42 protein-coding genes (2 of these 42 only partly in view) are annotated in these 57,671 nt (G+C 50.9%); 6 read left to right on the top strand and 36 right to left on the bottom strand.

The window, feature by feature from the left end; all coding sequences use genetic code 11:
* The 3 genes from I8J30_RS13045 to I8J30_RS33980 all read right to left on the bottom strand — a co-directional run.
* Nucleotides 1-1,850: the 5' portion of a bifunctional aldolase/short-chain dehydrogenase gene (locus tag I8J30_RS13045; RefSeq protein ID WP_210655285.1), read on the bottom strand. Its footprint begins 220 nt before the window's first position; 1,850 of the gene's 2,070 nt are visible here — the first part of the coding sequence; its start codon is at nt 1,848-1,850; the stop codon falls past the left edge of the window.
* 351 nt (nt 1,851-2,201) lie between these two features.
* The gene (locus I8J30_RS13040) at nt 2,202-2,378 is read right to left on the bottom strand and encodes a hypothetical protein (RefSeq protein ID WP_210655287.1); all 177 of its coding nucleotides are present in this window, start codon (nt 2,376-2,378) and stop codon (nt 2,202-2,204) included.
* Between the two features lie 169 nt (nt 2,379-2,547).
* Nucleotides 2,548-3,414 carry a zinc-binding dehydrogenase gene (locus I8J30_RS33980; RefSeq protein ID WP_338044810.1) on the bottom strand — a complete coding sequence of 289 codons (867 nt, stop codon included), beginning with the start codon at nt 3,412-3,414 and terminating at the stop codon, nt 2,548-2,550.
* Nucleotides 3,415-3,562: 148 nt separating this feature from the next.
* On the opposite strand from I8J30_RS33980, the gene I8J30_RS13030 reads away from it, so the two are divergent.
* Entirely contained in the window at nt 3,563-5,674 is a 2,112-nt protein-coding gene (locus I8J30_RS13030) for a Sip1-related alpha-galactosidase (protein ID WP_210655290.1), read from the top strand.
* Nucleotides 5,675-6,681: 1,007 nt separating this feature from the next.
* Here I8J30_RS13030 and I8J30_RS13025 read toward each other — a convergent pair.
* The 11 genes from I8J30_RS13025 to I8J30_RS12975 form a co-directional block, all read right to left on the bottom strand.
* Nucleotides 6,682-7,449, bottom strand: a complete 768-nt coding sequence (locus I8J30_RS13025) for an alpha/beta hydrolase (protein ID WP_210655292.1) — start codon at nt 7,447-7,449, stop codon at nt 6,682-6,684.
* 44 nt (nt 7,450-7,493) lie between these two features.
* A complete protein-coding gene (locus I8J30_RS13020) occupies nt 7,494-8,324 on the bottom strand; it encodes a ChbG/HpnK family deacetylase (protein WP_210655294.1) in 831 nt (276 codons plus the stop codon).
* A gap of 25 nt (nt 8,325-8,349) precedes the next feature.
* The gene (locus tag I8J30_RS13015; RefSeq protein WP_210655296.1) at nt 8,350-9,234 is read right to left on the bottom strand and encodes a carbohydrate ABC transporter permease; all 885 of its coding nucleotides are present in this window, start codon (nt 9,232-9,234) and stop codon (nt 8,350-8,352) included.
* A gap of 24 nt (nt 9,235-9,258) precedes the next feature.
* Nucleotides 9,259-10,158, bottom strand: a complete 900-nt coding sequence (locus I8J30_RS13010) for an ABC transporter permease (protein WP_091214048.1) — start codon at nt 10,156-10,158, stop codon at nt 9,259-9,261.
* Between the two features lie 88 nt (nt 10,159-10,246).
* Nucleotides 10,247-11,959 (bottom strand): extracellular solute-binding protein, encoded by a 1,713-nt coding sequence (locus tag I8J30_RS13005; RefSeq protein WP_210655298.1) that lies wholly within the window; start codon nt 11,957-11,959, stop codon nt 10,247-10,249.
* Nucleotides 11,960-12,135: 176 nt separating this feature from the next.
* Complete coding sequence (locus I8J30_RS13000; RefSeq protein WP_210655300.1) at nt 12,136-13,521, bottom strand: response regulator; 1,386 nt, start codon at nt 13,519-13,521, stop codon at nt 12,136-12,138.
* Nucleotides 13,514-15,277 carry a sensor histidine kinase gene (locus tag I8J30_RS12995; protein ID WP_210655302.1) on the bottom strand — a complete coding sequence of 588 codons (1,764 nt, stop codon included), beginning with the start codon at nt 15,275-15,277 and terminating at the stop codon, nt 13,514-13,516. The genes I8J30_RS13000 and I8J30_RS12995 overlap by 8 nt, the downstream gene beginning before the upstream one ends.
* A gap of 231 nt (nt 15,278-15,508) precedes the next feature.
* On the bottom strand, nt 15,509-16,468 hold the full coding sequence (locus I8J30_RS12990; protein ID WP_210655304.1) for a DMT family transporter: 960 nt from the start codon (nt 16,466-16,468) through the stop codon (nt 15,509-15,511).
* A gap of 102 nt (nt 16,469-16,570) precedes the next feature.
* Nucleotides 16,571-17,038, bottom strand: coding sequence for a GNAT family N-acetyltransferase (locus I8J30_RS12985; RefSeq protein WP_210655306.1), 468 nt, complete (start codon nt 17,036-17,038; stop codon nt 16,571-16,573).
* Nucleotides 17,035-18,567 (bottom strand): MDR family MFS transporter, encoded by a 1,533-nt coding sequence (locus tag I8J30_RS12980; protein WP_240547755.1) that lies wholly within the window; start codon nt 18,565-18,567, stop codon nt 17,035-17,037. The genes I8J30_RS12985 and I8J30_RS12980 overlap by 4 nt, the downstream gene beginning before the upstream one ends.
* Nucleotides 18,568-18,724: 157 nt before the next feature.
* The gene (locus I8J30_RS12975) at nt 18,725-19,555 is read right to left on the bottom strand and encodes a phytanoyl-CoA dioxygenase family protein (protein ID WP_210655308.1); all 831 of its coding nucleotides are present in this window, start codon (nt 19,553-19,555) and stop codon (nt 18,725-18,727) included.
* Between the two features lie 147 nt (nt 19,556-19,702).
* Between I8J30_RS12975 and I8J30_RS12970 the strand changes: the two genes are divergently transcribed.
* The 3 genes from I8J30_RS12970 (at nt 19,703) to I8J30_RS12960 (ending at nt 23,086) form a co-directional block, all read left to right on the top strand.
* The gene (locus I8J30_RS12970; RefSeq protein WP_210655310.1) at nt 19,703-20,575 is read left to right on the top strand and encodes a helix-turn-helix transcriptional regulator; all 873 of its coding nucleotides are present in this window, start codon (nt 19,703-19,705) and stop codon (nt 20,573-20,575) included.
* A gap of 129 nt (nt 20,576-20,704) precedes the next feature.
* A complete protein-coding gene (locus I8J30_RS12965) occupies nt 20,705-21,955 on the top strand; it encodes an MFS transporter (protein WP_210655311.1) in 1,251 nt (416 codons plus the stop codon).
* A gap of 963 nt (nt 21,956-22,918) precedes the next feature.
* Entirely contained in the window at nt 22,919-23,086 is a 168-nt protein-coding gene (locus I8J30_RS12960) for a hypothetical protein (RefSeq protein WP_210655313.1), read from the top strand.
* Nucleotides 23,087-23,110: 24 nt separating this feature from the next.
* On the opposite strand, the gene I8J30_RS12955 is transcribed toward I8J30_RS12960, so the two are convergent.
* From I8J30_RS12955 to I8J30_RS12945, 3 genes are all read right to left on the bottom strand, one after another.
* Nucleotides 23,111-26,200, bottom strand: coding sequence for an efflux RND transporter permease subunit (locus I8J30_RS12955; protein ID WP_210655314.1), 3,090 nt, complete (start codon nt 26,198-26,200; stop codon nt 23,111-23,113).
* Between the two features lie 81 nt (nt 26,201-26,281).
* Nucleotides 26,282-27,691 (bottom strand): sensor histidine kinase, encoded by a 1,410-nt coding sequence (locus tag I8J30_RS12950; protein ID WP_240547756.1) that lies wholly within the window; start codon nt 27,689-27,691, stop codon nt 26,282-26,284.
* A complete protein-coding gene (locus tag I8J30_RS12945; protein WP_210655316.1) occupies nt 27,684-28,367 on the bottom strand; it encodes a response regulator transcription factor in 684 nt (227 codons plus the stop codon). Before I8J30_RS12945 ends, I8J30_RS12950 begins: the two co-directional genes overlap by 8 nt.
* 126 nt (nt 28,368-28,493) lie before the next feature.
* Between I8J30_RS12945 and I8J30_RS12940 the strand changes: the two genes are divergently transcribed.
* Nucleotides 28,494-29,132, top strand: a complete 639-nt coding sequence (locus I8J30_RS12940) for a phosphatase PAP2 family protein (RefSeq protein WP_210655318.1) — start codon at nt 28,494-28,496, stop codon at nt 29,130-29,132.
* A 66-nt stretch (nt 29,133-29,198) separates the two neighbouring features.
* On the opposite strand, the gene I8J30_RS12935 is transcribed toward I8J30_RS12940, so the two are convergent.
* Nucleotides 29,199-30,671: a DHA2 family efflux MFS transporter permease subunit gene (locus I8J30_RS12935; RefSeq protein ID WP_210655320.1), complete on the bottom strand. Its 1,473-nt coding sequence runs from the start codon at nt 30,669-30,671 to the stop codon at nt 29,199-29,201.
* A gap of 140 nt (nt 30,672-30,811) precedes the next feature.
* On the opposite strand from I8J30_RS12935, the gene I8J30_RS12930 reads away from it, so the two are divergent.
* Nucleotides 30,812-31,705, top strand: coding sequence for a TetR/AcrR family transcriptional regulator (locus I8J30_RS12930; RefSeq protein ID WP_210655322.1), 894 nt, complete (start codon nt 30,812-30,814; stop codon nt 31,703-31,705).
* Nucleotides 31,706-31,726: 21 nt separating this feature from the next.
* On the opposite strand, the gene I8J30_RS12925 is transcribed toward I8J30_RS12930, so the two are convergent.
* The 18 genes from I8J30_RS12925 to I8J30_RS12840 all read right to left on the bottom strand — a co-directional run.
* Entirely contained in the window at nt 31,727-32,692 is a 966-nt protein-coding gene (locus I8J30_RS12925) for a D-2-hydroxyacid dehydrogenase (protein ID WP_210655324.1), read from the bottom strand.
* 87 nt (nt 32,693-32,779) lie between these two features.
* Nucleotides 32,780-33,847 (bottom strand): Gfo/Idh/MocA family protein, encoded by a 1,068-nt coding sequence (locus I8J30_RS12920; protein WP_210655325.1) that lies wholly within the window; start codon nt 33,845-33,847, stop codon nt 32,780-32,782.
* Between the two features lie 72 nt (nt 33,848-33,919).
* Nucleotides 33,920-35,839, bottom strand: coding sequence for a type 2 periplasmic-binding domain-containing protein (locus I8J30_RS12915; RefSeq protein WP_210655327.1), 1,920 nt, complete (start codon nt 35,837-35,839; stop codon nt 33,920-33,922).
* Between the two features lie 58 nt (nt 35,840-35,897).
* The gene (locus I8J30_RS12910) at nt 35,898-36,821 is read right to left on the bottom strand and encodes a carbohydrate ABC transporter permease (protein ID WP_091214004.1); all 924 of its coding nucleotides are present in this window, start codon (nt 36,819-36,821) and stop codon (nt 35,898-35,900) included.
* 22 nt (nt 36,822-36,843) lie between these two features.
* On the bottom strand, nt 36,844-37,800 hold the full coding sequence (locus I8J30_RS12905) for an ABC transporter permease (RefSeq protein WP_091214000.1): 957 nt from the start codon (nt 37,798-37,800) through the stop codon (nt 36,844-36,846).
* 441 nt (nt 37,801-38,241) lie between these two features.
* Complete coding sequence (locus I8J30_RS12900) at nt 38,242-40,653, bottom strand: beta-galactosidase (protein WP_210655329.1); 2,412 nt, start codon at nt 40,651-40,653, stop codon at nt 38,242-38,244.
* A 56-nt stretch (nt 40,654-40,709) separates the two neighbouring features.
* Nucleotides 40,710-41,840 carry a Gfo/Idh/MocA family protein gene (locus I8J30_RS12895; protein ID WP_210655331.1) on the bottom strand — a complete coding sequence of 377 codons (1,131 nt, stop codon included), beginning with the start codon at nt 41,838-41,840 and terminating at the stop codon, nt 40,710-40,712.
* Nucleotides 41,837-42,622 (bottom strand): sugar phosphate isomerase/epimerase family protein, encoded by a 786-nt coding sequence (locus I8J30_RS12890; RefSeq protein ID WP_210655333.1) that lies wholly within the window; start codon nt 42,620-42,622, stop codon nt 41,837-41,839. The genes I8J30_RS12895 and I8J30_RS12890 overlap by 4 nt, the downstream gene beginning before the upstream one ends.
* Nucleotides 42,623-42,648: 26 nt before the next feature.
* A complete protein-coding gene (locus I8J30_RS12885; protein ID WP_210655335.1) occupies nt 42,649-43,878 on the bottom strand; it encodes a glucoamylase family protein in 1,230 nt (409 codons plus the stop codon).
* A 135-nt stretch (nt 43,879-44,013) separates the two neighbouring features.
* On the bottom strand, nt 44,014-45,081 hold the full coding sequence (locus tag I8J30_RS12880) for a Gfo/Idh/MocA family protein (RefSeq protein WP_210655337.1): 1,068 nt from the start codon (nt 45,079-45,081) through the stop codon (nt 44,014-44,016).
* Nucleotides 45,082-45,120: 39 nt separating this feature from the next.
* The gene (locus I8J30_RS12875) at nt 45,121-46,095 is read right to left on the bottom strand and encodes a carbohydrate ABC transporter permease (RefSeq protein WP_210655339.1); all 975 of its coding nucleotides are present in this window, start codon (nt 46,093-46,095) and stop codon (nt 45,121-45,123) included.
* A complete protein-coding gene (locus I8J30_RS12870) occupies nt 46,095-46,970 on the bottom strand; it encodes a carbohydrate ABC transporter permease (protein ID WP_338044811.1) in 876 nt (291 codons plus the stop codon). Before I8J30_RS12870 ends, I8J30_RS12875 begins: the two co-directional genes overlap by 1 nt.
* 7 nt (nt 46,971-46,977) lie before the next feature.
* On the bottom strand, nt 46,978-49,284 hold the full coding sequence (locus I8J30_RS12865) for a DUF5696 domain-containing protein (protein ID WP_210655343.1): 2,307 nt from the start codon (nt 49,282-49,284) through the stop codon (nt 46,978-46,980).
* Nucleotides 49,274-51,334, bottom strand: coding sequence for a YIP1 family protein (locus I8J30_RS12860; RefSeq protein WP_210655345.1), 2,061 nt, complete (start codon nt 51,332-51,334; stop codon nt 49,274-49,276). Before I8J30_RS12860 ends, I8J30_RS12865 begins: the two co-directional genes overlap by 11 nt.
* Nucleotides 51,335-51,345: 11 nt before the next feature.
* On the bottom strand, nt 51,346-52,227 hold the full coding sequence (locus I8J30_RS12855) for a carbohydrate ABC transporter permease (RefSeq protein WP_091213980.1): 882 nt from the start codon (nt 52,225-52,227) through the stop codon (nt 51,346-51,348).
* A gap of 41 nt (nt 52,228-52,268) precedes the next feature.
* Complete coding sequence (locus I8J30_RS12850) at nt 52,269-53,174, bottom strand: carbohydrate ABC transporter permease (protein ID WP_210655347.1); 906 nt, start codon at nt 53,172-53,174, stop codon at nt 52,269-52,271.
* Nucleotides 53,171-56,296 carry an extracellular solute-binding protein gene (locus tag I8J30_RS12845; protein WP_210655349.1) on the bottom strand — a complete coding sequence of 1,042 codons (3,126 nt, stop codon included), beginning with the start codon at nt 56,294-56,296 and terminating at the stop codon, nt 53,171-53,173. Before I8J30_RS12845 ends, I8J30_RS12850 begins: the two co-directional genes overlap by 4 nt.
* Nucleotides 56,297-56,362: 66 nt before the next feature.
* Nucleotides 56,363-57,671 carry the 3' portion of an extracellular solute-binding protein gene (locus tag I8J30_RS12840; RefSeq protein WP_210655351.1) on the bottom strand. 134 nt of this gene lie beyond the right edge of the window, so only the last 1,309 of its 1,443 coding nucleotides appear in the window; its start codon lies beyond the right edge, outside the window — the gene reads right to left on this strand; the stop codon is at nt 56,363-56,365.

The raw sequence follows: 57,671 nt of genomic DNA, 5'->3' as shown, positions 1-57,671 counted from the left end.
GTGGAGCCTTGCAGAATCGCATCCGGCAAAATCGTATTGCAGCGAATGCCGAACTCTCCGCCTTCTGCCGCCACGCAGCGTGCCAAGTGAGCCTCCAATGCTTTTGCCGAGCTGTAAGCCGATGCGCTCTTGCCCGCATACACGGAGTTTTTGGAACCGATGAAGACCATGTTGCCGCCGATCGCTTGCTCTTTCATCAGCTTGAACGCTTCACGTGCGACCAGGAAGTAACCTGTGCCAAGCACGTTCATGTTCAGGTTCCATTCTTTCAAGGATGTTTGGTCAAACGGGCTCGAGGTTGCTAGACCCGCGTTGTTCACGATGATGTCGATGCCGCCGTACGTGATGGCAGTTTCCGCGATAGCCGCCATAACCGCTTCTTCGCTTGTCACGTCCATCTTCACGGCAGCCGCACGGCCTTCGCCGTACTTCCCATTAATTTCGCCGGCTACCCGCTCCGCACCTTCCAAATTCAGGTCGGCAAGCACTACATGCGCGCCTTCGGAAACGAGGCGGCGAGCCGTTTCGCTGCCGATACCGCCGGCACCGCCGGTAATGAACGCGACTTTGCGGGAGAATTCCGCTTCTGCAGGAGCAAGCGACAGTTTGTACAGCTCAAGCGGCCAGTACTCGACGTTGTAGGATTCATTCTCGCTCAGGGAGACGAAGTCGCCTAGCGCTGTTGCGCCGCGCATAACGGCAATGGCACGGTGGTAAAGTGCGCCGCTTACTTTTGAGTTGGACCAGCTTTTGCCTGTATTAATCATGCCGATTCCCGGAATTAGAATAACGCGCGGCGCCGCTTCGAACATCACGTCGCCTTCGTTCTTATTCCGTTCGAAATAGGCTTCATATTGTTTCTTATACGCAGCGATGCTTTCTTTAAGAATCGCTTTCAAGCCATCGATGTCTGCCGGGTTAGGCGTCCAATCGATGAACAGTGGCACAACCTTCGTGTGAACGAGGTGGTCCGGGCAAGCTGCGCCGACTTGGGACAGCTCAGGGGATTTCGCGCCGCCTACGAATGCCAGCACGTCGTCTGCATCGTCGAAGGTCAAAATCATTTTCTTCGCATCGCTGACTGCGCCGCGAATCGTTGGCATCACTTGTGCAGCGATGCTTCTGCGCACATCGGCTTCAAGCGCTGCGTGTTTCACGCCGCCGAACAGCTTCGCTTCGTTGACGCTAGCTTCAATGAAGTCTTCCGCTTCTGTGATGATTTTGATCGTTTGCGCGTATGCTTCTTCGGACGTTTCGCCCCAAGTGACGAGACCGTGTTTCTCCATAAGCACGAGCTCTGCTTTCGGATTCGAGAGCACGCCTTGCGCAATCATTTTGGATAGGGTGAAGCCCGGGCGTACATAAGGGACCCATACGAAACGATCGCCGAAAATTTCTTTCGCCAGCTCTCTGCCGTTATCCGCGCAGCACAGGCTGATGATGGAATCCGGATGCGTGTGATCCACGTGTTTGAACGGAAGGAAGGCATGCAGCAGCGTTTCGATCGAAGCGCGCGGGTGCTTGCTGTCGATCATGCAGTGTGCCAGGTAACCAACCATTTCCTCATCGGACATTTCATCGCGCTCGAACAGCGGACGAATATCCTCCATGCGCAAACCCGTGAAATTGCCCGCTTTCATCGTAGCAAGGTCAGAGCCGCTTCCTTTCACATACATCACTTCAATGTCACGACCGCGGAAATCCTGTACCGTCGTCTTGCTGGACGTGTTGCCGCCGCCCCAGTTGCATACCCGGCGATCCGTGCCGATGATGTTCGAACGATAAACCAGCTGCGCAAGTCCGCCTTGCAGCTCCGATGCTTTCTCTTGCTCCCACAAACTTTGTACCATTGTGAATACCTCCGAATGAGTTTGATATATGATGTTGAGATCAGTGTAACATGTTTGTTTGTTTTTGAATACAGAAAATCAAACAAAAACAAAAATACCCGAAAACAGCAGCGAAGATGCTTCTTCGCTGCTTTTTCCGGGTTATTTATTGGATTGAATATAGCCCACCAGGTAGATCCCTAGGTACTCTACATGCGCTAAATTCGCCGAATTCGCTCCCATGTAGACCCCCTGGTACCCTTCTTTCGCTCAACTTGCCGATTTCGCACTCATGTAGATCCCCTAGTGCTCTTCTTTCACTCGATTCGCCGAATTCGCTCCCATGTAGATCCCCTGGTACCCTTCTTTCGCTCAACTTGCCGATTTCGCACTCATGTAGATCCCCTGGTGCTCTTCTTTCACTCGATTCGCCGAATTCGCTCCCATGTAGATCCCCTGGTGCTCTTCTTTCGCTAATTTCGCCGAATTCGCTCCCATGTAGATCCCCTGGTACCCTTCTTTCGCTAATTTCGCCGAATTCGCTCCCATGTAGATCCCTTGGTACCTTTCTTTCACTCAACTTGCCGATTTGCTATTCAAGCCAAAGAGTGGCTCCCAGAGCAACTCTTTGTCGGAAAGTAAGCTAGTTTTACGAAAGAGTAGCCCCCAGGGCAACTCTTGCAAGTTAGTTGGCGAATCAAGCGCCTAGATAAATCACTTACACCTCATCAAACATCAAAATAATCTTATTAAACGCATTCGGTTTCGTTTTGGTCTCATGGAAGGCATGGGCGATGTCCCGGAACGGCATCGTCGCCGTGATGAACGCATCAGCCAGCTCGCGATTGCGGCTGAGGAAATCGATAATGAACGGAAATTGATCCACGCTGTTCCGGCTGCCGCGGATTTCGACTTCCTTCTTCGTAAACAGGATGCCGGGAAAACTCACATCGTCAGAGGTCAGCCCCACGATCACAACATGGCCGCCTGCGCTGACCAGATGAATCGTCTGCTCCATCGTGCGCTTGAGACCGGCCACCTCGATGACGGCATTGGAATATTCCCCGCCGGTCAATTCCTTCACGCGCTGCACAGGATCCGCTTCCAGCGGATTGATCAAGACGTCCGCACCGAATTGCTTCGCGGTCAGCAGCCGCTCCGGCACGACATCGACGGCGAACACGCGCACAGCATACAGCTGCTTCAGCAGAATCAGAATCGTCAGCCCGATCGGGCCCATGCCAAGAATCGTGACGGTCATGCCATCCTTCACACCAGCCTGCTTGACCGCCTGTGCGCCAATCGTGAACGGCTCGCACAACGCGCCGATGCGGTATTCCATCTCATCCGGCATCGGATGAATGCACCGCTCCGGCACCGCTACATAGTCGGCAAACCCGCCTTGCCCGCCAAAGGAGCCGACGAATTTCATATCGATGCAGCAGTTGTACTTCCCGCTTAGGCATGGATAGCAGCTGCCGCACGGAATCGCCGGTTCAATGATGACGCGGTCACCGGGCTTCGCACCGGACACCACGCCTTCGCCTACTTCCTCAACCACGCCGGACAGCTCATGTCCGTATATTTCCCATGCAACTACAGACGATTTTCCACCTTTGCAAGACCTATTTCCCTCCTGCCATGCGGCGCATTTCCGTTATGATTACAGGTGTACTCTGCTTGCTTGTTTGTTTGCTGCAGGGCACGATTGAAGCGGCAAAGGGGAATAACAGATGAATCCACAGCGATTATTTAACCGATATGGACTTACAGTGACTTACGAAAATGGCGATACGCCTGTTTATGAAACAGCAGGTTGGGTGCAAGGCGATGGCGGTGTGGACGAAACGGGCAGTTACGAAACGTACTTGCTGCCTTTCCGGGACGCGGAGGAAACAAGCCGGCTGACGCTCGAGCTTCGTTGTTACGAGCACACCGTAAGTGCTTATATGTCGGTGCAATTAAAACAGGATGTCTTCGGCGTGACGCATTCATTGGCAGCGGATGCCGGCATACTGCTGTCGGTCGGCGAGCCTGTCGGCAGCTTGGAAGGCATACTCGCCCACTATAATGCGTACAAATGGTGGTGGACCCGACCTTATATGGCGAAGAGCACTGCAGCTCTCCCTGAGAAAACGCAGGCGCTGCTCTGGAAAGCGGGCGGCCGCTACACGCAGCTGTTCCCGCAATGCTCGAATGTGTTCAAAACGACGATGCGCGGTGACGGCGAAGGACTGCAGTTTGTTATTTCTCCGCTGCTTCGCGGTGTAAGGACGGGCCGTGAGCTGCTGTTTGTTCTTCATGAAGGTGACAACGCTTATGAGGTTGTCGAGAAAGCCGCTGAAGCGGTATTCCTGGCTCGGCAAGAGCCGGTTCGGCTTCGGGAGTCGAAGCGTTACCCAGAGGTTTTCGACTATTTGGGCTGGTGCACATGGGATGCGTTCTATCATGATGTTTCGCAGAAGGGCATTGAGGAGAAAGCGGAGGAGCTGCGTACTAAACAGGTTCCGGTCAAATGGGTGATGATTGACGACGGCTGGTCTCCGGTGCGCGAGAAAGCTCTTGTGTCGTTCCAGGAAGATCGCTCGAAGTTCCCGGATGGTCTTGCCGGTACGGTAAGCAAGCTCAAGAACGACTTCGGCGTCAACTGGGTCGGCGTCTGGCATGCGTTCACGGGTTATTGGCATGGCGTTGATCCGGAGGGCGAAATCGCTATTAAACATCGCGACCTGCTGCAGACCGACACTGCCGGTCGTTTGGTTCCGAGCACGGATGCGAAGATCGGCTTCGGTTTCTGGAAGCAATGGCATAGCTGGTTGTCCGCGCAAGGCATCGACATGCTGAAGGTGGACAGCCAGAGCTCCGTGATCGAATTTGTCAAAGGCCAACAGCCTCTTGGACAAGCGGCGAAGGGATTGCATGAGGCGCTTGAAGCTTCGGCATCGCTATATTTTGATGGCCGCTTGATCAACTGCATGGGCATGGCGCAGGAAAATGTGTGGAGCCGCGTTAACTCTGCAATTTCACGTAACAGCGACGACTTCTATCCCGCGAAGCCGGAATGGTTCCGCGAGCATGCGCTGCAGAACGCCTACAATTCGTTCTATCACAGCACGCTGTATTGGGGCGATTGGGATATTTGGTGGACGTCCCACGCGGATCGTACGGATCATGCCGTTCTCCGCGCGATTAGCGGCGGCCCCGTTTATGTTAGCGATAAAGTCGGCGAGACCGATGCTGAAGTACTGCGCCCGCTTATTCTGTCCGATGGCCGCATTCTTCGTGCCGACAAGCCGGGCGTACCGACAGAGGACGTACTGCTGGTGAACCCCGTCGAAACCGCGGTGCCGCTCAAAATCATGAGCCGCTCCGGCGACAGCGGACTGCTCGCATGTTTCCACATTCATGCGGATGCTGCGCCGATTGATGGCGAGTTCCGCTTGACGGACATCGCTGGGATGGAGGCTGCCGACGAGTATGCTGTCTATTCGCACTTCGGCCGCAGCGCCTCCTTGCTTGGCGAGACCGTGGCGGCGTATGGCTTCACGGTCGAACGCGGCAAACCGCAGCTGTTCACGGCCGCCCCTTACCGTAACGGCTTTGCAAGCTTCGGCTTAATCGACAAGTACGTGTCGGCGGCTACCGTCAAATGGATGCTCGCTCAACCGGACCGCGCAACTGTGCTATTGCATGAAGGCGGCGTGTACGGTTTCGCGTCGAAGACCGCGCCGGTATCCGCAACCGTGAACGGACAAGCTGTCGAAGTCCGCTCCGAGCAGGGCTTCTACTCTATCGCAAGTGATTCAAGCACCACAGAAGTACTCATCGAAATCCGTTTTGCTTAGAAGGAATGGGCTGCCTCACACAGCACGCATGTATGCGTATGCGGCATGTGAGGCAGCCCATTTTGTATTGTTGGTTGTTACCTCGCGGGTATTCCTCCAATGTGCGGTATCTGCTACCTCTCTTGCTGCTCGATCGCCGATTTCCCGCCAATGTGCGGTAACTCGTTCCCCTCTTGTTGCTCGATCGCCGAACGCCGGCGGAGGTGTTGCTTTGGAAAATACTCTTTCTAACCGAGCTTATCACAATGTAGATCTCTGGATGAGCTACAAAGTCTATTTTCGCCATTTTTAGGTTAATGTGGATCTCTGTGTGAGCCACATTCCCACCAATGTAGATCTCTAGGCGAGTTACTCCTATTTCCTCAAATCCCATCAATGTGTTGCTCTTTGAGCTACTCTTACTCTAATCCACCTTACTTCCATCAATGTATTACTCTGGGAGCCCCTCTTACTCGTTGCCAACTAATGTCGGTGGATGTGTTGCTCTGGGGGCTACTCTTTACTCGATTCCTCCGAGTTTCGGAGGATGTGTTGCTCTGGGAGCTATTCACTTCTCTTTTGGACTTAGATCGGGAGCTTGAAAAGGATTAAAGCCACCTAACGGTTAATAATGTCCGTTAGAAAGTAAGAATTCCAAAATAAGAAATTTAATGGTCAAGACTGTCCGTTAGAACCGAAAACTAGCCCAAGACACTAATAATTCAGCTGTAATGAACAAAAATGACCGTTACAGGCAGACTAATAGCGATAAACGCCTGTAACGGCCATATATGTCCGTTACATCCTTCATTGTATGAGTAGGTAGGCTAGAATTCAAAGTGTGTGGTGCGCGGTGCCGGGTGCGGTGCCGATTCCCGGGTTCGGGGGGGCGTGGGAGGCGCAGGTTCGCGGATGCAAGGGGGCGGAGGACGTCGTGCTTGAGATTGCAAATGCGGCGAGTGACTTCCACCACAACAACAAAAAACACCCGCTAGTCAACGAATCGACCAGCGGGTATCTACATCATTCTATGTCGTTACAGCATCCTTCTTCGCAGCACCGGTAAGAAACTCAAGCACGCGCGGCAGCTTCATGTTCCAGTAGCCCCATTCGTGCAAGCCTGTTTCTTCCTCGTAGGTGAGTTCGATGCCCAGCGCTTTGATATGGTATAAGAAGCGGATATTGTCGGCATAGAGGAAGTCTTCCGTGCCGCAGCATTGGTAAAGCGCAGGGAGCTCTTTGCCGGATTTCGCTGCAACATTCGCAAGGTGGAACAAGTCGTCCTTGTGCTCCTGCGTGCCTGCCGCATCACCGAAAATATCGGTGAACTCACTGCCTTCAAACAAATTCTCAATCGCGTGGATATCCAGCGCGCCGGAGAAGCTTGCCGCGGCAGCGTAACGCTCCGGATAAGCCAGCGCCAGCTTCATTGCGCCGTAACCGCCCATCGACAAGCCGGCTGCAAAGGTATCTTCTCTGCGGTCCGAAATCGGGAACATCGCTTTCACGATCTTCGGAAGCTCCTCGCTCACATACGTCCAATACTTGCGGCCATGCGCCATATCGGAGTAGAAGCTGCGGTGCACGTTCGGCATGACGACGAACATGCGGTATTTGGAAAGCTGGTACTCCAGCGTCGTTTGGCGAAGCCATGTATTCTCGTTATCGCTTAAACCATGGAGCATGTACAGCACCGGCAGCTTCTCGCCCGGCTGCACGTCCTGCGGCATCACGATGGACACCGAGGAGGTCATCCCCAACACGCTTGAAAAAAAATCCATATGAATGACTGCCATCGTTCATTCTCCTCCTGTAGCTGCGATGGAATTCGCAATCGTTTCTATAGCGCCTGAGCCTCGTCATAACGAAGCAACCGTACGCCGCCGCTTCGAACCGCGTCCAGTACACGCTTATCCGTAAACATCAAACGTTCCCAGTGGCGATCTTGCGCAACCTTCGTACCCGGATAATCCGAATTTCCCCAGCTCCGAGTCTCTTCATCATCATAGCCGGGATGGCCGACGATCAAATACTGTCCCGGCGCGGCGTGCTTCAGCCGAGCGACGAACTGATCCACCGGATCCCCCGCCACTACGCTTTCGCCTGCATCATCGCCGCTGATCTCAGGCAACCTGCCCGTAAACGGACGATGGCTGATAAGCCCTTCTTGCACGCACCATGCATCAAAAGCCGCATCAAGCCCCTTAATCGCCCATTCAAAGAACATATGCGAATCGGCATACGTTATTGCAAATCCGGCTGCACGAAGCTTGTCCAACTGCGCCTTCATCTCGCTTAAAATCTGCTCGACATCCGGCGGCGCGGCAAGCCACAGACCCGGGTGCTGCTTGAAATAACCGTCCGCCTCAACAAGTGTCGACACTTCAGATGCCGGGAGCAGCGGCTTCCAGCGGAACGTCTCCCATTCCGCATTCATCGTAGCATGAAGACCGAAGCAGATGCTTCGGTCTCCGGCAAACAAAGCCGCCGCATGATCTAACGCGGCGCCCGTTGCCATCACGGAGACGTTGCGCACGATACCGTGCTTGCAGCTCTCCGCGATCGCTAAGTTATGGGACTCGCAATTGCCGCAGTCGTCGGCTCTTGTAATTAATGATACTGTACTGTTCACACTATCTGTACTGTTCGTACTGTTCGTACTGTTCGTCATGAAAGATCCTCGTTTCCCGTTGGATTTATTCTTTGACAGAACCCATCGTTATCCCCGTGATGAAATAGCGCTGAAGCAGCGGATAAATAATGAGAATCGGCAGCATCGTTACGGCGATTTTGGCCGAGTTAAGGGTTTCGCTCGATACTTTCGTAAGCTGGCTTACATTCTCTGTGGTGATTTTCGTCGGATCGATCGTTACTACGACCTGCTGCAGATACGTTTGCAGCGGAATCAAGTTGCTCTTCGTAACGTAGATCATCGCAGAAAAATATTCATTCCAGGTGCTCACGATATTAAAGAGCGTAATCGTTGCAAGTACCGGCAGCGAAAGCGGCAAGTAAATAAGAACCAGCTTCCGCCAAGCGCCTGCTCCGTCCATGCCAGCCGATTCGTCCAATTCCTTCGGCAGGTTACGGAAGAAGTTCATCACCAGAATAGCGTTATACACGTTAACGAGACCCGGCAGAATCAGCACCCAGAAGTTGTTCATCATGCCAAGGGATTTGATCGTCAGGTACGTAGGCACGAGACCGCCGTTAAACATCATGACGAATACGAATACCCACATGTAGACGTTCCGCGATTTGAACTGTTTGGTTTCGCGCGATAACGGGTACGACATCAGTACAGTGACGAGCAAGCTAAATCCAGTATAAGTGACGGTACGTTTTACCGAAACCCAGAATGAGAGAAAGAATTGCTTATCCGTGAACACTTTTTGATAAGAACTGATATCAAAGCCTTTCGGCCATAGAAAAACTTGTCCGGCCATAGCGAAGGAAGCTTTACTCAGCGACAACGCCAGCGTATGAATAATAGGCGCAACGGACAGAAGTGAGATAACTGCCATGAACAGCAGCAGCAGCACATCAAATGACCGTGAACCGAGCGTTTTATTTTGAACCATACCTTTTCACCTCGCTTGTATACACTAGAAGATCCGATAATTAGCAAATCGATAAGCCATCGTATAAGTCAGAATAACCAAAATGAAGCTCACGACGGAATTAAGCAATCCGATCGCGGTTGCCATCTCATACTGGGCGGACATCAGCCCTGAGCGGTACACATACGTATCAATAATATCGCCGGATTCCATGACCAGTACGTTGTACATGTTGAAGACTTGGTCGAAGCCCGCATTAAGTACACCATTAAGGCTAAGTGTAGCAAGCAGCGCGATGGTCATCGCAATGCCCGGCAATGTAATATTCATTAGTTTTTGGAAACGTCCTGCTCCGTCAATTTCAGCCGCTTCATACAGCGAAGGGTTGATGTTGGTGAGAGCCGCTAAGTAGATAATCGTTGAGAATCCGAACTCTTTCCATACGTTGGATGACACGATGATCGTGCGGAACCATTCATTGCTCCCGAGGAACATTTGCGGATCCAAGCCAAACCAGCTGTGCAGCACCCAGTTAACGGGACCGCTAAGCGAAAGCACATCTTTGAGAATACCGGCTACGACTACCCATGACAGGAAGTGAGGCAGATAGACGACGGTTTGCACGGTACGTTTAAACCAGCGCAGTCTAATTTCATTGAGCATCAGTGCGAAGATGACCGGCACAATAATGAGGGTAATGATTTTACCGAACGAAATAATTAAGGTGTTGCGCAAAATCGTGGCGCTTTCCGGGTTGTCGAGCACGAAGAGAAAATGTTTGAAGCCTGCCCATGGCGAGCCCCAGATTCCTTTGGTAGGCACAAAATCTTTGAATGCCAATACGATACCTGACATCGGATAGATTTGAAAAATCAAGACCAATGCGAGTGCCGGCAACAGCATGATATGAAAATGTATGGATTCCTTCTGCCACAGCTTTGCCATCTCTATAATCCTCCCATCCCGCTTAGGAAACGAAAGGCGTTAACCGTTAGGATTAACGCCTTTCCTTCTCCATCAGCTTGAACTAACCTTAATGCGTTTTTGTATATTCTGCGTTTACTTCTTCCGTGATCTTCTCGCCGCCCAGCTTGTTCCACTGCGTTACGAAGTTGTCGAACTCCGAAATATCCTTCTTGCCCATGATGATTTCGAGGAACACTTTCGTCTGCAGGTCCGTAAGCGTCGTGTTGCTTTGCTCCATGGTTGGCGTTGTGCCGGTGAATTCGTTGAATACGTTGTTCAGCTTGTTATGCGATACTACGCCGTTACCTTCCATCCAAGCCAGGAACGTCTTGTAGTTGTTGAGGTCTTTCTTCGGATTGTCCTTCTCGGATTTCACTTGATCGAAGATCGGTTTCTCCGCGATATCAAGAATGCCTTCTTGTGCCGTACCAGCGAAAATCTCATCGAATTTCTTAACCGTACGAGCTGTTGTATCCGGGAATGCCGGGGAAATTTGCGCGTTCAGACCCCATTGGTTTCTAGTCGAATCGCTTGCTTTGTAGATGCCTGTCGTTTCAAGCTCAAGCAGCTCAGGAATTTTCTTCGTCGAGTTTGCTTTCATCGTGTTCATGATTTTCACGGCCAGCTCCGGGTGTGCGTAGCCTTTCTTAACAACCATGAAGGAATTGGAGTAGAACTCGTTACCTACGTTAACATGGTCGCCTGTCAGAATCGGATAAGCTTTCCACTCGCCTTTAGGGTTGTTGTCGATGGCACCGCCGATTGGCCAGTACGGGTTCCACCACATGCCCATCATCATACCAGCGCGGTCGCTAACCAGGAATTCAGCTGTTTTGTTGCCGTCACGAAGCGCGAATTCGCTGTCGATCGAGCCGTCTTTGTACATTTGCGCCAATTTGCCAAGCGCCGTTTTCATTTCAGGCGTTGTCGAACCGTACACGAGCTTACCGGAAGCGTCTTTGACCCACATGTTCGGGAACGCGTTCTCTGCCCATACGAAACCTGTCAACGTAAACGGATCGTTGTTGAACAATTGAGCACCTTGCACAGCAAGACCAAGCGTATCTGCTTTGCCGTTGCCGTCCGGATCTTGCTCTTTGAACGCTTTGGCAACAGCCATCAGCTCATCCGTTGTCGTAGGAGCTTTCAATTGCAGCTTGTCCAGCCAATCTTGGCGAATCCATACCATCTGTGCGTTGTTCATATCGTTAACGCTTGGCAGGCCGTACAGCTTGCCGTCGAACGATGCGTTCTCAAGCGCTTTGTTGTCTACCGATTTATTAACTTCTTTCACCGCGTCGCTTGCATACTGCTCATAAACCGTAGTCAGGTCTTCAAGCATGCCTGCATCGTACATCCGCTTCAGAAGTGTTTTTGCAGGAGTCTTGTCGATGTTCTCTACAACGAAGATGTCCGGCAGATCGTTACTTGCGATCATGAGGTTGAATTTATTGGAGTAAGCCGATCCATTCGCTTCCCAAAGCGGCGTGGATTTTACGTTAAGGGATGTTTCCAGGTAAGACTTGTATTTATTGTTTTCGAAGGATTCGCCTTCAGGGAACTTCTTTGCTGCCTCAGGGTTGTTGTTTACGATTGTCGTAAACTCAACGGTTTCTGCGTATTTTCCAAACGGATCCGCTTTCTCTACCGGCGTGTTTGCCGGTGCGTCCGCTTGTGTGTTATTCGAGTTGTTCGAGTTTGCGGTCTCGTTTGTTTTATCTCCGCAAGCGGTTACAACAAGCATTAATGCTACTGCCGACAACAATGCTGCTTTTTTCAATGCTACCCCTTCTTTCGGCTGTTTAATGTTATTTGGTACATGACCATCATACCGCCGCATCAAGCCGAATCGTGAGAGAATCGGGACTTATGCACGGGAGAAGAACGTCTGCCTATCGGACATCATTGTCGACGCCAGACGACTTTTTTCTCACCTGCATTCGTTTTTTTTCTACCTTACCGCCGTAATTGACGTTCTCTGAACTCCGATGGCACCATGCCGGTTTGCAGCCGGAATATCTTACTGAAATACTTCTCATCTTGGAAGCCTGTCTTCTCCGCGATCCAATAGATCGGCATATCTGCATGCTGGACCAGCATCTGCTTGGCTTTCTCCAGCCGCGCTTCCTTAACCGCTTCATGAAAGGACTTGCCGATGATCTCTTTGAATATCGTACTGAAATAGCTCTGGCTGAGATTCACTTTCGCGGACAGCTCCGTACGATTGGCGCTTCCACCTGAATCCGTATGCAGCATCTCAAGCGCACGCATGATCGCGATAAACACATCGTTCGAGAATCCGCGGCTTCTGGCGTACTGAGTGATGCTCATTGACGCTTGCTCGAACCAGCGCTGCCATTCAACAAGCGTGGTGAAAGCCGCTGTCGCCATGCGCCAGTCCGGCCACAACCGATTGTTAACGGCGATCAAATCCCAAGCGGCCGCCAATTCCTCGAACATCGTCACGACGCTGCGATAGGAAGGCCTGCCATCGCGGATAGCCAGCAGCAAGTCCTCGAACTCTTTCTTATCAAACAACCAGCGCTGATTGTGCCAAGCTAGCCGGATATCAGCTGGCACATCCATCGTGCTCGGCTTCTCACCGATGAGCTCCGAAAGCGAAACGGTATATTCATCGTTTGCATAGGACTCATAAAACATGCGTTCCTTCAGCATTGGAAGCCAATCCGATGTTCTCGGCTTATCCGGCCAATTCGTTACGCGTGCGTAACAAAGCTTGTCCGCTTCGCCTTCGCTTTCGATCCGAGACAGCAGCGCATCGATTTCGGAACTGGTTTTGCCGGGAACCATCCAGATCGAATCTTGAATTTGAACGGCGCCTTCCAAACCTGCCGGACGTGCTCGCGGTGTAACTTGCTCCGGCATCATAATTACCAGAGACTCTTTGGATTCAGCCTGCTTCGCCTGCCCGGATGCATCAGCAGGACCGCCTTGTGCTTGCTCCGCCACGATTCGCTCGGATATGCGCAGCAGCATTTCTTCGAGCACATTATCCGCGATATCGGTCTTCACGACATAGTCGATGGCGCCGAGGCGCATCGCATCCTGCAGAAAATGAAAATCCTGATGACAGGTCAGCACAACGGTCCGTACCGCAGGGTAACGTTCTTTTACAATACGCATTAATTCAAATCCGTCCATGACCGGCATCGTCAAATCGGTCAGCAGCAGATCGATCGGTACCCGATCGATAATGTCGAGCGCGCTCTCCCCATTGTCCGCCTCAGCAACAATTTCAAACCCGCATTCCTTCCACGGTACGGTAAAGACCAATCCTTTGCGCACCAAATGCTCATCGTCTACGATCAATGTCCTAATCATCCCATACCTCCTTCACCGTGATCGGCAGCAGCAGCCGCATTTCCGTACCGACTCCGAGCGTGCTGGTTACCTCGAGTCCATACGGATCACCGTAGTACATTTTCACAATATTATTGACAAAATTAAGCCCAATCCCAAGGCCGACCTTACGGCGGTTGGGGTCATTGGAATGAAACAGTTTCTCGATAACCTCCTGCGACATGCCTTCCCCATTGTCCTTCACGCAGATGAACAGATGCTCTTCATCTGCCCTGCTTACCCTTACGGTTATCGTGCCATCCTTTTGCTTGAAACCATGATAAAGGGCATTCTCGACAAGCGGCTGCAAAATAAATCGCGGCATTTCAATCGCGCTTGTCGCCTCGTCCACCTCGATCTCCACGTTAAACTTATGGTTGTATCTGATTTGCTGCAGCTCCATGTAGTCTTTGACTGTCTGGATTTCATCGCCGACGGTGACGATCTTGCCTTCCTTGCCCAGATTGTAATTGAGCACACGGGTAAAGATCATCAGCAGCCGGACGATTTCGTCCTGACCGTTAATGCGAGCGAGCCACTGCGCCGTGTTAAGCGTGTTATGAATAAAATGCGGGTTCATCTGATACATGAGCTTCTCGACTTCGAGATGTCTTTTGCGCGATTCCTTCTGTTCGATCTCTGACATCAATTCGCGGATGCGCTGGCGCATCTCATAGAAGTGGTACAGCAGCTCGTCAAACTCCTTCATACGAAGGGAAACCGGCGGCTCATTGAACCGATTCTCGCCAAGCAGCTTGAACTGTTTGCGGATGCGCTGCAGCGGACCGTAAATCATGCTCCAGATGATCCAACCGATGACTAAACCGATAATAAGCGAGAGAATGCCAACGGCTGCGAAGCGCTTCAACCAAGCGTTCATCTCTTTATGGTAGTCATTACGGTCAATAACGACTGCGACTTTAATGCCGAAGTTGCTTGAGGTTTCAAAGAAGACAAACTTATCTCCGAGCCGATCTTTTATGGAAGTGATATCGGCGCCAATCGGGAATTCGGTGTCTTCCTGGCTGTTATAGATAATGTGGCCTTTCGCGTCCAGCATCAAATGCCGGACAGGCATCCCGTAGGGGTCATTGTTGAACAAGCTTGTGATTGCAGAGACATTCGTCTCAATATAGACATAGATCGGCACGGTGCTCTTGTCGCCGGAGCTTGTTTCCGTTTGCCGCATAATCGAGAAGACGGAATTGCGGCTGTTCGTATATAACGTGCGATGCGGGCCGTGAATTGTATAATTGCTCGTATTCTGGTTGATTTTCACAAAGTCGTTAATGTCGAGCTTCGGGTTGATATATAAATTCTCAAACAGAAACTGCTTCGTATCGGGCAAATAATAGGTCGTCAACCCAAGCAGCGGGTTCGTGTAATTAATCAAGGATATATAATCCTCAATTTCATCGGCTAATTCTTTGCGGTCGAGCGGATCAGCCGTCGTCAGGTAGCTCTTGAGGTCTTTACCGACCTTCCCTTCGAAGGCGAGCTGGCGGGAGGAGTAATCCAAGTTGCTTAATATGGACTCGATCCCTTTGCGCTCTTGCTCCAAGCTCTTCTCGACTCCTTTCTCTACCTTGTTCTGAAGCACATTGTAGATTCCATAGAAGGAGATGAGTCCAATGAGGGTCAGCGGAATAATAACGGACAGCGCCAGCATGGCTAACAGCCGGTGCTTCAGTGTATAAGGCAGCAGATCAAGCTTGCGTTTCGAGCTTCGAAAAGTCATAACGTCCTCCTTCAAATAAGAAAACCTCCATGCACGCAAAGCATCAGCTTTACGAACAAGGAGGTGAGGATGAGCTTATGGTTGATCCGCTCTGCCATTGCTGCTTGAAGGGGCTCCTGATGCTTCAACTATTTTACATCTAGTTCATGCATTGAACAACTCCGGCAGCTTCGGTAATGAAAGTATTTGCAGGCGAGGAATCATTTATACTTACGTCCAGCTGCATACGGGCTAGTTTAGGCTGCTTCCGGCTTTCTGCTTCACCGTTCCCGATCTAGCCGCCGGCAGGCTGATGCCGATCAATCCCATGAACATCAAACAAGCGCCAACGAGTTGGCCGGAATAAACGGGCTCTTGGAAAAATAACACACCGGACAAGGCTGCCGCAAGCGGCGTCAAATACCGATAGAAGCTTGCCGTTGCTGCGCCGATCTGAGGCATGGCTTTGTTCCACAGGAGGAAGCAGATGATCGTGATGACAAAAATATTGCATGCAAGCGCCCCAATTGTTGACCAGCCTATTCCGGCCCAATCGGTTGCTCCCCAAGCTTTGGTTGTAAAAGGCAGCATAAACAATGTACCGAAGCTGAACATCCAAGTGGTCATCCGCAGCGCCGAATATTTCTGGAGGATCGGAATGCAGGCTGCAGAGTAGAATCCACCGCAGACGCTAACGGAGAACGCAAGCAAATTGCCAAGCAGCAGGTCCGAATCCAGCGAGAAACTGCCTCCTGCCAAGATGACCAGAATGACGCCCAGCATCGATACCAAACCGTATCCGATCAGCGATCGCCTGATGCGCTCCTTCGTAAAGATCGGCGCAAAGATCGCCGCGAAGATCGGCCATGGCGCGATGCTTAGAATAGACGAATTCGCAAGCGTCGTATAATCGATGGATACCACCACGAAGCTCTCCAGCATGGTTGTGCCAATAATTCCAAGAGCAATGAACTTCCACAGATCGCCCGGGCTAATGCCAATGCTGCCTTCCTTCCATCTGAGAAGGCCGAACATAAGTATTGCGGACACACCGAAGCGCAGCATTAAGAAGAGCATCGGATCGAGCGACTCCAAACCGACCCGCACGACAGCATAATTAAGCCCCCACAGAAACGCGATAATACCAAGAAGAAAATATGCGCTCACGCCTTGTTTACCAAGCGGAGCAAGTGCTGCCTTTGAAGGTTTCAACCGCTTCATCTCTCCCGTCGCCAATCGTCCCACTTATTGTAAGTCATCCTTTCCTCCCCTGCCAATGTCAAAAGCAAAGAGGAGATTGCCGGCTGCAACAGCTCAGCAATCTCCTCTTCTGGTGAACTCTGCGATGAATAATCCCGGCGCCGCTTCCACTTCTCGAACTTCCTCGAAGCCGAGTTTCGCGTACAGTCGTTTCGCCGGCGTATTCGCGGCTCCCGTTGCTACGATGAACGTGTTTGCCTGACTCCGAAAGGCTTCCAGGACAAATTGGACGAGCCTTTCGCCGATTCCTCTGCGGAAATAATTCGGATGGACAACGAGTCGATGGATATCAACTACGCTGCCCTCTTCCTCTAATTTAAAGGAAATCGCGCCGGCCAATTCGCCTTCGACATAGCAGCCGAAGAATATTTCTTGGCATTTCCCAAGCTTCTCGATCGTGTCATGAAGACCGGGAATACCATCGAAGCCGATAAGCTCGGCTTCGATTCGGTAAGAAGGCAATTGTACATCTAGGAACTGCTGCGCTGCCGATGGATCCGTCAAATCAAGCCGCTTGATCATAGCGTCGCTTCCAGCACGCTTTCTTGTGCCCCTGCTTCGTCATCCTTCTTCGTCACCAGCACTTCCTTCTTCAAGAACCAGCAGATCAGGAAGGATACGATAGCGAGTACGAAAGAGATCCAGTAGAGATGCGTAAATGCGTCAGCGAATACAATTTTGATTTGTTCGAGCAGCGTTGGATCGATATCTTGGGGAATCGCGCCCGTCGAGATATCGCCCAGCTTCGCCGCTTGATCTGCCGTCATGGAACCGGCCAAGCCCTTCAATCCCGACGTGACATTAGCTGCGAGTACGGAGCCGAACAAACTGAATCCGATGGTCATGCCGATGGATTGGAAGAGCGTTACGGATGACAGCGCAATCCCGCTGTGCTCTTTCTCAACCGATTCCTGCACGATCAGCTGATTGCCGAACAACGTACCGAAGCCAAGTCCGAGAATGATGAAGTAAATGACGAAAATGTAAATCGGCGTATCCACATGCGTTGTCGACAGTAGATAGAAACCGATGACCGGAAGAATAAACGAAATGCCATAAATATTGCGGTAAGGAAATTTGGTCATCAACCGACCTGCTACTACACTTGCCGCGATTGCGCCCACCATGAGCGGAAGCGTCAGGTAGCCTGCCGCTGTAGGCGTCAGTCCCAGCACGTTTTGCGCAAAGAACGGGAATGAAGACAGTGCGCCCATTACGGCAAGGATGAAGACGAATACGAGCGATGACAGCACAACGAAATTGCGGTTTTTGAAGAGATGAAGCGGCAGGATCGGCTCCTTCGCCTTGGATTCCACGAAAACGAACAATCCAAGCAAGAGCACGCCGACTCCCATGAGACTAAGCATGACAGGTTCTGTCCACGCATAGCCCTCTGTCTGATGCAGCACCGGCGTTAGCAGCAGGCTGACTAACGCGGCAACAAGAATAATGGCCCCGTACCAATCGACACTGACTTTGCGCTCCACCCTCGTTTCCTGAAGTCCGAGCGATAGGATGAACGCAGCCAGAACGCCGACCGGAATATTCACGAGAAAGATCCAGTGCCATGAAATATGCTGGGCAAAATATCCCCCGACAAGCGGTCCGAGCAGCTGCGGAATAAACATGACAGCACCGAATAACCCTTGAATCTTGGCCCTTTGTTCAACCGGGAACGTATCGCCGAAGATGACCATCGCCAGCGGCATGAGTCCCCCTGCGCCAATCCCTTGAATCCCCCGTCCAATGAGCAGCACCTCCATCGATGGTGCCAAGCCGCTAATAATGGAGCCGCCAATGAATAAGCCCATACTAAGTAAGTAAATCTTCTTGCGTCCGTACAAATCGGCCAGCTTGCCGAGTACGGCCATAAAGGAAGTCATGGCGAGCATATAGACCCCGCCAACCCAGCCATACAGCGCCAATCCGCCCAGATCACGGATAATCGTGGGCATCGCCGTCGAAACAACCGTTTCGTCAAGCTCTGCGAAGATGACCCCGATCATCAACCCGATCAAAATTAATGTTTTATTGCTTTCTTTTTGCTTCAAAGCCGTTAATCCCCCTTTTCTTGATGTTCATGTTCATCGTAATCCATCTTTGTGAACGGAATATTAACAAATGACACCAAGTGATTATACAACATAGAAAGACCGGACTCCTCCTCCCTGGGAAGGATGTTCCGGTCTTTCTGTAGACTGACTCTTATTAGGATTTGGAGTAGAGCGTGGGAAAATACTCTTCATTATCAAATTTCATCCCCGGCACCGGTCGTGCACTCAGATAGCGCAGATTATCGTGGCGTTGTCTGCTCTCGCGGTAATACGTATGGCCGGGCATCAGATGCGCGACAACGGAGAGTCTTGGATCCGGACTGTAGTTGGTGCCGGAACCGTGGAAGGTTAGGGCATGATGGAAGCTAGCCTGCCCAGCCTTCAGGATACAAGGCTCTTCAACCCAATCCCGCGTTGCAAACTTCGCCTTCAGCTTGCTCATGTCTTGCTCGAAGAATGTATCGCTGCCTTCTACTGCGCCCCACTTATGCGAGCCGAGAATCGTCATCATCCCGCCGTTCGACAGATCCGTATCTTGTAAAGCGATCCAAACGGTACACATATTAGGCGTGCTGCTGCAGCGCCAGTAACCGTAGTCTTGATGCCAGCCTACATTTCCCGCAGACGTTTCTTGACCGTTTGTGCCCGGTTTATAAATCACCTGGTCATGCCACAACCGAATCGATTCCTCGTCCAGCAGCTCGGCAGCCATTTTTCCTAAATTGCGATCGGTCACCACGGAGCGGACCTCATCGTTAATCCACCAGCCATTGTCGAATTTACGTAAAGCTAACGGATTGTCCGTTGGGTGATAGTGGTGCATCGGAAGGCCGAAGCCGTCATATTTTCTCGTCCATACTCGCTCATGTGCTTCACGCAGACGCGCAATCGTATCATCATCGATCAGCTTCGGACTGATCCAGTAGCCATCGGTATTAAATCGTTGTTTATCCTCTTCGGTGATGGTGTAATCAATAACTCCCATTACGTAAGACACCTCTTTCGCTCTCATCAATATAATTGTAACTGCTTTCATTGTAGAGCATGGGCAGCGTCGTTGACTTCCGAAAACCTATCAAATAGGATTAGAAACATAAGAGATAATTAGACACGAATGGAGCTGCACTTCCAAATGGCCAAAATCAGAAACGATGCGGTTCGCTGGGAGATAAACGATCATGCCGCCAATCGCAGGGTCGACTTTCCCGAGCTTATGATGCTGGGCTATGACCGTTTCCAGGAAGCCTCCCCGCTTGCGGATCACCAACATGATGGCTGCTACGAATTTGTGTATGTCGACAATGGCCGGGTGACTTGGGAAGTCGATGGCGATTACTATCCCTCCTTTACGGGACAAATCTTCCATACCCGCCCCGGTGAATGGCATCGCGCACGACTGAATTTTATTGAGCCCTGCAGTATCTGGTGGTTCATCTTACGCGATCCCGCCGACTATCCGGGCTGGTTGTCGTTCAACGATGAAGACCGGGATCAAATCCATCAAGCCTTGCTGCAGCTGCCCCGCATTGTTTCCGTAGACAGCCGCGTGCGCGAGCAATTCTATAAGCTCCGCAGCCTGCTGGAAGCAGAAGAACGCAGCGCAGCGTTCCGCGTGCGCCATCATTTGGTCGATATTCTGCTGCAGCTGCTCTATCCGCCTGCCGCAGCCCGTCAACTCCCGCTCGATCTGAAAGAATCGATGCTCGCGCTTACCGCCCAAATCGACGCCGCACCCGAGCGTCGCTGGAGCAATAAGGAGCTCGCCGCGCTCGCAGGCGTCAGCGAGTCGCACTTCTATCGGCTGTTTCACAATTTGCACGGCCAATCGCCGGCCAACTATATGGACCGGATACGGATCAACCGAGCCTGCGAGCTGCTTCGTCAGCCCGGCGCCAACGTGACGGCAGTCGCGCTCGACCTCGGCTACAAGACCAGTCAGCATTTTGCGACGGTGTTTAAGAAATATATTGGGGTGTCGCCTTCTAGCTGGCGTTCGTCATCCTAAAAAGGAGAGCTTGGCTCTGTCAGTGTGGCCTGTGTGGAAAATTCCGGGTCTCCCTAGATTCGCCTTAATCGAGTATAATGAAGGCTTATTGTGTGCATTTCAACAGGAGAACAACAGGAGAACCCATCTATGCGTATACTTCATCAATACCCGAAGGAAATCAAAGTTTTTCTCGCTGCCAGTCTGATTAATGCGATCGGAAGCGCGCTGATGTGGCCGCTTGTGACGATGTTTGTCTTCGATGAGCTCGGACGCAGCATGACCGATGCCGGATTTGTCATTCTCATTCAATCGATCGGCGGTATCGCCGGACAGCTGCTCGGCGGCGCGCTTTATCACAAAGTCGGCGTGAAAAAGCTGATCATCGGCGCACTCGCTCTAAATGCAGCAGGATTGCTGTTGCTTCCGGTGCTTAGCCACAATTGGCCTGTCTTTATCGCGATGATGGGTCTGATCGGACTGTTCAACGCGCTGTCCATGCCGGCCATTCAAGCCTTTATCGGCTTTCGCTTCGCAGATCAGCGGGGTGAGCTGTTCAACATCGTCTATGTCGCCAACAATATCGGAGTCGCAATCGGAACTGCGCTCAGCGGCTTCCTTGCCGACATTTCCTACTCGCTCAGCTTCTCGATGAACGGCGTGACGTCGGCTATCTTCGCCATCTTTTTCTTGTTCTACTTGAAGCAAGTTGGAACCGGCAGCGATACGGCAGCGGTGAAGATGAAACGGCTGTCTCCCCAAAATGAAAGTGTTTGGGCGCTGCTCCTGGATGTGCGGGTCTATCTGTTCATGGCCGTTGGCGCCATGCTGCTCAATCTGGGCAACAGCATTTGGAATACCGGGGTCTCCCCGTTCATCATCAGTGAAGGGCTTCCGAAGCAGATGTTCGGCTACCTATGGACGTTGAACGGCATTCTGATCTTCGTCGCACAGCCGCTGATCGGCCTGATCAAACGCTTAGCCGCTCAAACCATAACGGCTCAGCTAACTGCCAGCGCCTTGTTCTATCTATCCGGATATGCCGCTATTCTTATGTTTCACAGCTTTCCGGGCATGGTCCTCGGCATGGTGCTCACCACCTTCGGCGAGATGCTGATCGCGCCGGCCATTCCTGCGTTCCTCAGTGAGAACGGCGGCAAGCAAGCTCCGTTCTATCTCGGACTTGCCGGCGGCATCGGCTCCGCGGGGCGTGTCCTCGGTCCATACATGATGGGCCATTTGTACGATATCGGCCAATTGACGCCGGTAGCTTGGCTGGCTGTCATTACTGCGACTGCATCGGCGCTATTCTTCGTTATTCACTCGCTGATCAATCAGCGATGGATGAAGAAACAAGCGGCGACTGAAATGCAGCAACATACAGCCACAGTATCCCGTTAAAGCGATTGGAAGCTGAGCACACGGTTATCCGTGTGCTCAGCTTCTTTTATTTTGTCTGAAATCGCTGCTCCCTTATACTCGCCCCAATCCTTTCCACTCCGATAACGACCACAGAATAGCTGCTCTTGTCCCTTCAACTAACCATTTGCAACCTCCTCTCAACCCACCTCCCTCGCTCACAAACACAAAAGAGAGCATTTTAGTAAACCAACTCCATCATGTAATCCCCTCACTCCCCACAATAAAGCATCCCGATCGAAAATCTAAACAACCGTGGGGGATTTAGGCGTGTTGCCGGAACGGGGGGATTGGAGGTTGGTTGGGTTGCTGAGAGTTCGATTTGGTGACTTTCAGCTGGCGGAACGGGGGGATGAAGGTTAGTTTGGATGCGGAGAGTTCGATATCCGCACTCTCAGCCTATAGTTGAGCTTAGTTTTCGTGCTGAGAGTTCGCTTTAGGGGCTTTCAGCTAGCAGAACGGGAGATTGGAGGTTAATTTGGACTCTGAGAGTTCCATTTCCGCACTCTCAGCCTATAGTTGATGTTAATTTTCGTGCTGAGAGTTCGATTTGGCGACTTTCAGCTAGCGGAACGGGGGAGTGGAGGTTTAGTTTGGACGCCGAGAGTTCCAAATCCGTACTCTCAGCCTGTCGTTTAGCTTGGTTTTGTGCGAAGAGTTCGATTTGGCGGCTCACGGCTGCTGGCTTCGAAATCTAACGAATCGTAGGAGCCTTATTTCGCCGAATTTCACGACTCCGAAAATCTAACGAATCGTAGGAGCCTTATTTGGAGTGTAACGACTCCAACATACGCAAAAACCTTAAATAAGACCTCTACGATTCGTTAGAATTTTTTCGACGTTATTTCGGGCCAAATAAGACCTGTACGATTCGTTAGAGCATCCTGCGTGTGAACCGGAGGGAGTGAGGCGGTCGCGACGGCGGTCGCGTGTTGGTGCTTGGTGTTGGTGTTGGTGCTGGTGCTGGTGCTGGTGCTGCTGCTGGTGTTGGTGTTGGTGCTGGTGCTGGTGCTGGTGCTGGTGCTGGTGCTGGTGCTGGTGTTGATGTTGGTGGTGGCTGTGGGTGGAGGCACAGGTCAATCCGCGAACGAACATAAAAAAACGGAGCAGTAGTAAAACCTGCTCCGTTCCCAACCCTTACAGATCCAATTCCTTCTCAATCTTACGACGCTTACCCGTCAACTCATAAATGACCGGTACCACAATCAGTGTCAGCAGCGTCGACGTGGTCAAACCGCCGATTACGGTAATCGCAAGACCGCCTGAGATCAGGCTTGTTGTCGATTCCGAGAGCGCCAGAGGCACAAGCGCCAGGATCGTTGCGCATGCCGTCATCAGAATCGGTCTCAGCCTTGTTTTCGAAGCTTCGACCAGCGATTCGCGAAGCGGAATGCCTTCCTTGCGGTTCTTCTCAACGCGGTCAAGCAATACGACTGCGTTGGTTACTACGATACCTACGAGCATCAGCATCCCGATCATGGAGCTCATCGATAACGATTGGCCTGTGATCAGAAGCGCACCCAAGGAACCAACCGGTACGAAGAGCAACGAGGAGAGAATGATCAGCGGCGTCAACAATCCGCCGAAGGTCATGCTCATCACCAGGAACACAAGACCGATCGCTGCTGCCATCGCAATACCGATGCTTTGGAAGCCGCTGTTGATCATATCCTGGCCGCCGCCGATTTTCATTTCTACATTGCTTGGCAGCGACAGGCTGTCGATATCGTCCGTGATCGTTTTCGTTACGGCTGCCGTCTTGTCGGCTTCCTTCACGTTCCCCGTCACTTTCGCGGACATTTTGCCATCCTCATGATTGATTGCAATCGGAGCAATCGTTTCAGTCAGTTCAACGAGATCCTTCAGCTGCTTCATGCCGGCCGCAGTCGGAATCGTAATAGCTTCCAGCTGCGCCTTGGACGTAATTTGCTGCGCATAAGACATCGTAATATCCCAGCTCTTGCTGTCAAGCACGTAGCTGCCTACATCCGTCGGACGCAGCTGCTCGTTTACGGCACCCATGATTTGGAACGCAGACACGTTCAAATCCTTCGCGGTTTGATTCAGCGAGATGACCCATTTTGGCGTCGTATCCTTCAGGTTATTCGTAACATCTTTCATATCTGTGTTCGCGGTCATCAGCTTCTCAATTTGCTGCGAAGCTGTCGTGAGGGCAGCCATATCCTCGGAATACAAGCTCACTTCCACGCTGGTACCCGTTGGCGGGCCGTTCTGTTCGCCTTCTTTGACATTAATCGTGGCATCAGGTACATCTTTAGCCAACAGCTCTTTCAGATCCTTGCCGACATCGTCCATCATCGTGTCCATCGGCGTTCCTTCTGCGAATTGAACCGTGAATGCGGCTCTGTTCGACGTGGAACCGATTTGGATGAACGGATTATCCGCTCCGCCAATGGAAGCCTGATAATTGTCGACGCCTTTCAGATCCTTCAAGTAACCTTCTACTTTCTCTGCAGCCTCATTCGTTTGCTCAATGGTGCTTTGCGTAGGCAATTTCAATTCAATGCCGATCGAAGGCACGGAGCCTGCCGGCAAGAACGCTACGCCAAGCAATGGAATCGTACCGAATGAACCGATCAAGATCACAATGGAGGCGATTAACACCAGTACTTTTCGTTTAAGCGCACCACGGATCAGTTTCTCGTAGAAATCCATAAACTTGCCGCCTTCTTTATGCGGCTTGATGTGGTTGAAGAATTTCGCGCCCAGCACCGGAATGAGCATCATCGCTACCAGCAAGGAGCTGACGATCGAGATGACAACCGAGATTGCGAAAGGACGGAAGAACTCGCCAATGATCCCGGTAACAAAAGCAAGCGGTAAAAACACGACTACCGTTGCAATTGTCGAGGAGCCAACTGCGCCGATAACTTCCTTGGTCGCTTTGTAGGCCAGCTCCTTGCCGTTCATATCGCGGCCCTTCTCTTGGCGCCATCTGTAAATGTTCTCAATAACAACGATACTGTCGTCCACAATCCGACCGATCGATACCGCGATACCGCCGAGCGTCATAATGTTCAGGGTATAACCCATTTCGTTCATTAAAGCAATCGTTGCGAAGATGGAAATCGGCAGCGAGATGATCGAAATCAGGGTTGCCCGTATATTGCGTAAAAACAGGAATATAATGATGACACAAAACAGCGCACCATACAGCCCTTCTCGAATTAGCGAGGAAACCGACTTCTTAATTTCGGCGCCTTGGTCTTGAATCAGGTGAATATCAAGGTTGGCTTTAGTCTTGTAGGTTTCCAATACGTCCTTCACTTCATCGGATACTTCAGCTGTATTGGCATCCTGCGTCTTCACGATTTGAACGACGAAGCTGGCTTGGCCGTCAAAACGAGTGATTTCATTTTGCGTGGAGACTGTAGTGATCTTAGCGATATCCGACAGTTTGACCTTCGCCGCAGGCGCTTGTCCGCCCGCACCAGGTGCTCCAGCGCCTGCTCCACCGCCAACGCCTGCTCCAGGACTTAGTTCAAGATTATTGATTTGATCAAGCTGTGATAACTTACCGACAAGACGAATCGGAATCGATGTGCTGTCTTGACTTACCGAACCAAGCGGAAGCGCATAGTCAAGCTGCTGGATCGCCGTTTGGATTGCATTTAGCGAAATGCCGTGCTGTGCGGCTTTATCTTTGTCGACTTCGATGCGAAGCTCTTGCGATACGACACCTTTCAGCTCAACGGCGCTAACGCCGGTAACCTTCTTCAGCTTCGGCACGACTTGCTCTTCAAGCACCTTCTGCAGGGCAGACGGATCGTCCTTCGACGAGAAGATGGCCGCTTCATAGATCGGCGCCGCGTTAATATTCAGACGTTGAATCGTTAATTTGGCTTTCTCGGGTGTTTGAAGCTTCGCAATTGCCGCCTCAATATCCTTTACTTTATCATCCATGTTCGTTCCGAACGGATACTGCAGGATGACGCTTGCGGAATTCTCGGAAGTGGTGCTCGTTAAGGCATCGTAACCTTTGAGCCCCTGCAAGCTCTCCTCAACAGGTACCGTAACCTCGGACTCGATTTCTTCCGTTGAAGCCCCCGGATAAACGGCTTGTACGAATACGGCCGGAAATTCCACGTCCGGGAAGGTTTGCTGCTTGATCTGGGTGGCGGAGAAGAAGCCAAACCCGAGTACCATCAAGCAGAGAATAACGACTGCTACACTGTTCTTTAGACTGAATCGACTTAACCAACTCATGAATGTTATCTCTCCTCTTTCTCTATCTAGAGGTCAGTATACAGGAGAAATTTGAACTGAATATGTACTGGACATTACAAATCACGACACATGACCATCAGCATGCAGCGGCAGTCGCACCGTAAAAACCGTTTCTACGTCCGGTACGCTCGAGACCGTGATCTCGCCATGATGCAGATCGACAATTCGTTTCACAATGGAAAGGCCCAGTCCATTTCCTTTAACAGCATAATCCCTGGATTGATCCACTTTGTAAAATGGGGTGAAAATACGCTGCTGCTCCTCCGGCGGAATGCCTTTTCCATGGTCTCGCACCGTTATTACAGCCATTTCGCCGACTTGCTTCAGCGTGATTTCAATGCAGCTTGCATCCTGTGAAAACTTGATACTGTTGCTAATCAAATTATGCCACACCTGATCCAAACTATCCTTGTCCCCATGGATGGTCAAATCTTCAAGCTCCAGCTCGAATTCGATCTCTCGAACGCTCCACTGTGGCTCGCTTGCAATAATGATGCGGCGAATTTGCTCGTCCAGCCGATAATAGACGGGGTGGACCGGACCTTGATCCTGCTGCAGGACGGATAACCGCAGCAAATTCGCGCTCAGCCTTGCAAGCCGCTGACTCTCCTCTTCGATAATAGTCAAGTAATGCTGGCGCCCGGCCTCATCCATCTGTTTCGTCCGCAGCGCCTTCGAGAATCCGGTAATGGATGTCAGCGGCGACTGAAATTCATGCGCGACATTGTTTACGAAGTCGGATCGCATCTGATCCAGCATACGGAGCGACTTCGCCATCTCGTTGAAGCTTGCGGTCAGAGCGCCGATCTCGTCCTTGCGTTTGGTTTGAAGCTTGATGCCGAAGTCGCCCTGCGCCATCCGTTTCGTCGCCCGCGTCAAACGCTGCAGCGGCTTGACGATGAACCGCGAGGCAAGCAGGATGAGCAAACTGCCCATCGCGAGCACGCTGAGTAGAACGGTTAACATCACGCGGCGGAAGACGTCAAGCAAGTCATTTAGCTCCGGAGAAATAAACAGCGCATAGGGATGATCGCGGAATTCAAACGGCAGCCCGATCAATGTCGTCTCGGGGCCATGTTTATCATCTTGATTCATTTGTAAAGTGCCTCTATAGATACCGCCTTTAATGACATGTCCGTATTGCGCGGGAGTAATCGAGAACTGCGCTTTGGGATCGATTTCACTGCCGTATTTGACGGAAGCTCCTTGTTCGTCGACTATTTTCACTTTAAAGACCGGAATCAGCACAATGTTGCTCGTGACTTCATCCAGGCTGGCGGCAGATTGCGCTTCAGGCGCTTTCTGAATCATCATAATGATGCGCTTGCCGCTTTCGATCAGCTGCTCTTCCCCCAGCTCTTTAATACTGTTGCTGTATAGCCTCGTAGCCAAGAAGAAGGCAAAAATCAAACTCGCGATGACGACGCCGACGAAGACCAATACCGTTCGCACATAAAGCGACTTAATCATTCAGCACCTCGAGCCTGTAACCGAGTCCGCGAAGTGTCACAATTCGGAACGTAGTTTCATATTCTGCAAAGCGTTCCCTTAATCGTTTGATATGTACATCCACCGTCCGTTCGTCACCCTCATACTCGAATCCCCATATCTGCTCAATCAACGTCGCCCGCGTAAACAATTGCCCCGGATGGCTCGCCAATTTGTACAGCAGCTCGAATTCTTTCATCGGTATGGTGACAGCCGTGTCCGTATCTTTATAAATGACCTGATAGCCGATCCGGTCGAGTACGATGCTCCCGATCGCGACCATCTGGGAAGAAGTAATCCTATATCGCTTCAGCAGCGCTTTGACCCGGACCACCAGTTCCATCGGGTCGAACGGTTTCGTTAAATAATCGTCGGTGCCCAGCTGGAACCCTTTGATTTTCTCCTCGGATTCCCCTTTGGCCGTAATCATGAGAATGGGCATATCGCCTGATTCCCGCAGCTTCTTGCACAATTCATAGCCATCCATGCGCGGCATCATAATGTCCATAATGACCATGTCCACGGGAATCTCCTTGACATATAGCCAGGCTACTTCGCCATTTGCGAATTCCAATATTTCGAAACCCTCGTCGCTTAAATAAAGCCGGACCAATTCTCGGATATGTACATCATCATCGACTAGAGCAATTTTAACCATTCCTGAACCGCCTCACGTTTTTGTATGCTTTTGGTGCTTGCATCCGCAACCACAATATCTTATTATTACAAGATTGCTAGTAGAGTTGCTAGAGTGCCTACAAGCTTTTTTTCAGGGGAGGATCCAATGAAACGTTTTTTGCCACTGATCAGTATGCTCATTTTTCCGGTAATGGGCTGGCTGTATGCTTTAACGAATCGGCCCGGCGCCCAAGTCTACAGCTTGGTGACTGATCTGGATCGAGCGATTCCGCTCGTTAAAGTGTTCGTCCTGCCCTATTCGGTTTGGATTTTTTATATTTATTTGTGTTTGATCTATTTCTTTATAAAAGACCCCGCCGTATACAGACGCTCGCTTATTACCTATGTGGTTTGCGCACTGATCTGTTACGGAATCTACCTTGTCTTCCAAACGACTGTTCCTCGGCCTGAACTGGTCGGGAACGATCCGTTTACCCGCCTGCTGGGTTATGTGTATGGGCGAGATGAACCATTCAACTGCTTCCCGAGCATTCACTGCTTCTCCAGTTACATGGTGATGAAAGCTCTATATACCAGCAGCTTCCGCAACCGAATCAATCAGACACTGATTTACGGTATGTCTTCGCTTATTATTGTCTCGACCTTCTTTGTCAAACAACATGTCATCTTTGATGCATTCGCCGGCATTATTCTTGCCGATGTCGTCTACCGACTCGTCATGATGATCGAGCGCACCGCTACGGTTCGCAAGCCTAAACCAATGACGCAGCGCGCAAATATGTAAACGAGCAAAAAGCTGCTCCCCATCGTCTAATGACGCCGGGGAGCAGCTTTTTGAATTAGTCGCCGTTTAGTGACCCATCATCATAGCTGGATCAACCTGCTCGGCACCTGCAATGTCTTTCTGCGGCTTCGGTTTGCGAAGCAGAAGGCTGAACAAAATACCAAAGACGGTCAGACCAAACGATAACATAAAGGTATCGCTGTAGGCATTAACCGCAGAATCGATCGGATTGCCGCCGGCCGTCATATGATCGGTGACGCGGGTTGTCATATAGCCAGTAAGGCCGGCAACCGCGAAAGAGGTAACCACTTGCTGTGCTGCCGTCGTAAGCGGCGTAACACGGGAAACGAGATGACGCGGCGCGGAGTTAAGCACGTGCGTGTTCAAGGACATCATCGATAACCCCATACCCGATCCGATCATGAAGAGCGGGACAATGATCATAATCAGCTTCGTATCCACGTTGATGGTATGAAGCATGAACATCGCTCCGCCAACGAGCGTAAGACCGACCAATGCAAGCGGACGGGCACCGATCTTATCAAACAAACGGCCGCCAATCGGCATGAAGAGCATCGAACCGATTGCTTGCGGAAGCATAATAACGCCCGTTTCGAGCGGAGAATAATGACGAATGTTTTGCAGGAATACCGGCATGAGAATCATGGCGCCGAACAGGGCGATTTGAACGATCCACACCAGCAATGTGCCGCGTGTAAAGTCGGACGAACGGAATACGCGCAATTCGAGAAGCGGTTGTTTGTGACGAAGCTCCACGATAATGAACAGCAGCAAGGCAATACCGCCGACGATCAAACCGGTCAATGTATTGTCCGCTGTCCAGCTTGTGCGGCCGCCTTCGCTAACCCCGTAAGCCAGCGATGCAAACGCGATTGGCGCTAGAATCATCCCAATGATATCTAGGGCAGGCGCTTTGTTCTGCTCGAAATTCGGCAGATATTTGATGCCCACGATCATGCCGACGATACCGATTGGAAGGTTAATCAAGAAAATCCAGTGCCACGAGACCGCTTCGATCAGCCAGCCCGAGAGAATCGGTCCAAGCGCCGGCGCAAGCAGCATGGGGATACCCAGCATTCCCATAACCGAGCCGCGTTTCTCCTGCGGGGCGAGACGGAATATGATCGCCATACCGATCGGCATAACCATACCGCCGCCGAGCCCTTGAATGACACGGAACGCGATAAGCTGTTCAACCGTTTGAGCAGCTCCGCACAGCACGGAACCGATCGTAAATAACGCAATCGTAATCAAGAATATACGTTTAGACCCGAACTTATCGGTCATCCAGCCGGCGAGGGGAATAACGGCGGACAAGGCCAGCGTATAGCCGGTAAATGTCCATTGAACCGTGTTGATGGTCGCATCGAATTCGGTCTGGAATTTCGCCAGCGCTACGTTCACGACGGTGCTGTCCAGAATGACCATGATCATCCCGACGATTACAGCCATTAACGGTGCGATGATGGCTCTGATCGAAAACTCGGATGATGATGTTGTTGCTGTTGGTGATGACATCGTTCTACCTTCTCTCCATAAAATCCTTATTGTAAACACTGTGACCGATCGTTTTTATTGAAAACCGATTGGTCACGATATATAATATTCTCAACACCGGACAGTCACTTGTCAATCTTTTTCTGAAAAGAGGAGCGCTTTTGAGCTTGCTTAGAGATAAAATCATCGGATCTGCGATGCGGATATTTGCACAGAAAGGCTTTGCCGCTACTTCCATTCAAGATATTGCGAACGATTGCGGCATTGCTAAGGGATCTTTATATAAGTTTTTTGCTTCCAAAGAGGATTTGCTCGTGGAGGTCTATCGTCATCGCATTCAGCTAATGTTCGATCAAGTGGATCGCATTAAGGCAGATGCAGCGCTTTCGCCTAAAGCGCGTTTCGTGCAAGAAACATTGAACCAATTCATCAGCTTTAAAGAATTTAAATCCAGTATAAAAGACTTTTATGAACTGAAGATTAACGATACCGGTGTTTTTGCTACATTCGTTCAACAAATTCGTTCACAGATGTTTGTTTACTTGGAGGAAAGCCTAGTTCACGCATACGGTCCGGGCATCGATGTGTATAAGTGGGATCTGATTGCGCTCTATATCGGTATTATCAAGGAATATATGGTGATGACGGAGCTGATAAGCAGTCCGTTCGATTATGAACAAATGGCGGCTTTCGTTGTCGATCGCATGGACGAAATGGTTGCAGGCCTTCTTCTATCGAAGAGTACGCCGATACTGGAGTCGTCCGTTATGACGCAATTTGTTGCATGCGGGATGAAGGGGACTGCTGTACCTGCGGAGGAACAGCTGGGAGAAGGGCTCAACAGACTGCTGAGCACCATTCAGGAGCTCCAGGCTACGAACGCGAGAAAGACGGAGCTGAATGATGCGGCCATTCTTCTGCAGGAAGAAGCGGACGCGGACAAGCCCCGAATGGTGCTTGTCCGCGCGCTTATCGGTCTATTGCAATCCCAGCATGAATTAACGGCCATACTGGGGCAGCTTGAGAAGCTGTTCGAATTGAAAGCCGCTTCTTAGCCTGGGCACTGCCTATTCAGCTTAATACTGATTCGTCAAACTAACGAGATTGCGCATCGACTCTCCGTCGCCCCGAAGATAAACGCCAAGATTATGAACCAGAATATCAACCGCACGGTCGGTGTAATAGATCGAGTTGCCGGAATTATGCGGCGTTAGGATGACATTCTCGAGCTCCCACAGCGGATGAGCAGCCGGGAGCGGCTCCTGCTCGAACACATCCAGCCCTGCCCCGGCAATAATGCCGGACTGCAGCGCCTCCACCATATCTTCCGTTACAACCGTCTGTCCGCGGCCGATGTTAACGAAGAAGGAGGAAGGCTTCATCTGCTTAAATTTCGCAAGGTCGAACAAATGGTGCGTATCCTTCGTGATCGGAAGCGTAACCACGACATAATCGCTCTCCTGCAGCACGGTATCCAGTCCGTCGGAGCCGTACATCTGATCTACATACGGGGATGGCTTACCGGAATTGCGAACGCCCAGTACGCGCATATGAAATACCTGCGCGAGCCTCGCAAGCTCCTCGCCGATCGCACCAACGCCGACGATCCCGAGCACCTTCCCGTGAATTTCGCCCAAGCCGCCGAGCCAGTCCCACTTCTTCTTCACCTGATTTCGCATCGTTATGTGCAGCTTGCGCGTGAAGCTCAGCATCATGCCAAGCACGGTCTCCGAAATTCCGTTCGCATGAACGCCGCTTGCATTCGTCAGTGTTACGCCATGCGCCGCAAACGCTTCGAAAGGCATCTGCTCCACGCCAGCCCCCCAAGCCTGCACCCAGCGCAGCGAAGTGCCCGGCCGCAGCGCGCTTGCTGCCGCTTGATCATCCCAGCCTGCTACGATCTCCGCCTCCGCCAGATGCGATTTCATTCCCTCTTCATCGGCATCGCCGCCAAATACAAGCTCAAATCCCGGCGCAGCCTCACGAATTCGTTGTCTATGCTTCGCTTCCAAATCATATACGCATACGAGCTTCCTCTTCATCTTTAGCCACTCTCCCTCATGTTCACCTATATCACAAAGAAGAAGCCCGTACCAGCCCAATTGGACGGTACGGGCTTCTGCCGCAATTTACAGTTTTACTTCCGATCCCGTACGAGCCGATTCATAGATCGCGGACAAAATTTTGATCATGTCTACGCCTTGATCGATGGTGAAGATTGGTTTCTCGCGGCCTTGAATAACATCGACGAAGTGATACAGGTTCCCACCGTGTCCACCGTTGTCTTCGCCTACGTGAGGAACCATATCCGTTACGACGCCTTGATCTTCGCCGAAGATGCCAAGCTTGCCGTTGCTGAACTTGAAGCCGGCTTTCGTACCGCGAAGCTCGACGAAGTTCTCTTCTTGCTCGATGTTCGAAGCCCAGCTGAACTCGATTTGAAGCGATGCGCCGTTGTCGAAACGGATAAAGCCGATTGCCAAATCTTCAACGTCGAACGTGCCTTCGCCTTCGGATTTGGAACCGAATTTGCTGTGCTCAGAGCCGGCGATATCTTCCGCATCGGCGAATTTCGTGTACGTTGCGCCCGTTACCGATACCGGCTTCGGATTGCCCATGAACCAGATCGACAAGTCGATGAAATGAACGCCCAGATCGATCAACGGACCGCCGCCGGACAATTCTTTCGTTGTGAACCAGCCGCCTTTACCCGGAATGCCGCGGCGGCGCGTCCAGCCGCAGCGGCCTGCGTATGCTTCGCCCAGGTTGCCTTGGTCGATCCAGCGTTTGATATACTGGGAAGCCGGACGGAAACGGTTGTTACGCATAACCATCAGCGTTTTGCCGCTTTTCTCGGAAGCTTCTTTCATGCGAAGCGCTTCTTCCGGATTAACGGCATCCGGTTTTTCGCAGAATACATGTTTGCCGGCTTCAAGAGCGGCAACCGCGATTTCGGAGTGGAACAGGTTAGGCGTACAAATATCGATAATGTCGATGTCTGCAATCGCGATTACTTCACGGTAGTCGCTGAAAGCTTGCGGTATGCCGTGCTGCTCTGCCGCTGCTTGCGCTTTCTCCAGATCGATATCGCAGATGGCAACGATTTCAAGCTCCGGGTGGTTTTTCAAAGGCTCGGAATGCGCCCATTGGAAAATACCGCCCGCACCGATTACGCCAACTTTAAGTTTCTTCGTCATCAATAACATCCTCTCTCAAGTTGAAAGTAACAGGCTCCGGCCGAGCGGCCGGAGCGCTGCAACTGGTCTATTTTAGTTCAATTTCTTCAAGAAGCCTTCACGCAGTTTGTAATATTTCATCCAAGCCTCTGTTTGTTTCTTAATACCGTCGGCAATATCGCTTTCCGCCAGTACGTCTGTATATTCTTTATACGTTTTGTCGAAATCAGCAACCGGACTGGTGATGGCTTTCACAATCAGGTTATCGAGCTCATCATTATGAGGGGCAATCAGGTTGTTGTTTAGATCGTTGGTAACGGTGTCGTACTCTGCACGTGCTTGCTGCGTAGCTTCGTCAACAGGAAGCTCCGCGTAAAGCGACATGTTCTTCATGTTGTGCTGCTGCCAAGCTGTGTTTACAAGAGTAGATTGATCGTAGTTGCTTACGCTGAATGGGTAAACGATTTGCGGCGAGTATACAAAGCCCATTTCGTCTGCCATTGCAAGGCCGTAAACCTCTGGGTTAGTCATTGTGTTGTCTTGACCTTGAATGCCGTAGTACCAGCCATCGCCTGTTTCATCTTGCTTGCCAAGCAGCTTGTACTCTTCAACCTTCTTGAATTCCGGTTTGTAACGGCGTTCCATACCTTCGCCTGTGTACATGTCCGGAGTTCCCCATGAACGTAGATCAGCTGCTTCCAGGGAGTTATTCCAGTCGATCCAGTTCAATACTTGTGGAATCATGTCGTCCGTAACTTTTTTCGGGTTGATGGCTTTCGAGTTCCATTTTGTCGTCAACGGGAAGTACTGGTTTGCTGCATCCTGATTGCTTGGGTCAAGCTCGGTTGCGAAGATTGGGTAGAATCTCCAATCATAGTTTTTGCCTTCTTTTTTCACTTTTTCTTGGTTTGCTGCAATAGGAGCCCACATATTAACGACTGCATACTCACCATTGATAACTTTGGCATCGCGCTGTTCGTTCTTTTGAATGTAGAATTCCTTGCCGAACAAACCATCTTTGAAGCCTTTGTTCATAAACGAAATGTACGATTTCCATTCCGGTGTCAGCTCATAATCCGCGAACAGGTTTTTGGACTCGTTGATTACGAGTGGATAAGCCTGGCTCATATTCAAGCCGCTAGCCGTGAACAAGGACCATTGAAGCGCGCCTCTAGTGTTATCCAATTGAAGGTGTCCGGGTGTAATGGTTTTGCCGTTTTCTTGAATGTTCAACGCTTTTACTTTTTCCAAGTAAGCATACAAGTCATCCAGATTTTTGATCGGGATATCCATGATTTGCTCAAGCGACAATTTACCATTGTTCTCAACGGCCAGCTTCTTCAGTTCAGCTGCGCTCATTGCGTTCGGGAAGATTTTTTTCAAAATATCATCGCGCATCCATACGCCATAACCGCCGTTACCCAAACGGGAGTCGCCGTAAGGTGTTTTGCGGTATTCTTCTTTCAGCAACGGGCTTGGCAGCGAAGGAATCGCCCATAGCTTACCGTCAGTTGGATCTACGCTTGCTTTGTACCATTGTTCCATCGTAACGCCCAGCTCAGATAAACGTGCAGCCGTAAGCGGCATATACTTTGTCATTTCATCAAGCGTGATTTCGCGAACCATGCCTGCCTTCTTGAGCATTTCCATGTTGTCGGCATCGTCTGCGATCCCGTTTTGGTTCGCGATTACCGCTGGAACGGTATCAGCAAGAATTTGCATTTGCAGCCAGCTTTTATAGTCAGTGCCCGCCGGAATTTCAACGAAATCAGGAATAACTTTTGTTTTCTCGCGCCAGATTGGCGTTAGTTTGTCTTCAACCGGCTTACGTGGGTTTGTCGGCAATTGGCTAAGGACTTCCAAATGGATTTCCTTAAAGTTTGCCGGATCAACCGGAGCGCCCGTGTTTGAGCCCGTATTGTTCGGTGCGTTGTTTTCGTTCTTGGAGCCGCCGCAGCCAGCCAGAGAAACAGCCAGCAGAACAGCGAACATAATCATGACTACCTTTTTCATAATACCGTAAAGCCTCCCTTTGATGGTGTTTAATTAACTATGGAAAAGCAGTGGCTTATTAAGCCTTAACTGCTCCAGTTAACATCCCTTTAACGAAATACTTCTGGAAGAACGGGTAAACGAATAGCAGTGGGAACGTTACTACGACCATGACGGTCATTTTAATAACCTCAGGCGTAGGAACGGTGTTGTTTTTCTGAGCCAGAAGTCTGCGCGCGGCAGCCCCGGAAGTCTTCGTGAAATCGATCATCGTGTTCGCTTCCGCACGGTTGATGATTTCGTACAATACGAACTGCAGCGTGCTCAAGCTGCGGTCTGTAACGTAGATCAAGTTCGTGTAATAGTCCAGCCAGTTGCCCACGACTGCGAAGAACGCGAAAGCGGCAATAACCGGCATGCAAAGCGGGAATATAATTTGCACGAAGATGCGGACATAACCGGCACCGTCGATGAAAGCCGATTCCTGCAGCTCAGCAGGCAAATCTTCAATGTGCGTACGCATGATGATCATGCTGAAGAAGCCAAACGCACCCGGTAGAACGTAAACCAAGAAATTGTTGACCAGATCCAGTTTCGAAATGACAACGTAGTTGGAAATGATCGTCCCCCCGATAAACATCGGGATCATAAAGAAGAAGAGAATCGACTTACGCCCCGGCAAGAATCGCTTCGACAGTGCGAAGGCTGCCAGCATCGTGACGACTACCGACAGAACGGGTCCGATGATACAGCGCAGCGTCGTTACGATAAACGCAGAGTGAAGACGATCATATTGAAACACAAAGGCATAATTCTCTAGCGTAAATACGCGTGGAAAGAACCAGATCGGGCCAGCGGCCGCATCAGCTCCTGTATTGAAGGACATTACCAAGATATACCAGAACGGATATATCGCGGTTATCGCCCAGATCAACATAAGTAGGATGTTGAAGACATCAAATGTGCGCTCACCTGTTGTTCGCTTAATTCTGTTCGCTTTCATAAGGTTCCGGTAACCCCTTCCTTTAAATGATACCTACGTTACTGAGGCGCTTCGTCGTGTAGTTAGTAGCCATAATCAGAATAAAGGAGATTACGCCTTGGAATAGACCGACCGCGGCAGAGTACGAATACTGTCCGCTTACAAGACCTTGGTAGTACGTATAAACGCCAATGGTGTCCGTATCCAGACGAATCATTTTATTTTGCAAGTTGAACACTTGGTCGAAGTTAGTTGCAAGCAATCCGCTGAGCGAGAAGATCAGAAGGATACACATGGTTGGGATCAAACCCGGAAGCGTGATATACATCAGACGCTGCCAGCGACTCGCGCCATCCACTTGTGCGGCTTCGTATTGCTGCGGGTCAATGCTCGTTAGCGCTGCAAGATACAAGATCGTTCCCCAGCCTGTCTCTTTCCACACTTCGGAGATGACAAGAACGGGAAGGAAGTTCTTCGCATCCTGCATGAACGAGATACGTTCGGCTGCCGGATCAATCAGTTGGCGCAGGTTATTGATAATCCCTGTAGCATCAACAGTAAGGAACATGTAGAACAAACCGGCAACCGTTACCCATGATACGAAATGCGGAATATAGGAAGTGGTTTGAACAATGCGTTTGAAGCGTTCGCCGCGAAGCTCATTGAGCAGCAGCGCGAAAATCAAAGGCGCAGGGAAGGTGGCAATCATCATCGTCACGCTGTAAAGCAGCGTACGGCCGATCAATGTATAAAATTTATGATCCGTCAGGAACTTGGCGAAGTTGTCAAACCCGACAAACTCGCTGCCAAAGCCGAACCAGCCTTTGTTGAAATCATAATCCAAGAACGCGATGTAGTTGGAAAACATGGGCAGGTACGAGAAAATGAAAGTTAATACCATCGCAGGAACCAAGAACAGATACAGGATCTTTATGTTCTGCGTTTGCAGCCCACTGCGTTTTTTGGGCCTTACGTTTTGTTTGCTTGTTGACATAGCCATCGGTAAATCCTCCTATTTCAGTTGCGTATTAACCACACCTATTATGTCCCAAACCCGCAGGTCTGACCGACTGCCGACACGACAATTTCCATCGAAACGATTCGACTGTTTTATAAAATAAAACGATCCAAATGAACCGCTTTCACAACCAAAAAAGGTGTTTTGTTCAAAATTACATTCACATTCACAAATAGTGACAATTTTCGTCACTAACTTTGTCGAAACGTTTCACAAAACCCATATTAGCACATTGTTCTCGATGGTAAAAGGCTTTCATCTTAAATTTTATAACTTTTTTCGTGCAAATTTGTCACGATTTAGCCATCGATTCCTGTTTTTGGTGAAACGTTTCGATTGGATATAGAGAAAAACCCCGATTTCTCGGGGTTTTTCGTTCGATTAAGACTATAGTCTACCTTCACGGTAGCGGAAAGAATTAGTTTACGCAAATAGAACGGTAAGTTGATCATCCACTTTAGCATGCTTCCGCGATACGACCAGCTTCACGCCGTCTTGTTCCTCTACCGAGTAATCCGCGCTTGGCAAGATCTCGCGCGCGGTATCGAGCGCGATAACATCTTCTGCCTGCGTTAATCGGAAAGATAACGATTCCTGAGAAACGGCTGTAATTTCAGCGGTTGAGTAGACAATTCGCACCTCGCCGAACGTCATCCCGATCGGCAGCATGACGCCGTCTTTGCTGGCAATCCGGATGCTGCGACCGCCAAACAGCTGCCCGCCGCGATCTGTGAGACGAAGCTCTTTATCAAAGCCGTCCAGATTAAGGATATGCACGAATCGTTCGCCTTCATTATTAACCGTCGACGTGGTGAATATCCCCAGATAGCGATTATCATGCGTCAAACCGGCTTGCGCACCCAAACGCTCAAGGGCTGTCTTGAACAACGGCACATCGCCGCTGTAAGCCGTCGCAATGACAATGGCACGGCCGCGTCCTGCTGTTGCTTCAACGCCGCAAACAAATCCGCTGTCATACAAACGCAGGATAACATCGTTTTGTCCGGGCGCCAGACGCTGTGCGAAATGCGTATGAACCTCAGGGCGACCGGCTGCCCAGCCTTCTGCAATGACGGATGGCCAGGAGTGAGGTCCGTTCTGAACGATGCCTTCCACTTGAATGCCCAGCGCGTCGCTAAGAATCGTACAAGGTTTGCCTTCCATATCCAACTGCGGCACCTCGCCGTACAGCAGCAGCCCGCCGCCGGCAATTACGAAGTCGGCCACTTTACGCTGAATAGCCGCACTCAAGTATCGAGCACTCGGCAAGGCGAGCACAGGCGTAGCCGCAGGATCAAGCGGCTTATTCTGAATGTCCGCCGACGCGAATCGGTAGCCTGCGAGCAGCATGCCGCGGCCCATGATTTCCCAGCCGCCGTAAGCACGGTTCGCTTCGATGTTCTTCAGAATCTCATTCATCTTCTCGCTCTTCGGATACCTATATTCCGTCATGTAGTAGTCGGGAATAAATGCAAAGGCTATTCCGTCATGCTCTTCGTTCATAACAGCCAGCTTATCCTTCACGGCCATCATCGTCTTGATCGCACGCTGCATCCGCGGATAGGTATAGTTGAGCTCCCCTTCCGGGCTGACCGGTGCCGCGAAGCCGTGGCGTTCGCCGGTGAAAGCGACGCGGTCATTGCCGTCGCCGAGCTGCTGATCCATCCGGTAATTGCTCCCGCCGGTCATCAAATAATAGTTGATCATCCGATTCCCTTGCGCGATACACATCCGGGTTTTAAAGTCCGCAGCCGACACGTCATACCGACCGCCGAAATTATTGCCATAGTTGCCGTCGCCGCATTCAAACTCCAGCGAAGTGAGCGGTTGATTCGGCAGATGCACCGCATCCATAAACCCGTTAATCAAGTACAGGTCTTGGAAATTGCTAACCGTCAGATCGCCAAAATAAATATCAGAGCCGGACAGATACCCCGGCGCTTGCGTATAAGCTTCGTACAATTGGCTGATGCCGATTGGGTACGTGAATCCGCGGCCGCCGCCGGTGCCGTGAATGTTCACGAAGAACGGCACATCGCGAACACCGAATTCTTCGGCATATTCGCGCAGCACGGCTACATAACGAGCAAATCGGTCACGCATATAGTAGCCCAAATCATGCAGAAGCTCAGCGGCGTAGCTTTCCTCCGGCGAACGAATGGCCGCTAAACGAACATCGGCATCGCACCGATGAAACGGATACCGCTCTTGCAGCTTGTCTGCCTCATAAGTACGGCCGAGCCATTCCGTAAAGTCACCTACGACATGCTCCGTCAAATCCGGGCAGTTGCTTACCCAAGACAGCATGCCAATCTCATTATCAAGCTGGACGCCAATGATGCTGCCGCCTTGTCCATGCAGACGAGGTGCTACGACAGCCATTACAGCGGCGTACCAGCTGCGAGCTGCAGCCAAGAAACCCGGTGCCAGGTAATCAAGCGTCCGTGTCGTCGCTTCCGCACCATCCCAGCCATGCGGGATGACCTCCGGATGCTTCTCGTAGACCCAGAACGGAATACCTTCGTTCTTCATCTCCGCCATAATGAACGGACCCGGGCGAACGAAGAAATAAAGTCCATTCGCTTCGCAAAGATCAATAAATTCGCCAAGATCGAGCTCTGGACGTGTGTGTCCGTCAAGATCAAACTCCCCTTCAAGCGGCTCATGGCATAACCAAGGGACATAAGAGGCAACCGCATTGCAGCCTGCGTCCTTCAGTTTATCGATCCGATCCTGCCATTCACTGCGGGCAAGACGATAATAATGGACCTCGCCGCACATAATAAGCTCGGGCTTGCCATCAATTACAATTTGTTTATTTATGATTTCAATCATGGGGATACGATTCTCCTGACTCTGACTGTTTGAGTTTTAGTATAGGTATAATTTGGTTATAAGTTCAGTGCTGTCGATTGGGAGGCCGCGATCACTTCTTCAGCCGTCACTTCCCGCTCCAGCAGGTCGGATAAGTAAATCCCTTCACTTACCAGAATGGTTTGCAGGGCGATCTCTGCGGTTGGCAGCAGCTCTACTCGGCCTTGCAGGGCTGCAATCCAGTGCTCCTGCGACGAATCATAAGCATCCGTATTCTCCCGAAGCTGATGCCAGCGGTAATTGGCATAGCTAAGATCGAACGTCGCGTCCATATCCATATCGCTCAGCTGAGTATGATAGCTGAAAGGCGTTTTACCTTGACTGGTATGTCCGGGGAGCCGCACCCCGCCGATATTGCCGACCAGACTGCTTCCTTCGAAGCCGTTCAGATGAATGGCCCATGCTTCGATAATGTCCAGCGTCAATCCACCTTCGAACCGGACGAAGCCGACGCCGAGCTCTTCCACATCGAAGCCGCTAATCGCTCTGCGCGCCTCATCCATCTCCACTTCCTGATACGTCTTGCCGGTAATCGTTTTCACTTTCGGCAATCCCATCAAGTAGAGCAGCTGCGAGATGCGGTACACGCCCATATCAAACAAAGCGCCGCCGGATGCGGTGGCCTTGCGATTAAATTCCTTCGTCGCATATCCGTCTACGAACGGGCGCCCGCGTCTGCGGTGACCGGTCGAGCGGGCATGATAGAGCTTGCCCAGCTTCCCATCCTCAATCAGCATCTTCGCCGCAATCGTCTCGATAAGATAGAGGAAACTCAGCTGCACATGCAGCATTCGGCCGGCTTGCTTGGCTGCATCCAGCATCCGCTTGCCGTCCGCATAAGAACCTGCAATCGGCTTCTCGCAATACACATGCTTGCCCGCTTCGAGCGCGGCAATCGTAATAGGTGCATGGAGGTTGTTGTGCAAACACACATCAACCGCATCGAGATCATCGCGCGCAATGAGCGCCTTGAAATCCGTATACGTATTCGGAACGCCGAACTGATCTGCCATCTTCCTTAGCTGCGTTTCATTGATGTCGCAGAGCGCCACTACTTCGGCGCCCTCGATTTTCGCATATCTCTCCAAGTGTTCCTTGCCGATCAGCCCAGCGCCAATAATACCGATTCGGATGGTCTTCGCGCTCATGCTCCAAGCACCTCCGCTTGTTTCGCTTGCATCGAAGCCCAGGTATTTCGCGCTGACGCAAATTGCCACGCCACTTGTGCGTATTCATTCTTCGACGAGTGATGTTCTATGCCTAGATGCCCTTGGTATCCGGCTTCCTGCAAGATGCTCATCTTCTCTTCACAGGAAGGAACGACCCATGCCGCCAGATGCGTATGGAAGGCATACTTCGCGCAAAGGCGATCTCCGTTCTCCTTGTCCACATCCCAATTCTCAAAGTGCAGCAGAATGCCGAAATTCGGATGATCGACGGCTTCAGACACCTTGCGAACGTTCTCGGGCACCCGCGATGATCCCCAATGGTTCTCCGGTCCAACCATGAACCCGTGTTCAGCTGCAAATGCCGCATATTCCTTGTACCGCATAACGGTGTAGTCAAACTGCTCCTCCGACATTTCCAGCTCACGACCGCCCATATCGATCCGAACGGTCTGCGCGCCGAGGATGACAGCGGCACGGAGATTCTTTAATCCATTCTGATAGAATTGCTCGCGCTTCAACGGGTCAACATCCCAGACTTCGGCCGCATCCACGCAAAGATTGGCTACATACATTTCCTTCTCATCTAACGCTTCTCTCAGTTTCCGCAAATAATCCTCGTCATAGCTCTCAAACATCATGTTCCAAATATCGGCGCAATTCAGGTGATACCGGTATTTAACCGTTTCGAAATAGCCGAAGAGGTCGATCTTGCCTTCCCTGTGTAAACCGTGAAACGAATAAGACGGAATGGAATACTTCATATGCATGCCAGCCTCCAAATCGCGTTCTATGAGTGCTGCTTCTCACGAATTTCACATTTCATCAAGCCTTCTCGGACATAACGGTTTTTCATAAAATAGTTCCAAACCAGCCCGCTTCTGTAATTCTCTATCATGAGCAGCGTAATCCCCTTGTCGATGCCGATAACATCGTCCGCGAACCACGCCGGTGTTACATCTAAGTTGTAGCTGTCCTTGAAGCCGTATTGGCCCCATAGCTGCGGGTAGTTCTCATAATAATTCCGCAAGGCGCTTATCACTTCCTGCGGCATAAATGGAATTGATCCTGCAGCCCCAGCCGGCGGTACCGTACCGTCGGGTACATGCTGATCGTTCGCACTGTCACGACCGGAAGGCGCTGCGCCGTAACGACCGCTGTAACCTGTTGGCCCGTCACATGCGGTTAGTCCCCAAGCGTCTGGCCCGAAGGTGCGGAATACCGCCTGATTGGCGATGCAGTAATCCCGGTTGACTCTGGTAGCGACAACGGAGTTCTCCCACCAATCGATATGATCGCGGTCTACCCTGCCGCGAAGATCAAACCAGGCATGGGAGAATTGGAAGGCAAACAGCGAGCCTAACCAAGTATAGATAAACGGCGGATTATTGCCATACGTCCCATATTGGCGGCCAAAATCATAGAACATGCTCGGGTCTACCGGATGTGTAGGCGATGCGGCAGCGAGGAAATACATCATGAACTGCTCCGCATAGAGATCCCATCTGCCGAAGAAGCCGCGTTCCGGGGCATAGCCCATGTAGAACTGGTTCGTTTCCGGATCCCGATACCAATTCCAATCAATGCGCTCATAGAGCTGCTGCGCTCGCTCTCTCACATCGCAGCCAAAATATTCACCGGCGGCAATCGCACCGCAAAGCGCGATCGCCGTATCGATAACGGAAACCTCGCAGTCGCGATAACGCTTAGCTGTATGCATATCGAGAAAATGATAGAAAAATCCGTTGACCTGCTCCGCATGCTCCAGCAAGGTGTTCAGCGTTCCCAGCGCCCGTTCATAGCCTTGGCTGCGGGAAATCCACTCGCGTTCCACGCCAATCATAAGTGCGGTCAAACCGAATCCAACCGAAGCCACGCTGCACATCGAAGCGTCGCCCGGCGCACGGTCTACGATTAAGCCGAATCCCGGACTCTCTTTATCGCTATTCGCCTCTTCCCAGAAGAAGTAGAAGCTCCGTTTGCTCTCCAGCTCCAATAGCTGTTCATCCGTCAATTTCACTTTGCAATCCTCCTTGATCAGGTGAAACTTGTACACGCCTATATGCTCATAAAAAAAGAATCCTTGATGCGGCAGATGTTCGGTATCGCCTGCCGTTCATGGACGGCGATACCGGAACACCACTAACGCATCCCCTTACAGTTTAACTTCTGATCCTGTACGGGCGGATTCATAGATAGCAGATAAAATTTTGATCATATCCACGCCTTGATCGATGGTGAAGATCGGGTTCACGCGGCCTTGCACGACATCCACGAAATGGTACAGGTTCTCGCCATGTCCGCCCGTGTCTTCGCCTACGTGAGGAACAAGATCCGTTACGGTGCCATTCGATTCACCGAAGATGCCAAGCTTGCCGTTACTGAATCGGAAGCCCGCCTTCGTGCCGCGAAGCTCAACGAAATTCTCTTCCTGCTCGATGTTGGAGGCCCAGCTGAACTCGATTTGGAGCGATGCGCCGTTATCGAAGCGGATAAATCCGATCGCAAGATCCTCCACGTCGAAGATGCCTTCGCCTTCCGATTTCTCGCCGAACTTGCTGTGCTCGGAGCCTGCGATATCGTCTGCGTCCGCAAATTTCGTGTAGGTTGCCCCGGTTACCGAGATCGGCTTTGGATTACCCATGAACCAGATCGCCAAGTCGATGAAGTGAACGCCAAGGTCGATCAACGGACCTCCGCCGGACAGCTCCTTGGTCGTAAACCAGCCGCCTTTGCCCGGAATACCGCGGCGGCGAGTCCAACCGCAGCGGCCTGCATAGGCTTCGCCGAGGTTGCCTCCGTTAATCCACTCCTTGATGAACTTCGATGCCGGACGGAAGCGGTTGTTGCGCATCACCATAAGCACTTTGCCGCTTGTCGCCGCCGCTTGCTGCATCTTGATCGCTTCATCCGGATTTACCGCATCCGGCTTCTCGCAGAAAACATGTTTGCCGGCTTCAAGCGCTGCAACTGCGATCTCGGAGTGGAACAGATTCGGCGTGCAAATATCGATGATGTCGATCTCTTCCATCTTGATGACATCGCGATAATCGCTGAATGCTTGCGGAATGCCGTGCTGCTCAGCCGCGGCTTGCGCTTTCGCCAGGTCGATATCGACGATCGCAACGACTTCAAGCTCTTCATGGTTCTTCAGCGGAGCGGAGTGCGCCCATTGGAAAATGCCGCCCGCCCCGATAACGGCAACCTTTAACTTCTTTGTCATCCTAAACACCCTCTCCAATTCGTCTGAGATTCAATCGAATTACTCGCCTGTAATACCTGTTTTATCTACTACTTCTACGAATCGTCTCTGCGCGAACATGTAGAGGATCAGCAGCGGAAGTACGATTAGCAGCGTGCCGGCCATGCGGATCGATTCATTGATATTCTTCGTCTGACCGCCGCCAACCGCTGCCCCGCCGCCATACAGCTTCGTGAACGAGTCATTGAACGTTTTCAATTGCAGAGGCAGCGTCGTCATGCTCTCACCCAAGTAGAGCGAGGTCAGGTACGTTTCGTTCCAATGCCATACTGTCGAGAAGAGCAATACAACGACGATAGCCGGTGTAGAGATTGGCAAGATAACCGTAAAGAAGGTCCTGATAAAGCCGGCTCCATCCATCTGAGCCGCTTCTTCGAGCGATGCGGGGATCGTCCGGAAAAATTGCGTATAAATCAAGATGAACAGCACGCCTTTAATCCCTTGCGCGAAGATCGTCGGCACGATGAACGGCAGCGATGAGCCAAGCATATGGTACTCATTGAACATCAAGTAAAGCGGGATCATCACGACCTGGGACGGAACGATGAACGTAATCATCATCAGCCCAAGCACGATCGATTTGCCCGGGAAATGGAATTTCGCAATCCCGTATCCAACGACCGCGCAGGAAACGGTTTGACCGATCGCCGGAACGACGGAGTTCAAGACCGAATTCCAGAAGGTATCCATGTAATCAAGAACATGCCAAGCTTGCGTGAAGTTCTCCAGGTACAGCTTCTGCGGCAGCCAGAGCACCGTTGGATCCAGCAAGTCGGATAAACTCTTAAAGCTTTGCGAGACAAGATAGAGAATCGGATACAAATAAACGAACCCGATGCTAATAAGCAGCGCGTAGACTAACAATTTGAATACGATTCCGTCGTTGCCTTGTCTTCCCATCAGAATGCGTTTGCCGCGATTGAACGTACGAAGCAGAAAAGCCTTCTGCAACTGCAACTTTGATGTTCGTTCCATTAAGCTCTCCTCCTCTTCGGTCTCACATTCACGTCATCGTTGTTGCGGAACAGCAGCAGAATCAAGAGCAAGAAGACAAATATGACACCGAAGTAAATCCAAGCGATTGCGGTTGCGTAACCGAAGCCGGTTGTCAGGTTGAACATATTCTCCTTGATTAGCTCTATGACATCGCTGAACGAGTTTGTGAACAAATCAACCGTCGTATAAATCATATTCACCGCGATAAACGGCTTAATGGCAGGCAATGTTACTTTCCAGAAGCTTACCCATGGCGATGCGCCATCGATGGAGGCAGCTTCATAGACTTGCTTATTGACCTTCTGCAAACCTGCCAGGAAGATCAGAATTTGTACGCCGGAGAACCACAGAATCAAGATGAGCTGTTGAATCAGGCTAATGATCGGCGAAGACCATGCCGGACTCAAATTATCTTTAATAATCTCGATAATCCCATATTTCTCGACAAGCGGAATTGCCGTTGCCCCTTGACTGAACAGCTCATTGACAACCTCGCCGCTCGTAATGACGACCGGTAAGAAGAAAATCGCTCTGAACAGTCCTTTCATTCGAATCGGCTGATTAATGAGCAAGGCTACCAGCATCGAGAATACGATAATAATCGGGATCATGCCGATTGCCGATTTAACAAACAGCAGCAGCTTCTCTACAAATTCCGGATCGGACAGAAACGCATATTTGTAGTTATCCCCTTTGGTATATTCAGTTACGATGCCATCTGCGCTGATGGTGACCTTGTGTAAGCTCAAATATACCGAGTAATAAATCGGATAAGCCATAAAAAGGATAAAGCCAATAATCCAAGGCGACACCAGGGCGTACCCGGTGAGCGCCTCTCTCATTTTTTTGGTCACTTTCAACTTACTCACCCCCGATGACAGCGAAGCTCTTCGCCTTGACGCTGACTTCGTTGTATGTGTAGTCGCTTGATGTGTAGTTCACTACAATTTCCACACCGTTGGAATACTTGACTGCCGAGATGCCGTAATCCGGCACGACGCGCGCTTCAATCGTTGCATCCTGAACCTTGCCGAGCGCTTGGTTCACGGCTTTGTACGTTTCCTTAATCGGCTGCTCCAAATCGGTATATTGCGTTGTCAGCAAATCTACCGAAGGCGTGTCTCTCAGCTTCCAATACGGCTCATGCGTAAGCAGGTACGATGGGTATTGACCGTAATCGATCATGCGCAGCGTATCCTCGCGCGGACTCGAAGCCGAGTTGGACGGCCAGCCGAAATAATCGATATAGCCATGCAGGACGATTTGCAGGAACGGAATCGTATCCGTTTCATACATGTACTGCGAAGCGCCGGAACCCATGCCGAACATCGTATCCGTGTATTTCCACAGGTAGTCGTTGGCTTGATAAACCGCCAGCTCACTCAAGTTGTTCTTGAAGTTAGCGGCGAGCTCGCGATACGCGTTGGCTGTCTGCTCACGTGTAAACGGATGCTTCTTGTTATAGTCGGAAACGAGCGTGCTGCCCGTAATATCAAGCGCCAGCCCATCTACGCCAAGATCTTTCATTTCCTCGGCATCGTCTTTGGCAATTTCAACCGATTTGCCCGGACTAATGTCCCTTGCCATTATATCGGAGAAGAAATCGCTGTCGCCCCAGCCGAAGAACGGAAACTCGTTAATTTCATTGTTAATCGCGCGAACGGCATCTGATTTGAAATTGAGCAGATCCGAATTTTCAAAAGCGACCGTGTAGTTATTATAGAGATAGACCGGAATGTCTTTCCCTTCCAAGTACTTCTTCAGATCCTTCAAGCCCGCATTCCCGCCAAGTTTGGACTCCACCGGGAACTCGGCAGGACGTTCGCCGTTCAAGCCGCCGTCGTTCCAGCCCTCCAGCACCGTCTTCAAGTTCGTAATGCCGTTCTTCTCCAGACTGTCGACAATCGTCTTCGCCTGATTAAACGTCGTCATCGGAACGACCTTGGCGCCGAATGCGCTCGCTTCCGTCTCTCCGCCCAGCAGACGAACCTGCATCGGAACATCGGCTTTGCTCTTCGTCGATTTCTCCTTGACGAGCTCGCCTTTCTCCTGCAAGTACGTTCTGTACGTCTTCGCCATGCCTACATAATCCGCTTCCTTGCCGCCAAGGAACTTATAACGGACTTGGCGGTCCGTCTTCAGTGCATCCTTCTGGAACGTATTGTAGCCGCCCATCGATTTGCTCGTCGGCTGGAAGTAGCCGTAGCGGATTTCGAATTTCGGAGCGACCCAATAGAAGTCCGTGCTCAGCCCGCTCGGATAAGCGACAATCTTGGCATTGAACCGGCCGTCCTCAACGATGCCAAGGACGCCGTTCTGCCCGCTGCCGTGCACGATCCCGAATACCGGAACCGATGTACGGCCGGTATTCATGTTGCCATCGGAAGTGTAGTCCGTGCCGTAAATCTTGCCGACGTACGGTTCGTCGAACCGGGAATGCGCTTTGCTGAAACGAATCAACGCGCCTGAACGGTCCGGAATAAACAGATAGCCCGGAATATCCGCCTTGTGCACCGCGCCGAGGAACGGATACGCCTGAATGGAAGCCAGCTTGCTGACGCCTTTCTCCCACATGGAGTCCGATGGGATCGAGACAACGAGCGAATCGTTCTCGATCTTGACTTCGAGTGCGATGCCGGCATTCAGCGTTCCGAACGTCAGCTTCACGCGAACCCCTTGCTCGATCGGCTCAACGCCGTCGACTTTACCGCCGAGCGACAGGAAATTTCCCGTGCTCAGCATCTCTTGATCGTTATAATATTCGAGCAGCACCGGCGATTTAACGGCGGTCTGCCACTCATCGTTCAGCTCGGCATTTTGCAGATCGGCGTCGTTAGGCGTGGACGCCCACACATAACCGCTCTCCTTGTTCTTCACCATAATGGCCAGCGAAGCATTTGCCATATACAGCTCCAGCGAGCCGGATTCGCCGATCTTCTTGTAGTCAGACGGAATCGTGCGATTCGCAATGGCGCCTGCTGCCTTCTCCGGCATCGTATAATTGTTCGAACGATAAGGGAATGAGCCTTCCTGCTTATTAAGAACGATTTTGCTCTGACCCTCAGTTGATTGATGCTCAACTGTAGCCCCATATGCGAACTGATACAACCCTGCCGCTGCAAGCGCAGCAGACGCGACCAGGACAATCGGTTTCTTGTTAATCGACACGCAGATTCACCTCTTGGAATAACGAGTAAACAAATTCCCACACCTGGTTCGACAAGCCGAACAGGATAAACGCAACAAATGCCATAATCAGCATGCCGATGATCGTGAGAACGATGTTTCTAACAGTCTCCTTAATTTCGTAGCCGTGGATCTCCTTCACCATAATGAAGAGCAGAAGCGCACACCACAGAATGACGATATTGTAGGAGTAGTTATAAATGACACCCTCCATCAGGGTTAGGCCACGTGACATAATCGCCAGCGGAATTGCAAAAATAATGTAAGGGGACAGCGCATAAATCGTCCCTTTATAGATGTTCTTGAAGCTGCCTTCCCCATCGTTGATGACGCTGACGAGGTAGTTGGAGATGACCCACGCAAACAGCGGGATGAGCAGCTTGAGCAGCTCGGTCACGATGTTAATTTGCATCGGCTCCATCGTTGCGAACAAGAAGTTCGTCGTATAGAGGCCGAACAAGCGAACACCGAACAGTACGGCCAGCAAGACGGTAGCCGATGCTACCGAAGCTTTGTTGTTATGCTCCAGCTCGTAATAGCCTTCAATCGGATGCCGCAGCATACGGAAAATATGAAGCAGCTGCGCGACGAACCATTGTCTCGTCACCTTCAGCCAAGCGAGAACGACCGGCTTGCCGAATTGATACTTCCGGTAAGCAAACCGAATGGCCATCAAAGCAATAATGGCGCCCAGGATGCTGAACGCTACATCAACCGCGTGTTTCATAATCCATTCGCGCCGGAGTTCCCAGTACGCGTTGGAGTATTCCTTCTTGTTTTTGGAAAACTCGAATTTCTCGAATGCTTCCTGGTATTTGCCTTCTTTGAAGTAGGCAAGGCCGATACCGGTGTGTGCCAGCGAGAACAAGCTGTTCTGACGCAGCACTTCATTCCACGGTTCACGGCTTTGTACGTATTTGCCGTCCAGGTAAAGACCCAGCGCTTCGTGTACCAGCTTCGTGAACGCCGTTGGCTGGAACACCGTAACGTTGCCGCGTTCGCCGCTCAGGACAAGCAGTCTGCCATCGGATGTGACGGCAATGCCCGTCGGTGCCGCCAGCAAGCCGAGACGTTGTTCGCCCGTGTCGTTGTAACTGAAGAGGAACATCAAGTTACCGTCGCGGTTATACTCCAGGATCATGCCTTCACCGGCATCGACCGCATAGATATTGCCCATGACGTCGGTCGTAATATCGGAAACCTGATTAAGCGACCACGTGCCGCCGAGCAAATCCTTGCCCGCTACGTTCAGCTTCTTGATGGCGCCGCCGTTAATCCCTGTCGTACTCGTATAGATAAGTCCTTCCGAATCAACCGAGATATTCGTCGGCGAAATCGGCATTTCCCGTGTCATTTTGCTAAGCTGAGCTTTCGTATAGAACATGCGCTGAAGCGTCTTCAGCAGGTTGAAGCCCGCGCGGTTACCGCCGAAGTAGCCAAGGAATTTGCCTTCCTTGTCCAATCGGACAAGACCTTGGATAAGACCTTCGCCGATAATATAAATGCTGCCGCGTTTATCGACGATGACCTTCTGCGGCTTGAACGGCGTATCTTTGCCGTACAGCTTCGACTTCGGCTTGCCGATCGTCTGCTTCAGCTTCCCGTCTTTTCCGAAGACGACGACGCTTTGTTTGGCATAATCCGCAACGTAAATATCTTTATCTTCCGTTACGAAAACGCCTTTCGGCTGCTTCAATTCCCCTTCGCCGATAATTCGGATGAAGTTCCCCCATGAGTCCAATTCCACAATTCGGGCGTTGCCTGTATCTGCAACGTACACATGGTCTTCGTTATCTACAAAAATATCCTGCGGGCTATTCAGCTCCACTTTTCCGTTGCTTAGCGCTTCATTCTCGCCAAAGATGCTGTACCCGTCGATTGCGCCTACCGGCATGTAGGCGTTCTGCATCATAATGCCATGACCTTTTTCATCGATTGTGAAGGTAGGATAAGGCACGTCCGCATAAGCAGTAGTCGAACCAACCAATAGCGCAGCGGCAACGAGAAGTGTGAGCCATCTGAATCTGAACATTGTTCTCCTCCTCACTTCAAACCGGAATGCGCCATCGTATCCATTACTTTGCTTTGCATGAATATGAAGATGGCCAAGTTCGGAATAAACATCAGAAGCGCTGCCGCCGCTGCCATCCCTTGACCGGCAATATTATTTTCCATCGCGGTAGTCGTCGTCAGCGTACTCATGTAGAAAGCGAACGTCTTCAGCGTTTCTTTGCTCATGAATAACGAAGAGGTTTCCGCATTGTTCCAAGCCAATTGGAACGATAGAATCGCAACGGTCGCAAGCGCCGGCATAATCATCGGAATAACGAGCTTGCGGAATACGTAATAATCGTTCGCTCCGTCAAGCTGCGCTGCCTCGATGAGCGCATTCGGGATTTGATCGACGAATTGCTTGACCAGGAACACGCCTACCGGCAAGGAAAGCATCGGCAAGATATGACCTAGGAAGTTATCCGTCAGCCCGAGCTTCTCGATGACCAAGTAGCGCGGAATCGTTACCGCTGCCGGTACAAACATCAGCGCGATGATGTTAACCTCGAAGACGACCTTCTTCATCTTGAATTCTTTTTTGGACAACGCGAACCCTGTCATCGAACAGATCACGATGGACAGGAAGACGACCGAGCCTGTCACAAGGATGCTGTTGAACAAATATTTCGTCTTCGGCACCGCCGAAACGTCGCCGACGCTGAACAGTGTTGCGAAGTTACTCCACGTCGGATGCTGAACAAACAGCTTCGGCGGATATAGAAACAGTTCGTCTACAGGCTTAAGCGCCTGAGAGAAAATAAATATAATCGGCAAGATCATAAACACGGACAGCGATACGAGGAAGAGAAAGAATTTCCATTGCCCGAAGCTGAACCGATCCGGATTGATTTTATTACTATGAAAAGAAGCCATTTACGCAATCACCTTCTCCCAATTCGTGATACACTGCGGACTTAGTCGGAGTCGCCGAACAAGCGCCAGCACAGTTTAGAAAATCCGTAAACAATAATGAGCAAGACGACGGAAACCGCAGAAGCGTAACCCATGTCATAGCGCAGGAAACCGTAGTCCTCGATATGATTGATCATGAGCTGCCCGGCATTTTGCGGCGTAGGATTGGCGCCTGAGAGCTGCACGCCAATGGCTCCGGCCTGGAATGTGCCGACGACAGCCATAACGGCCCCGAAGAGCATTTGCGGCTTCATGCTCGGAATGGTAATGTACCATACCTCTTGAAGACGGTTGCGAATGCCATCGATATAGCCGGCTTCGTACATCTCGCCGTTAATGTTGAGGATACCTGCGAGCATCGCCAGGAAGCCGACGCCCATACTGTTCCAGAGCGATACGGTCACCATGATCGGCATCAGATAATGCGGCGATTGTGTCCACTGAATCGGCTCGTTGATAATCGCCAGACTCATTAAAAAGTGATTCAAATAACCGGAAGCATTACCGCTGAAAATAACGAGCCACACGACAGCCATCGCTACCGCTGCCGTGAGCGATGGCGAATAGATCGCCAATGCGATAACGGTACGTGACTTCTTCGGAATTTGCGCCAGCAGCCAGGCGAGCCAGAAGGATAATAAATATCCTCCAGGGCCGACCAGAAGCGCAAATTTAAGCGTGTTGGGCAAGACGAACATCATGAAGGCATTATCTTGCGTAATCAGGTTTACATAGTTGGTCAGTCCGATAAACTTAGGCGTTTGGATCGAGTTGAAATCGGTAAACGACAAGTAAATGGCGGAAACGACCGGAACTACGACAAGCAGTGAAAAAATGATAAAAAACGGACTAATAAATACAAAGGCGTTAAATTCGTTTTTTATGGCTTTTGCAGTCGCAGGCTTCACTTTTCATCACCTCGTTTGGCCATGTCTGACATATTCGGCATCATCGGCACATGTAACGGTTTGACAACTTTACCGTTCTTGAGATAACCGAAATCCGTAAGCTGTTTCTTAATTTCGCGATTGCCGTTAATGACGGCGTCTTCCATCGCCCTTCGCGCATTGTAGCCGTCGAAGACGACTTTGTTCCAAGCGTCGCTTATTTCCCGCTCGACCATGTAATCGCCGAAGAAGCGCGGAATATCCCATAGCCATTTCCATTGCTCTTGAATGACTTCAATATCTTCCTTCGGCCAGGAAAGCTGGCTGAACGCTTCTACGTTGGCCGTATTCCACTTGTAAGTCGGACCATAGATCGCTTCCAGATTGTTACCGAAGCGAACTTGAGCCTCTTCGGAGGTCCACCATTTCAGGAACTCCCACGTGTTGTCTTTCTTCTTGCTGCTGTTGAACATAATCGCTGTAGCGCCCGTTCCCGGAGCAGTCCGGTTTACGACGCCGTCCTTGCCTTTAACGCCGGGGTAAGGAGCGATTTTCCACCAACCGGCAAGCTCGGGAGCCGCCGCTGTCAGTTGGATATAAGTAGAGACATCAGCAATACCGATCGGCAAGCTTCCGTCGCGGAACTGGTTATAGAAGCTCGGTACCTGAAGCGGAACGCTGTATACCGTAAACATGTCCGTCATTTGCTTTAATCCCGCCAATGCCTCATCCTGATCGATCGCGGTGCGGAGGCCATCATCGGTGTACAGCTTGCCGCCTGTTTGATAAATAAACGGAACGGTGTTGTTATAAGGCTTGAATCCGCCCGTTTGCGACAGCGGCAGGTAGAAGTTCATCCCGAAACGCTGCAGCTCCGGCAGGATTTGTTTTACCTCGTCCATCGTATCGGGTACGGGAATATTCAGCGCATCGAGAATATCCTTCCGGTAGAACAGCACCCAGAAGCTTTGCGTTTCCGGTAATGCATACAGCTTTTGATCGAAAGTGACCGGAACCAGCGCACCCGGCGAGAACCGTTTCTGCACGTCGTCAAAGCCTTCGAATTGATTCATGTCCGCTAACGCTCCGCGCGCGGCAAGGCGGAAAGGAATGTAGTTGCTGACGCCAAGTGCCGCGTCAGGCGCATTGCCGGCAGCGCTGGCAAGCACAAGCTTTCCTTCGTCCGGCATAATGGAGAGCGTTACTTTAATGCCTGTTTTCTTCGTGAATTCTTGATTGATCAGCTGCTGCATCTGGGTCACGTTCTGACGCGAACGGTTTACCCATACTTGCACGGCGTCCTTATCGTCGGCGTTTACTTTGGAGTAGTCGCGCGTGAACGATTTGAAGAACGCGCCGATGCTGTTCCATAACGATTTGAAGAAACTCGCCTTCTCGCTTGGCAGCTTGCTGTCCGAATAAATATAGAACCGATCCAGCTGGAGCGGCTGTCTTGGCAGCTTCGTGTTAATGACACCGAGCGTCTGCAGCACAGAGCCTGAACCTTCGGACAGTCGGTTAAATTGATACGGAATTTTCTCCGGTTCCTTCGACATGCGCTCCAGCGTTTCCGCCGCAACGAGCAAATTACTCGCTTGGTCCGGATTAGCGCCCGCAAGCTTTTTCAGCGCGCCGTATTGCTTGCGCAGAATCGAGGCGAAGCCTTCCAGCTTCTGCGGCAAATCAGGCATCTGCTTCGTAATGTCCCAGTCCCGATTCACGTCCATCGTATTGCCGGTCGCCATCTTAATCTCTAGCGCCAAGGTGTTAATATCCCACATGACATTCTTAATCGTTTGAATGACTTGTCCATAAGGAGCAGCGTCGGCGCGGAGCGAAATTTCATGTTCTCCCGCTGTAAGCGCGAATTGATACGCTTTGCCGTCTTTGCCTGACAAGACCTCGTTACGCCACTCATCCGTGTACGGGAAGGCGTACTCATTCACTTCTTTGAATGGCACTTTGCCATCTATCATTAAAGTGCGATATACGGGCATGCTCGTTTTGCCAGTCTGCAAATACTTGAATGCCAGTTGGTAAGAGCCCGCCTTATCGACTTTCACTTTCCAAGTAGCCCGCTGTCCGCCCACTTGCCACGCCTGCTCGTTCTCTTCGGCGTTTCCGCTGGTTGCAATCGTTTCTCCACCGAGTGTATTTAACGTGACTTTGCCGTCTCTATGAGGAACAACAGTTGCATCTCCGCTTGCAATCGCGCGAATCGACGGCTCCGATTTCGAAATCGGATGCTCGGCTTCCACGACAATGATGGATGAGTCTGCTTTAGACAAGCTGTTTGCTTTCGCATATTGCTCGTACTGCGGCAGTACCTCCGGAGAAGAAATGACGATTCGGCCAATTAGTGCCGCTTCGCGCAAATTCATAAGTTTGATGTTGTTCGTGCCTTGTTTCAGATAGAACCGCAGCGGTTCCGCCGTGAAATAACTCGCATCCATCAATGGAGCCGTTTGCCATTGCTTAATTTGCTTCTGGCTTGCCGGCGTCTCATTCCCGAGCGCATCTCGGTCGAATGTCGCGTTTTCATCTGTCCACAGCTTCGGAAGCACAACTCTTCTGGATTCGAAAAACGGATATGTTCCGTTTACTTCAATAGCCCGCTCAATCGGAATAATTTTATCCGATGTCGAGTAATAGTCGATTTTAATTTGATAGAGCCCATCTTGAGGCGCAGTTACATTCAAATCGATCGCATTCAAGTCATCTGTCCATGAAAACACCGGCTCATCGTAGCCGTTCGAATCCGAAGTCAATGAAGCCTTGCCGTTCGGCGTTACAAATTGATTAGGATGAATAATGATATCCGTTGCCGCGTCTTTGATCCCTTTGGCCTGCCATGCTTTGAGCACGTCGCTGTAGGCATCCTCTACGACCTTCTTGACAGGGGAGTCTTCTTCCTCGTCGCCTGCCGTATCCTTTACTTCGTCCTGCTTGCCGGCACCCGAAGAAATTTCGCTGCCGCCACCGCCAAATAAACCATCCAAAATATCGTCATTATCTTGTTTATCTTTGTCTGGCGCAGCAGCCTCATCAGCCTGCGCGATGGAACGACCATCGAAGGATACAGGTACTGTTGTCGCCAGGAGCGAAACAAATATAATTGCAGCTAATAATGGTTTGAACTTCATGCTTTCACCCCAGTAGAACAATTTTTCCTCCCCTAAGAGGGGAGGAAAAATTGTGATTACTTGCTTTTATTTTGTTGCTTCGGTAATTTTAGCCATTGCGTTGTTGTAGTACTCCATCGATTTCTCTTGAAGCTCAGCAGCCACGTCTTCCGGTCTTGCTTCGCCTTTTTGGAACTTCTCGTTGTACTTGTCTTTCACTTTGGCTGTGAAGTCTGCAAAGCCCGGTTGGTATTTGAATGTTTCAAGCACGCCGGTTGGGATCGATTTTACGATATCTTTAACGCCCGGCGTTACGAAGTCTTGCGCCAACCATGCTTCCCATACAGTTGGATCGTTAACAAGCGGCATGGAAGCCAGCGGAGACTCGTCTTTAATACGTGCCAACCAGCCGTCTTTGGAATAAGTCATCCATTTCAGGAACTCGACTGCTTCTTTCTTATGTTTCGAGCTCTTCGTTACACCTGCATAATCCGTAACGAGTCCGGCTTTTTGTTGTTGACCGTCATAGCCCGGAACCGGAAGGATATCCCAGTTGAATTTCAAGTTTTGTTTGTACCAAGTCAAGCTCCAAGTTGCATCGAACACCATACCGACTTTACCGATGTTGAAGCCGCTGATGTCTTTGCCGTACCATTTGTCTTTTTGTTCTTTCTTGTAGCTTTGAAGCGACGATTTGTCTTTCATACCGAAGTTCGTTGCCCAGTTAACGGCTTGCGCCCATGCCGGGTTTGTGTAGTTATACTGCGTGCCGTCCCATGTCGAAGCGCCCAGCGTATTATCGATGTTAGGGATCAATACGTCAGCCATGCCCGCTGCGCCATCTATACCGAATTGCTGTTCGTTAAAATTCGTAAGCTTTTTGGAAATATCCTCGAGATCAGAAACGGTCCAGTTAGCGCTAGGAATTGGAATATTCGCTTTTGCAAACAAATCTTTGTTGATGTAGACGCCCCATGAGAAGAGTCCGTGCGGCAATGCAAACTGCTTGCCGTTATATTTACCCGTGTCGGCCAAGTTGCCGTAAATTTTATCAGGAGCAAAATCAGGATCCTGTTCCAGATAAGGAGTCAAATCTTCAAGCCAGCCGCTGCCTACAGCGAGAGGCACGTTAAACAACCAAGTTACGTCGGGAAGTTTGTTAGCCGCTGCTGCAGCTGCCAATTTCTCATCCCAAGGCCAATCCATCGATTTATCGATTACTACTTTAATGTTCGGGTGAGCGGCTTCGAATGCTTTGATACGTTTCATCTCAGCACCGTTGTCTGCTTTATCGCCCCAAGTTCCGTATGTGATCGTTACAACTTCATCCGTTGCCGCAGGCTCTTCCGCAGCCGGCTCTTCTGCTGGCTCCGTAGTCGTGTTTGTCGCCGTATTA

It is taken from the genome of Paenibacillus lignilyticus, from assembly GCF_017942085.1.
GTDB lineage: Bacteria > Bacillota > Bacilli > Paenibacillales > Paenibacillaceae > Paenibacillus_Z > Paenibacillus_Z lignilyticus.
The sequence above is the reverse complement of the archived record's forward strand: the minus strand, read 5'-3'. Positions and strand labels throughout refer to the sequence as shown.

What these genes read in the sequence shown, in the direction of transcription:
- I8J30_RS13040 (WP_210655287.1), bottom strand. Translation starts at nt 2,378, where the DNA reads ATGGGAGCGAATTCGGCGAAATTAGCGAAAGAAGGGTACCAGGGGATC.
- I8J30_RS13030 (WP_210655290.1), top strand. Translation starts at nt 3,563, where the DNA reads ATGAATCCACAGCGATTATTTAACCGATATGGACTTACAGTGACTTAC.
- I8J30_RS13025 (WP_210655292.1), bottom strand. Translation starts at nt 7,449, where the DNA reads ATGGCAGTCATTCATATGGATTTTTTTTCAAGCGTGTTGGGGATGACC.
- I8J30_RS13020 (WP_210655294.1), bottom strand. Translation starts at nt 8,324, where the DNA reads ATGACGAACAGTACGAACAGTACGAACAGTACAGATAGTGTGAACAGT.
- I8J30_RS13015 (WP_210655296.1), bottom strand. Translation starts at nt 9,234, where the DNA reads ATGGTTCAAAATAAAACGCTCGGTTCACGGTCATTTGATGTGCTGCTG.
- I8J30_RS13010 (WP_091214048.1), bottom strand. Translation starts at nt 10,158, where the DNA reads ATGGCAAAGCTGTGGCAGAAGGAATCCATACATTTTCATATCATGCTG.
- I8J30_RS13000 (WP_210655300.1), bottom strand. Translation starts at nt 13,521, where the DNA reads ATGATTAGGACATTGATCGTAGACGATGAGCATTTGGTGCGCAAAGGA.
- I8J30_RS12995 (WP_210655302.1), bottom strand. Translation starts at nt 15,277, where the DNA reads ATGACTTTTCGAAGCTCGAAACGCAAGCTTGATCTGCTGCCTTATACA.
- I8J30_RS12985 (WP_210655306.1), bottom strand. Translation starts at nt 17,038, where the DNA reads ATGATCAAGCGGCTTGATTTGACGGATCCATCGGCAGCGCAGCAGTTC.
- I8J30_RS12975 (WP_210655308.1), bottom strand. Translation starts at nt 19,555, where the DNA reads ATGGGAGTTATTGATTACACCATCACCGAAGAGGATAAACAACGATTT.
- I8J30_RS12970 (WP_210655310.1), top strand. Translation starts at nt 19,703, where the DNA reads ATGGCCAAAATCAGAAACGATGCGGTTCGCTGGGAGATAAACGATCAT.
- I8J30_RS12965 (WP_210655311.1), top strand. Translation starts at nt 20,705, where the DNA reads ATGCGTATACTTCATCAATACCCGAAGGAAATCAAAGTTTTTCTCGCT.
- I8J30_RS12955 (WP_210655314.1), bottom strand. Translation starts at nt 26,200, where the DNA reads ATGAGTTGGTTAAGTCGATTCAGTCTAAAGAACAGTGTAGCAGTCGTT.
- I8J30_RS12950 (WP_240547756.1), bottom strand. Translation starts at nt 27,691, where the DNA reads ATGATTAAGTCGCTTTATGTGCGAACGGTATTGGTCTTCGTCGGCGTC.
- I8J30_RS12945 (WP_210655316.1), bottom strand. Translation starts at nt 28,367, where the DNA reads ATGGTTAAAATTGCTCTAGTCGATGATGATGTACATATCCGAGAATTG.
- I8J30_RS12940 (WP_210655318.1), top strand. Translation starts at nt 28,494, where the DNA reads ATGAAACGTTTTTTGCCACTGATCAGTATGCTCATTTTTCCGGTAATG.
- I8J30_RS12935 (WP_210655320.1), bottom strand. Translation starts at nt 30,671, where the DNA reads ATGTCATCACCAACAGCAACAACATCATCATCCGAGTTTTCGATCAGA.
- I8J30_RS12925 (WP_210655324.1), bottom strand. Translation starts at nt 32,692, where the DNA reads ATGAAGAGGAAGCTCGTATGCGTATATGATTTGGAAGCGAAGCATAGA.
- I8J30_RS12920 (WP_210655325.1), bottom strand. Translation starts at nt 33,847, where the DNA reads ATGACGAAGAAACTTAAAGTTGGCGTAATCGGTGCGGGCGGTATTTTC.
- I8J30_RS12915 (WP_210655327.1), bottom strand. Translation starts at nt 35,839, where the DNA reads ATGAAAAAGGTAGTCATGATTATGTTCGCTGTTCTGCTGGCTGTTTCT.
- I8J30_RS12910 (WP_091214004.1), bottom strand. Translation starts at nt 36,821, where the DNA reads ATGAAAGCGAACAGAATTAAGCGAACAACAGGTGAGCGCACATTTGAT.
- I8J30_RS12905 (WP_091214000.1), bottom strand. Translation starts at nt 37,800, where the DNA reads ATGGCTATGTCAACAAGCAAACAAAACGTAAGGCCCAAAAAACGCAGT.
- I8J30_RS12900 (WP_210655329.1), bottom strand. Translation starts at nt 40,653, where the DNA reads ATGATTGAAATCATAAATAAACAAATTGTAATTGATGGCAAGCCCGAG.
- I8J30_RS12895 (WP_210655331.1), bottom strand. Translation starts at nt 41,840, where the DNA reads ATGAGCGCGAAGACCATCCGAATCGGTATTATTGGCGCTGGGCTGATC.
- I8J30_RS12890 (WP_210655333.1), bottom strand. Translation starts at nt 42,622, where the DNA reads ATGAAGTATTCCATTCCGTCTTATTCGTTTCACGGTTTACACAGGGAA.
- I8J30_RS12880 (WP_210655337.1), bottom strand. Translation starts at nt 45,081, where the DNA reads ATGACAAAGAAGTTAAAGGTTGCCGTTATCGGGGCGGGCGGCATTTTC.
- I8J30_RS12875 (WP_210655339.1), bottom strand. Translation starts at nt 46,095, where the DNA reads ATGGAACGAACATCAAAGTTGCAGTTGCAGAAGGCTTTTCTGCTTCGT.
- I8J30_RS12860 (WP_210655345.1), bottom strand. Translation starts at nt 51,334, where the DNA reads ATGTTCAGATTCAGATGGCTCACACTTCTCGTTGCCGCTGCGCTATTG.
- I8J30_RS12855 (WP_091213980.1), bottom strand. Translation starts at nt 52,227, where the DNA reads ATGGCTTCTTTTCATAGTAATAAAATCAATCCGGATCGGTTCAGCTTC.
- I8J30_RS12845 (WP_210655349.1), bottom strand. Translation starts at nt 56,296, where the DNA reads ATGAAGTTCAAACCATTATTAGCTGCAATTATATTTGTTTCGCTCCTG.